This is a genomic window from Streptomyces sp. NPDC001493 (assembly GCF_053597235.1).
Genome location: NZ_JBSFHV010000011.1, coordinates 57,332 through 114,665, shown reverse-complemented (window position 1 = coordinate 114,665; position 57,334 = coordinate 57,332). Strand labels below are relative to the sequence as shown.

Here is a 57,334-nt window from a genome sequence, read left to right as displayed (position 1 = left end):
CGAGGCGCCCATGGAGGTCTGCACCCAGGAGACCTTCGGCCCGGTCGTCTCGGTCTACCGCTTCACCGACGAGGACGAGGCGATCGCCCTCGCCAACGCGACCCCCTACGGTCTCAACGCCAGCGTCTGGACCACGGACGCCCGCCGCGGCCACCGGGTCGCCGCCCGGCTGCGCACCGGCACCGTCAACATCAACGAGGGGTACGCCCCCGCCTACGGCAGCGTGCAGTCCCCGATGGGCGGCATGAAGGACTCCGGGCTCGGCCGCCGGCACGGCTCCGAGGGCATCCTCAAGTACACCGAGGCGCAGACCGTCGCCCAGCAGCGGCTGATCCCGCTCGCCCCCGTCTTCGGGATGGACGACGAGAAGTACGCGGCGTTCATGAGCCGCAGCCTCAAGGCGATGAAGGCGTTCCGGCTGCGCTGATCCGTCCCGCACGGTCCGTGGCACGGAGCTCGTACAGACAGATCAGAAGGTTCCACCCGAGGTTCGCGACGAGGAGAGCCATGCCCGAGGACAGCCCTGCCCGCAACCAGGCCGACAGCGCCGGCACCGCCTCCGACGCCGCGATCGGTACGGCCTCCGACACGGTCCCGGACACCGCCTCCGACACGGCCTCCGAGGCCGCCTCCGACGCCGCGTTCGACTACGACGTCCTGGTCGTCGGTTCGGGGTTCGGCGGCGCGGTCTCCGCGCTCCGGCTGACCGAGAAGGGGTACCGGGTCGGCGTCCTGGAGGCGGGCCGCCGCTTCACCCCGGGGACGCTGCCCAAGAACTCCTGGGACCTGAAGAACTACCTCTGGGCCCCCGCCCTCGGCCTCTACGGCATCCAGCGGGTGCACCTCCTCGGCAAGGTCATGGTGCTGGCCGGAGCCGGGGTCGGCGGCGGCTCGCTGAACTACGCGAACACGCTGTACGTCCCGCCCGCCGCGTTCTTCGAGGACCGCCAGTGGGCCGCCATCACCGACTGGCAGGACGAGCTGCGGCCCTACTACGACCAGGCCACCCGGATGCTCGGGGTCCGGCTCAACCCGACCACCACCCCCTCCGACGTGCACCTCAAGGCGGCCGCCGAGGCGATGGGCGTCGGCGACACCTTCCACCTGGCGCCCGTCGGGGTGTTCTTCGGCGACGGCCGGGACGCCGACGGCACGGCGAAGGCGGAGCCCGGCGGCACGGTCGCCGACCCGTACTTCGGCGGCGCGGGGCCCGCCCGCAAAGCCTGCACCGAATGCGGCGAGTGCATGACCGGCTGCCGCCACGGGGCGAAGAACACCCTCACCGAGAACTACCTCCACCTCGCCGAGCAGGCCGGTGCCGTCATCCACCCGATGACCACCGTGCTTGCCGTCACCGAGGACCCGGCGGGCGGCCACCGCGTCGAGACCGTCCCCACCGACCGCCGCCGCAAGGCCGAGCCCCGCACGCTCCGGGCCCGCCACGTGATCGTCGCGGCGGGCACGTACGGCACCCAGACCCTGCTGCACCGGATGAAGGACGAGGGGCTGCTGCCCCGGCTCTCGGACCGGCTCGGCGAGCTGACCCGCACCAACTCCGAGGGGCTGGTCGGCGCGCAGACCAGCGACCGCCGCTACCGCCGCAAGCACGGCACGAAGCCCGACTTCACCAAGGGCGTCGCCATCACCTCCTCGATCCACCCGGACGCCAGCACCCACATCGAACCGGTCCGCTACGGCAAGGGCTCCAACGCCATGGGCGGCCTCACCATCCTCCAGGTGCCGTACGCGAAGCGGCGGGTGCTCGCCTGGCTCGCCGACGTGGTCAGGCACCCCACGGTCGCGGCCCGCTCACTCTCCAACCGGAAGTGGTCCGAGCGGACCATCATCGGGCTCGTCATGCAGTCGCTCGACAACTCGCTGACCGCCTACCGCAAGCCCAGCGGCATCGGAAAGGGCCTGCTCACCGCCCGGCAGGGACACGGGGCACCCAACCCGACGCAGATCGCCGAGGCCACGCAGGCCGCGTCCCTGCTCGCCGACGAGATCAACGGCTTCGCCGGGTCCAACATCGGCGAACTGATGGGCACCCCGCTCACCGCGCACTTCCTCGGCGGCTGCCCGATCGGCGCGAGCGCGGCGGACGGCGTCATCGACCCGTACCACCGGCTGTACGGCCACCCCGGCATCTCGGTCGTCGACGGCTCGGCGGTCTCCGCCAATCTGGGCGTCAACCCGTCGCTGACGATCACCGCGCAGGCCGAGCGCGCCCTGTCGTTCTGGCCCAACAAGGGCGAACCCGACCCGCGACCGGCGCAGGGCGAGGCCTACCAACGTCTGGCCCCGGTGAAGCCGGCCGCCCCGGCGGTGCCCCAGGAGGCGTTCGGCGCGCTGAAACTGCCGTTCCTGGGCATCCCGGCCGTACCGCCGAAGCCGACGCCGAAGGTCTGAGGGCAGGCCGTAAGAGAAACCGGGCCCTGGGCGAACCAGTGGGGGCCGACCCCGGGCGCCCCGGAGCCGGCCCCCACACGGGTGACCGGACTGCTGTCCCCTGCCGACCGGTCACAACGCCGGGACGCGGTCCCACGACGCACCTGAGATACGTCACACGTCCGAGCGGAGCCACGCGCTTCTTCCTGCCGGTGCCGCCCCTGGCCGGTGCGGACACCCCGAACAACGAAGGCCGGTCCGGGCCGGTCACGCTCCGTACGGGTGAGACCGGGACCGAACGGGGGTGCGGCCGTACAGCCCTGCGCGCGGGGGTACGCCGCCGGTACGCCCCGCACCCCGCCGGTACGCCCCGCACCCCGCCCGTACGCAGGGGGCCGCAGGGTTCACACCTGGCCGCGGCAGAGCTCCAGCAGCGTCATCGCGAGCGGGGTGCCGGGCTTCCCGAGCGCGTCCCGGAAGTGGCTGAGCACCTCCATCTCGCGGGAGAGGTTCACCCGGCGGCCCCCGGACGTGATCCTCGCCTCCTGGATGACCGCCGACACCGCCATCCGCTCCTGGACGAGGCCGATGATCCGGTCGTCCAGCGCGTCGATCCGCTCCCGGGCGCCGCCGATCAGCGCGGCGGCCTCCTCGGTGTGCGCACCGGTCGCCTCGGTCGCGGTCTTCACCGGCTTCGCGGTCTTCACCGGCTTCGCGGTGGCCGTGGCGGGGGCGGCGGGGGCGGCGGGGGTGGTGATGATGCTCATGGTCGGACTCCCGATCGGGGTAAGGGCCCCGGCCCGACGGCCCCGAACGCCAAGACGCCCCGGGCCTGTCGGCCCGGGGCGTCTGGAAGGTCGCTCGTCAGTTGCTCAAGCAGCACGACCATGACACCCGGCGGGCCGGATGCCATAGGTAAAGACGGAGGTCGTGTACTGACGCATGGCAGCCAGTATGGACCCGCCCCGGCCCGGCACCCAACGGGGGGTCCGGATGGTGGGACGGGCGCGGGAACGGGACGAGGAAGGCTCTTCGCCGCGGCCGGTAACATTGAAGGACCGACCCCTCTCACCGCCGGAAGGCCGCCTCGTGCCAGCAGCACCCCCCGCCGCCCCCGACATGACCACCGACGTGGTTCTCGTCGTCGACTTCGGCGCGCAGTACGCCCAGCTCATCGCCCGCCGTGTCCGCGAGGCCCGGGTCTACAGCGAGATCGTCCCGTCCACCATGCCGGTGGCCGAGATGCTGGCGAAGAACCCCCGCGCGATCATCCTGTCCGGCGGCCCGTCCTCGGTGTACGCGGAAGGCGCGCCCTCGCTCGACCGCTCGCTGTTCGAGGCCGGGGTCCCGGTCTTCGGCATGTGCTACGGCTTCCAGCTGATGGCGACCACGCTCGGCGGAACCGTCGACGACAACGGTGCCCGCGAGTACGGCCGTACCCCGCTCAAGGTCACCAAGTCGGGCTCCACCCTCTTCGAGGGCACCCCCGACGAGCAGGCCGTCTGGATGTCGCACGGCGACGCCTGCTCCGCCGCCCCCGAGGGCTTCACCGTGACCGCGTCCACCGACGTCGTCCCGGTCGCCGCCTTCGAGAACGACGAGAAGAAGCTCTACGGCGTCCAGTACCACCCCGAGGTCATGCACTCGACCCACGGGCAGCAGATCCTGGAGCACTTCCTCTACCGCGGCGCGGGCATCGAGCCGAACTGGACGACCACCAACGTCGTCGAGGAGCAGGTCGCGCTCATCCGCGAGCAGGTCGGCACCAAGCGCGCCATCTGCGGCCTCTCCGGCGGCGTGGACTCCGCGGTCGCCGCGGCCCTCGTGCAGAAGGCCATCGGCTCCCAGCTGACCTGCGTCTACGTCGACCACGGCCTCATGCGCAAGGGCGAGACCGAGCAGGTCGAGAAGGACTTCGTGGCCGCCACCGGTGTCCAGCTGAAGGTCGTCGACGCCGAGAAGCGCTTCCTCGACGCGCTCGCCGGGGTCTCCGACCCGGAGCAGAAGCGGAAGATCATCGGCCGCGAGTTCATCCGCGTCTTCGAGCAGGCCCAGGCCGAGATCATCGCCGAGGGCGCGGCCGACGGCGAGCAGGTCGCCTTCCTCGTGCAGGGCACCCTCTACCCGGACGTCGTCGAGTCCGGCGGCGGCACCGGCACCGCCAACATCAAGTCGCACCACAACGTCGGCGGCCTCCCCGACGACATCGAGTTCGAGCTCATCGAGCCGCTGCGCCAGCTGTTCAAGGACGAGGTCCGGATGGTCGGCCAGGAGCTCGGCCTGCCCGAGGAGATCGTCCAGCGCCAGCCGTTCCCCGGCCCCGGCCTGGGCATCCGCATCGTCGGTGACGTCACCAAGGAGCGCCTCGACCTGCTCCGCGAGGCCGACGCCATCGCCCGCGAGGAGCTGACGGCGGCCGGTCTCGACCGCGAGATCTGGCAGTGCCCGGTGGTCCTCCTCGCCGACGTCCGCTCGGTCGGCGTCCAGGGCGACGGCCGCACCTACGGTCACCCGATCGTGCTGCGCCCGGTGTCCTCCGAGGACGCGATGACGGCCGACTGGTCGCGCCTGCCGTACGAGACGCTGGCGAAGATCTCCACCCGCATCACCAACGAGGTCGCCGACGTCAACCGCGTCGTCCTCGACGTGACGAGCAAGCCGCCGGGGACGATCGAGTGGGAGTAGTCCTCCCCGGAACCCCGTGACGATGCCGCCGCTTCCCTCGTGGGAGTGGCGGCATCGCCGTGTCCGGAGCCCCGCCGCCGCCCCTGCGGGGGCACAGGTGCGCGAAACCGGGGTGCGGGGCCGCCCCGATGCGGCCCGAAGGCGTCCGGTACGGCACAATTCACAAAAAACGTAAGTGAGTTGGCTGTACCGGGGCGGGAAAGGGCGGCAGGGGTCGTGGCGTTGGACGAGGCGAGGGAAAGCAGGGCGCACGGAGGGGGCTGTACGTGCGGCGACTGCCCGCACGGAGCACGCGAAGGACACCGGCGCGCGGTCGCGGCCTTCCTCGCCAAACGGGACGAGTTCGCCGCCGGGAAGGGGCTGCCCCCCGGGGTGGCGCAGTCGCCCTCCGCCTCCCGGCAGTGGGTCTCCGACGAGCTGACCGGCGCCGCCCGCGCGGTCGCCGACCGCAGCCGCGAAGCCGGTGACGCCTGGCTCCACGAGGTACGGCTGCGCACCCTCGCCGTCATCGCGGTCGCGCTCGTCGCCCTCGTCCTCGGCGAGACCGCCACCGCGATCGGCCCGGGCTGGTCCACCGCCCGTACCGCCGGACTGATCGCCGGGCTCGTCACCGCCGCCCTGCTCGCCGCCGGCGCCTCGTACCACCGGGCGCGCGGAGGGCTGCTCGCCCCGCTCATCGGCGAGGACAACCGGCTCTCCACCTCGCGGACCGTCGCCGCCGCCTGGGTGCTGCTCGCCGTCTTCGCCGTCCTGGTGCTCTCCCTCCAGCTCGCCGGGGCCTCCGACCACGCGAAGCGCGACGCGCTCATCGAGGGGCTGGACCTGATGCGTTCGGCGGGGGTGCTGACGGTGCTGGCGCTGGTCTGCGCCGTCGCCGTCGTCGTCCGCCGGGTCGTCTCCGTACGGGTCCTGGCGCAGCGGCTCCAGAAGATCCGGGCCGACCGGCCGCGCGCCGCCGACCTGCTGACCGACGACTCCGGCCGCGGCAGCTTCACGGACGTGCAGTACGTGCTGGTGAGCGGCGTCGCGGTGCTCTTCGCGGCGGTCCGCCTCGCCCGCCGCCCCGAACAGCTCCCGGACCTGCCGTGGGGGCTCGCACTGCTGGTGGCCGTCTCGGCGGCGACCTACTTCGCGGGGAAGTACGCGGAGGGCGGCCGGCCGGTGGTCCTGTCGGTCGTCCGGGCGCGGGAGGCCGGTGACCTGGACGCCCCGATCCGTACCGGCGACGACATCGAGATCCGGGGCGCCGGATTCGTACCGCCCGGCGCGGGCGGCCCGGCCGGGCTGGCCCGGCTCGTCGTGCGGATAGGGACGGTCCACGTCCACGTCCCGCTGATCCCGGTCCCCGGCGGCTTCGCCAACCCGACCGACACCGTCCTCACCGTGCCCGTCCCGGTGGAGGTCGAGCCCGGCTCGGTGGACGTCCAGGTGGTCACGGCGGCCGGGGTGGAGACCAACAGCTGCCGGATCGACGTGACGGACTGACCCGACCGGCGGACCGGCAACCCCCGGGCTCCGCTCAGAACTCGGGCGCCGCCATGAAGGTCGTGTACACGGATCCGGCGAGGATCAGCCAGAGCAGGACCGCACCGGTCAGCAGGGCGCGCGCGACGGGTACGGCGGCGGGCCGGTCGCGGAGCGCGGCGACGGTCCACCCGCACGCGGCGCAGAGGACCGGCACCCCGAAGAGCACCAGTGCGGTGTGCTGCAGCGCGAGCTTCGTCTCGTGGTTGCCCTGCCAGTCGCTGACGCTCTTGTTCCGGACGGCCTCCTCGGCGGTGTACCAGAACCCGAGGAGCAGCGGGAGCAGGAGCACGGCGGTCACCACGAGGAGGGTGATGAGCGTGCGGCGGGCCGGGCGGTCCGTTCTCCCGGAGGCGTCCGTGTCCCCGTGGAGGTCCGTGTCCGCGTGGGGGTCCGTGCCCGCGTGGGCGTCGGGGCTCTCCGAACGTGCCGCGAGATCGGGAGAGTTGGGCGTATCCGTCATGCGGGCATCGTCCGCGAGGACCCGCCCGCGCCGCCACCCGTATCGCCCACCGGGACGGAAACGGTGCAGAGCCGTGACGGGCCGCACCGGCGTACGCCGGACGGACTCTTGCACCACCGCGCGCCCCCACGTACGCATGTTCTTACGTATGGTCTGTTGACGGGGCAACGGAAAGGTGGGGCAGTTCATGCAGGGCCACGGAAGCAACGGTTACGGACGCGTTCCCGGCGAACCGAAGGGGCTGAGGGAGCAGGCGCGCACGTACGCGCTGCTGCCGCTGCGGGTCTTCCTCGGCGTCACCTTCATCTACGCCGGGCTCGACAAACTGACGGACAGCGCCTTCCTGTCGTCGAGCGGGGCCGGTTCCATCGGCGACCAGATGCGCGGGGTACGCGACTCCGCCGGGGCGCCCTGGCTCGTCGACCTGGCGCTGCACAGCCCGGTCGGCTTCGGGTACGCCATCGCGCTCGGCGAGCTCGCCGTCGGCATCGGCACCCTGTTCGGGCTCTGGGGCCGGCTCGCCGCGCTCGGCGGCGCGCTGATCTCGCTGAGCCTCTGGCTCACCGTGAGCTGGCAGGCGACCCCGTACTACTACGGCAACGACCTCGTCTACCTCATGGCCTGGCTGCCGCTGCTGCTCGCCGGATCGGGACCCTTCTCGCTGGACACGCTCCTGCCGCCGCGCCGGCGCCGGAGCCTGTAGGCGACCCAGGCGGCAACGGCGGCGAGGAACAGACCGCCGCCGAGCACCGCGGCGAAGAACACCCACGGCGCCTGCCAGGCCCCGGCCCAGTCGGCCGCGTACCCGCCCGCGAGGGCCAGCAGGGTCAGGCCGGCCAGCGCACGGCCCGGCCGGAACTCATGAAGCAGCACGGGTGACCTCCACCTGTCCGAGACCGACTTCCAGGCGCAGCTCGATCGTGCCGGCCGGGTCCGCGCCCTTCAGGGGCGCGAGCGTGCGGGTGGTCTTCCGGTCCGGGGCGATGTCGATGTCCTGGCCCGCCGGGTCGCCGGGCAGGGTCACGTCCCCGAGCCCCACCTCCGCCCGCACCCGGACCGTCGCGTCCTGCGGGACGACCACCACCACACGGCCGGCCCCCGCCTCCACCCGGGTGGAGAGGGTGGTTCCCAGCGGGACCGGCAGCCCGGCCAGGTCGAGCCGGGCGGAACCGGCCCCGATGTCGTAGGACGGCCGCAGTTCGGCGGCGGTGACGGGACGCCACTCGGTCCGCGCCCACGTCGTCCCGATGTCCCTCGGCAGTACGGTCGACGCCGCGAGCACCCCCGTGACGAGCAGCGCGAACACCAGCGTGCCGAACCCGGTCCGGCCGAAGAACGAGGCGACCAGCATCCCCACCCCGAGGACGGCGAGCGCCGCGACCGCCCCGATCTGGAGGCTCTCGCCGAGCGGGTGCCTGCCCCAGCCGGGCCAGGCGGCGGCCACCCCGGCGACGATCGCCAGGAACCGCACCAGGCCACCGATCGAGTGCGGCCCGTGCGTCCTCTCCTGCGGATCGGTGGTGACCGGCGGCAGCCCGTCGGCGGTCGGCGGTACGTACGTCCGATGCCTGTCGGCCACCCAGCGCACCCTGCGCGCCCCGCCCGCCGCGTCCGCCCGGTGCGAACCGCCCGGCCCGCCCGCCGCTCCCGGTACCGCGTCCGCCGGGCCCCACAGATAGCCGCCGCCCACCGGCCCCGTCGTGCCGTCCTTGACGATCGGGTCCCGCCACCACGAGGGCCCGGCCGGCGCCGGGGGCGCCTGGACCTCGGGCGGCACCGAGCCCCGGCCGGAGGGCGGCGGCGCCGGGGTGGTGCGGGGTGCGGAAGGCACCGAGTCCCCGGCGGCCCGGCCGTCCCTGCCGTCCCCGGCGTCCCGGTCCGGCTCCTCGTCCGTGGCGGCGGGCCGGCCGTGCCGCGTCCACACCGCGAACCCGGCGACCGCCAGCATCAGCATCGCGGCGAACGCCAGCACCCCGCCGTTGTTGATCATCGAGAGGAAGAGCCCGCAGCCCACCAGCGCGAAGAGCAGCGCCACCAGCGGCGGCCCCTCCACCCGGCCGGAGAGCAGCCCGCGGAACTCGTTCTCCTCCTCGCCCTCCACCGGAACCAGCAGCCACGCGAAGCCGTAGAGGATCAGCCCGGTGCCGCCCGCGACGGCGAGCACCCCGAGGACCACCCGGAAGATGACCGGATCCACGTCGAAGTACCGGCCGAGGCCGCCGCACACCCCCGCCACCACCTTCTGCCGGGGGCTCCGCCTCAGCTGCGGTTTCGGTGCGCTCTTCGGTGCGCCGGGGGGCGCCTCGCCGGGGGGCGCGGCGGACGGGGAAGCGGTCATGGCTCCATGGTGACGGCCCGAAGGCCCCCGTGGGACCCAGGGCGACCCTGGTCGTTCCCTGATATGGGAGTAGGGGCCGTCCCTGATGTCCCGGCCCACCCGGACGTGTGACGATCGGACCATGCCAACCGCCACGACCCGAGCCGCCGGTGCACCGGCCACCGACCCGGAGGAGCCACCGGCGCGCAAGCTGTACCGCAGCGCCGAGGGGCGCATGCTGGGCGGCGTCGCGCGCGGCCTCGCCGGACACCTCGGGCTGCCGGTCGCCTGGGTTCGGCTCGTCTTCCTCGGCCTCTTCCTGGCGGACGGCCTCGGCGCGGTGCTCTACGCGGTGTTCTGGATCGTGGTGCCCCTCGGTGTCGGCGGCGTCGAGACCCCGCGCTCCCTCTTCATCACCGCCCCGGACGGCAGCCGCCGGCTCCGCAAGCCCGACCGGGGACAGGTCTTCGCGCTCGTCGGACTGTTCGTCGGTGCCCTGATCTTCCTCGCCAACGTGAACATGGGCAGCGGCGCCGACCGCTACATCTGGCCCATCCTCCTCATCGGAGCCGGTTCCGTACTGGTCTGGCGGCAGGCCGACAACGCCCGCCGCGCCCAGTGGATGGAGATGGGCCGCCGCCGGAGCATGCTGCACCTGGCCCGCGGCCTCGCCGGGGTCGCCCTCGTCGGCCTCGGGCTCACCGCCTTCCTGGTGGTGCGCGGCTCGGCCGCCCAGCTCGGCAACGTCCTCACCGCCGCCATCGCGGTGCTCACCGGCATCGCGCTGCTCGCCGGCCCCTACCTCGTCCGCATGACCCAGGACCTCTCCGAGGAACGCCTGATGCGCATCCGCGCCCAGGAACGCGCCGAGGTCGCGGCCCACGTCCACGACTCGGTGCTGCACACCCTCACCCTGATCCAGCGCAACGCCGAGGACGCCGGAGAGGTCCGCAGACTGGCCCGCTCCCAGGAACGCGAACTGCGGAACTGGCTGTACGACCCCGGCGGCACCGGCAAGGACGCCGACGACGAGCCGGCCACCCTCGCCGAGGCCGTGAAGCGCGCCGCCGCCGAGGTCGAGGACAAGCACGGCGTCCCGCTGGAGGTCGTCGTGGTCGGCGACTGCCCGCTGGACGAGAAGATCACCGCCCAGCTCCAGGCCGCGCGCGAGGCGATGGTGAACGCCGCCAAGTACGGTGGCGAGGGCGGCGCGGTCCAGGTCTACGCGGAGGTCGAGGGCCGGACGGTCTTCATCTCCGTACGCGACCGGGGGCCCGGGTTCGACCTGGACGCGGTCCCCGAGGACCGCATGGGCGTACGAGAATCGATCGTCGGCCGGATGCGGCGCAACGGCGGCACGGCCCGGCTCCGGTCGGTGCCCGGCGGCGGCACGGAAGTCGAGCTGGAGATGGAGAGGGCGGGCGAATGACCGAGAACACCGAAGCGACGACCCAGGGACCGGAGCGCCGGGTACGGGTCGTCCTCGTGGACGACCACCGGATGTTCCGCACCGGCGTCCAGGCCGAGATCGGCCGCACCGAGGAGACCGGGGTCGAGGTCGTCGGCGAGGCCGCCGACGTCGACCAGGCCGTCACCGTCATCACGGCGACCCGCCCCGAGGTCGTCCTCCTCGACGTCCACCTCCCCGGCGGCGGCGGCGTCGAGGTGCTGCGCCGCTGCGCCCCGCTGATGTCGGCCGCCCAGAACCCGGTCCGCTTCCTCGCGCTCTCCGTCTCCGACGCGGCCGAGGACGTCATCGGGGTCATCCGGGGCGGCGCCCGCGGCTACGTCACCAAGACGATCACCGGCGACGACCTGGTCAACTCCGTCTTCCGGGTCCAGGAGGGCGACGCGGTCTTCTCGCCCCGCCTGGCCGGCTTCGTGCTCGACGCCTTCGCCTCCACCGACGCCCCGCCCGTCGACGAGGACCTGGACCGGCTCACCCAGCGCGAGCGCGAGGTGCTGCGGCTGATCGCCCGGGGATACGCGTACAAGGAGATCGCCAAGCAGCTCTTCATCTCGGTGAAGACGGTCGAGTCGCACGTCTCCGCGGTACTCCGCAAGCTCCAGCTCTCCAACCGCCACGAGCTGACCCGCTGGGCGACGGCACGCCGCCTGGTCTGACGGCCGTCCCGGCCGGCACGTCACGGCCGGCACGTCACGGCCGTGACCGGTGGCCGCCCGACGGACCGTCACGCTTGGTCCGTCACGCTTGGTCCGTCACGCCACCCGGGTCGCCCCCGCGAACGGCATCTCGTCGATCGGGGCGATCCGGACCGGTGCGCCCGGGTGCGGTGCGTGGATCATCTTGCCGTCGCCGATGTAGAGGCCGACATGGCTGATCCCGGAGTAGAAGAACACCAGGTCACCGGGGGCGAGCTGGGAGCGGGAGACCCGCTGCCCGGCGTTGATCTGGGTGTAGGTGGTGCGCGGCAGCGAGACGCCCGCCGCCCGCCAGGCGGCCTGGGTGAGGCCGGAGCAGTCGTACGCGGACGGGCCGGTCGCCCCCCAGACGTACGGCTTGCCGAGCGCCCCGTACGCGAAGGCGACGGCCTCGGCGGCGCGGGAGTTCGGCGCGGTGGAGGTCCCCGAGGAGGCGCCGGTGCCGGTCGTGCCGCCAGTGCTGTTCGTGCCGGTCGTGCTGCCGGTGCTGCCAGTCCCGCTCGTACCGCCGGTGCCGTTCTCGGCCTCGTAGCGGGCGCGTTCGGCGGCGGTGAGGGTGTGCAGCAGCCGCCGGGCGGCGGTGAGGCTGGTGGTGATCTTCTTCTTGTGCCGCGCGAGTTCGGTCTCGCGGGCGGCGAGCACCGCCGACTCGTCCTCGGCGCGGGCCCGGACCTGGTCGATCCCGATGACCTGGCGCCGGATGCCGCTGATGGTCCCGGCCTGGATGTCGCCCGCCTTCGCCACGTACGAGGCGCGCTCCAGGTACTCGTCGGGGTCGGAGGTGAGCAGCAGCTGGAGTGCGGGGTCCAGTCCCCCCGAGCGGTACTGGGCGGTGGCGAGCGAACCCAGGGCGTGCCGGGACTCGTTGAGGAGTCCGGTGCGGCGGGCGGCCTCGTCGCGCAGCGCGTCCACGGAACGGGCGGCGTCGGCGGCCTTCTCCTTGGCCCCGTTGTACTGCTCGGTGGCGACCTCGGCGTCCCGGTAGAGCTGGTCCACCTTGGACTTGACCTGGGACGCGGTGAGCGGCGGCTCCGCCCGGGCGGAACCGGTCGCGGCGGTCGCGGTGGCCGCCCCGGCGAGTGCCAGGGCGGCGGCGGAGCGGGCAGCAGAGCCGGCGAACAGGCGCTGCTTGGGCTTGCGGTGAGCTGCTTTCCGGTGCGCGGCCACGAGGGCTGCATCCTTCCTGTCGGCTGCCCGCCCGGGGTACCGGCGGGCCCGGCGGACCCCGGCGGCGCGCGCCTCATGGGGGAGGGCGGGCACCACCGGGATCGTTCGGCCAGGTGACCGGTGCCACCCGTCAAGGGGCGGCAAGGCGGGCCGATCACCTGGGAGGGACGCTAACCCCGGGGCAGGTCCAGAAGGCGTCATGATCGAAATTGACCTCCTGTGACGTTTCGCCTTCGGAGTGCGACCGGGGTGACGGCGGGAGATCCGGTCACTTTCGGGCAGCTTCGGGAAAAGGGCGCCAGCGGCACGGGTAAGCCCCACCTGACCGAAGAGGGGTGGTACAGCCGTCGTTAGGCTGCGGACATGTCTGTACTCATCCATGTCTTCGTCGCCCTGCACATCATCGGTATCGCCTCCCTGCTGGGCGGCTTCCTGACGCAGATGAAGGCGATGGGTGCCGGCACCGCCCGGTTCGTCCCCGCGATGCTGCACGGCGCGCTCACCATGCTCGTCACCGGCATCGCCCTCGTCGGCTTCCACCAGGCCGACGACAACCCGGTCAACAACGTCAAGATCGGCATCAAGCTGCTGATCCTCGTCGTGATCCTGGCCCTCATCTACCTCAAGCGCGACGAGGAGAAGGTGTCCAAGGGCGCCTTCGCCGCCGTGGGCGGCCTGACCGTCGCCAACATCTTCATCGCCACGCTCTGGACCTGATCCCTCCTCGGGACCGACCACCGCGAAGGACGCTTCTCCTGGGAATGCTCCTGAGCGGTGGGAGGCCGCCGCCCGCCCCGGTGCGCCGGTCGGAGCGGCCCGAACGGTGCGACGGGGTGCCACCGTCCCTCCGGATCAGCCCGGGCGGACGCTGCCGTAGATCGGCATGTAGTAGATCGACTCCTCGCGGACGTACGCACCCGGCTTCGGCGCGTGGACCATCATCCCGTCGCCCTTGTAGATGCCCACGTGGCTGATGTCGTCGTAGAAGAAGATCAGGTCCCCCGGCTGGAGGTCCGCCGTCGCGACCCTCGTACCCACGTTGACCTGGTCCCAGGTGGTACGCGGCAGGTCGACGCCCGCCTCCCGCCAGGCCGCCTGGGTCAGGCCGGAGCAGTCGTACGACGCGGGGCCGGTGGCTCCCCACACGTACGGCTTGCCGATCTGGGACTCGGCGAACGCCAGCGCCTGCGCGCCCTTGGTGGACGCGGACGTGGTCGAGCCGGTGGTGGTGCCGGTGCTGCCGGAGGCCGCCGTGTCCGAGCCCGCGGCTGCCTTCTCGGTGGCCTCCTTCTCGGCCGCCTCCTTCGCGGCGGCGGCCTGCTGGGCGGCGAGCTGCTCCGCCTTCTTCTTCGCCTCGGCCTCCTTCTTCCGCTCCAGCTCCGCCAGGCGCGCCTTCTCCTCGGCGGTCAGCTTCGACAGCAGCGTGCGCGCCTCGGACAGCTTGTTCTGCACGGTCTGCTTGCTGGTGCGCAGATCAGCCTGCGACTCGGTCAGCGCCTGCAGGCTCTCGGTCGCCTCCGTGCGCTTCTCGGCGGCGGCCAGCTGTTCCGTACGGAAGTCGGCGACCGCCTTCTCCTGCTGGCTGGTGCGCCGCTCCATCAGGTGGTCCTGGTCGAAGTACGACTGCGGGTCGTCCGCCAGGAAGAACGTCATGGTGGACGCCAGTCCGCCGCTGCGGTACTGGGCCGCCGCGTAGCTCCCCAGAGCGCGACGGGCCGCGTTGACCTTGTCCGCCCGCTGGGCCGCCTCCTCCAGCAGGGCGTCCACCTTGTCCTGCTGCCCGGCCGTGGCGTCCTTCGCGCGGTTGTACTCCTGCGTCGCGGAGCCCGCCTCGCGGTAGAGGTCGTCGACCTTCTTCCGTACGTCCTCGATGCTCGGCCTGGGCGCCGAGGGGGCGGCCGTCGCGCTCTGCGTGGAGAGCAGGGTCGCCGTGGCGAGCGCCACCGTGGTGAAGCCGACGGCCTGCGACGAGACGCGCACCGGGGTGCGGGGTTTGCGATGCGATGCCATGACGGCATCTCCTTCCGTGGGCCGCCCGCCCGGCGGGAATGACCGGGCACGGCATGGGGCGTCCGGTCTGCCGTGGGGGACGGGTCGTCCGGCTGAGCACGGTAGCCAAGCGGTGGGACGGCTGGGAAGGGCGATGAGCGATATGCCCGATACATTTTCGTGACCTTGGTCGCAGAGGTGCGCCCCGGGGCTGTGACGCGTCGTCCGTGCGGCGTCCGTACCGGGTCGGCATCGGGGTCCGTGCCAGGTCCGTACAGGGTCCGCGAGGGGGGATTTTTTCGCGCGCCGCGTACGGTCCTTGACACCCGGTGACGGGCGTCCGTCCACTCCGGCGAAGCCCGCCCGGACTGTCGGCCGGACACCCTAAACTCGACTAGCGATGAGCAGCCTCTTTGACGACAGTTTCCTGACCGGCCTCCAGCCCGTGGACGAGGGGCCCCCGCCGCCCCCCGAGGACCACGCGCCCGAGGAGGAGCCCGAGGGCCTCTTCGAAGGGCTCTTCGACGCGCCCCCGCCGCCCAGGGACGGGTACTACCGCGACGGCGCCCCGCGCCCGGTTCTCGACTCCGCCGCACTGCTCGACGGGCTCAACACCGAGCAGCGCGCCGCCGTCGTGCACGCCGGATCCCCGCTGCTCATCGTCGCGGGCGCCGGCTCCGGCAAGACCCGGGTGCTCACCCACCGCATCGCCCACCTGCTCGCCGAGCGCGGCGTGCACCCCGGGCAGATCCTGGCGATCACCTTCACCAACAAGGCCGCCGGTGAGATGAAGGAGCGGGTCGAGCAGCTCGTCGGGCCCCGCGCCAACGCCATGTGGGTCATGACCTTCCACAGCGCGTGCGTCCGCATCCTGCGCCGCGAGTCGAAGCGGCTCGGCTTCACCTCGTCGTTCTCGATCTACGACGCGGCCGACTCCAAGCGGCTGATGGCCCTGGTCTGCCGCGACCTGGACCTCGACCCCAAGCGCTACCCGCCGAAGTCGTTCACCGCCAAGGTCTCCAACCTCAAGAACGAGCTCATCGACGAGGAGACCTTCGCCGGGCAGGCCGCCGACGGTTTCGAGAAGACGCTCGCCCAGGCGTACGCGCTCTACCAGGCGCGGCTGCGCGAGGCCAACGCCCTCGACTTCGACGACATCATCATGACGACGGTCCACCTGCTCCAGGCGTTCCCCGACGTCGCCGAGCACTACCGCCGCCGCTTCCGGCACGTCCTGGTCGACGAGTACCAGGACACCAACCACGCCCAGTACACCCTGGTGCGCGAGCTGGTCGGACCGGCGGGCGAACACGACGCCCCCGGCGAGCTCTGCGTCGTCGGTGACGCGGACCAGTCGATCTACGCCTTCCGGGGCGCGACGATCCGCAACATCCTCCAGTTCGAGGAGGACTACCCGGACGCCACCACGATCCTGCTGGAGCAGAACTACCGCTCCACGCAGACGATCCTCTCGGCCGCCAACGCCGTCATCGAGCGCAACGAGAGCCGCCGCCCGAAGAACCTCTGGACCAACGCCGGAACCGGCACCCGCATCGCCGGGTACGTCGCCGACACCGAGCACGACGAGGCGCAGTTCGTCGCCGACGAGATCGACCGGCTCACCGACGCGGGCGACGCCAAGGCGGGCGACGTCGCGGTCTTCTACCGCACCAACGCCCAGTCCCGCGTCTTTGAAGAGATCTTCATCCGCGTCGGCCTGCCCTACAAGGTCGTCGGCGGGGTCCGCTTCTACGAGCGCAAGGAGGTCCGGGACATCCTGGCCTACCTCCGGGTGCTCGCCAACCCCGAGGACTCCGTACCGCTGCGCCGCATCCTCAACGTGCCCAAGCGCGGCATCGGCGACCGCGCCGAAGCGATGATCGACGCGCTCTCGCAGCGCGAGAAGATCTCCTTCGGGCAGGCGCTGCGCCGCGTCGACGAGGCGTACGGCATGGCGGCCCGTTCCACCAACGCCGTGAAGCGGTTCAACACGCTGATGGAGGAGCTGCGCACCGTCGTCGAGTCCGGCGCGGGCCCCGCGGTCGTGCTGGAAGCCGTCATGGAACGCACCGGCTACCTCGCCGAACTCCAGGCGTCCACCGACCCGCAGGACGAGACCCGCATCGAGAACCTCCAGGAACTCGCCGCCGTCGCCCTGGAGTTCGAGCAGGACCGGGCCCGCGCGGCGGCCGAGCCGGACGGCGACGGGGCGGGCGACGCCGCTGCCCCTGCCGACGCCGACGACGACGCGGAGGCGGCCGGGCCGTCCGGGACGCTCGCGGAGTTCCTGGAGAAGGTGGCCCTGGTCGCCGACTCCGACCAGATCCCCGACGAGGACGAGGACGGCTCCGGCGTCATCACGCTGATGACGCTGCACACCGCCAAGGGACTCGAGTTCCCCGTCGTCTTCCTCACCGGCATGGAGGACGGCGTCTTCCCGCACATGCGGGCGCTGGGCCAGGTCAAGGAGCTGGAGGAGGAGCGCCGCCTCGCGTACGTCGGGATCACCCGCGCCCGCGAACGCCTCTACCTCACCCGCGCGTCCATGCGGAGCGCCTGGGGCCAGCCCTCGTACAACCCGCCGTCGCGGTTCCTGGAGGAGATCCCGGACCAGCACCTGGAGTGGAAGCGGAAGGGGCCGATGGCCGCCTCGGCCGGACCCACCTCGGGGATCACCTCGTCCCTCTCCTCCTCCCGCGCCCGTTCCGGCCCCTCCGGCTTCGCGACCCGGCGCACCGGCGACAAGCCGGTGGTCACGCTGGTGGTTGGGGACCGGGTCACGCACGACCAGTTCGGCCTGGGCACGGTGACCGCCGTCGAGGGCTTCGGCGACCAGGCGAAGGCCACCGTCGACTTCGGCGACGAGCGGCCCAAGAAGCTGCTGCTGCGGTACGCCCCCGTCGAGAAGCTGTAGCGGCCGGCCGTCCTGAACACGCTGAAGGCCGGGCCTCCTAGGCCCGGCCTTCCGTGAACGCCCCGCGGACTACTGCGGGTCGAGTCCGTGGCTCGCCAGCCAGGGCAGCGGATTGACCGCCGAGCCGCCGCCGGGGCGCACCTCGAAGTGCAGGTGCGGGCCGGTGGAGTTGCCGGAGCTGCCGGAGTACGCGATGACGTCACCGGCCTTCACCGAACCCGAGCGGATCTTGGTGCTGCTCAGGTGGCAGTACCAGGTCTCGGTGCCGTCCTCCATGGTCACGATCGCCATGTTGCCGTAGGCGCTGTTCCACTGGGTGCGTACGGTGCCGTCGGTCGCGGCCATCACCGGAGTCCCGTACTGCACGGGGAAGTCGATCCCGGTGTGCACGGACATCCAGTTGACCCCGGCCTGACCGAAGTACGCGCTGAGCCCGTGCTGCGCCACCGGCAGCAGGTACTTGGGGCGGGCCGCCTCCTTGCGGGCGGCCTCCTCCTCGCGCTTCTTCTTCTCGGCGGCCTGCCGCTCCTTGAGGTCGATGCGCTCCTGCGTACGGCTGGCCCGGTCCCTGAAGTCCGCACCGGCGGCGTCGACCCCGGCGAGCTGGGTGTCCAGCTTGGTGTTGGACGCGAGCGCCTTCACGGCGCCCGTGTCGGCGGCGGCCATCGTCGTCGTGTCGTCCTTGGTCTCCTCGCCGCGCCCGAGCCCCCCGACCGAGGCCGCCGCGATCCCCGCGACGCCCATCACGCACGCGGACGGAACCGCGATCGTCAGCAGCGCGGACCGCTTGGCGGGCGTACGGCGACGGGTCCGGTTCCGGGCGGCGGAACGGCCCTCGGTCCGCACGTCGGTCCGCCCATCGGTCCGCACGTCGGGGGTGTACGGGTCGGGCCAGGAGTCAGGGAGGCCGGCGGCCGGGTCCTCGGACTCCGGGCCGGGCTCCTGCCCGGCGCCGGACGCGGTGTCCTGCGGGGCGTCGTCCTGTTCGGACCCGTGCTGTTCGGACCCGTGCTGTTCGGGCGCCCGGTGTTCGGGCGTCGCGTGTTCGGACGTCAGGTGTTCGGAGTCCGCCCGGTGTCGCTCGTCGGACGGGTAGGACATCTGTTCCGGGATGTACGCGGTCGCCCCGGGCGTGGCGTCGGGGCCCTCCGGTGCGGTGTTCCAGGCGGTCGCGTCGTAGGCGCCGCTGTCGTACGCGCCGGTGGCGAACGCGGTGGCGGCGTAGGCGGGGATGCCGTGGCCGGGGGTGTCGTGGACCGGGGTGCCGTAGGCGGGAGTGCCGTGGGCCGGGGTGTCGTATGCAGTGGACTCGTAGGCGGTGGTGTCGTAGCCGCTCGCCTCGAAGGTCCGGCTGTCGAAGGTGCCCGTGTCGCAGGCGCCGGTCGCGTAGGCGGTGGGCCCGTAGTGCGGGGCGTCGGTTCCGTAGGCGGAGGGGGCGGTGGCGTATCCGGTGCCGTCGTAGCCGCTGTGGTTCTCGCCGCCGTGGTTCTCGTACGTACCGGTGGCGGTGGCCGTCTGGTACGTCCCCGTCCCGTACAGCGCCGACTCGAAGGTGGTGGTGGGGAAGGCCCCGGTGTCGGTGAAGGCCCACTGGCCGGTCGTGGTGTGGGTCGCGGCCTGTTGCCAGCCGCTGGAGTCCCACTGCCCGGTCCCGTCGGGCGAGCCGGCCGGGCTCGTGGGCCAGCTGCCGGTGGTGTCGTACGGATGGTGGTGCGCGGCCCCGGACTCGTCCGCGTAGCCGGCGTACGTGCCGGTGTGCGCGCCGGTGTGTCCGCCGTCGTGCGTGCCGCTCGCCCAGGAGGAGCCGGCGGCGTAGGAGGTGTCCTGACCGGGATACGTGCCGTGCTGGGCGGGCGTGGGGACCGCCGCGAAATCGCTGTCGTATCCGGAACCGGGGGCGACGCCCTGCTCGCCGGGGTACGTCCCGTAGAGCGGACCGGCAGGGTAACTGCCTGTCTGTGACGCGTCGTATCCGGCGTACCCGGCGTGGGTGTGCTGGTCGTTCACCAACTTCTCTCTCGCCTCGGCAGCAGGACCAGTCCGGAGTTCAGTGGGGTGAGCCCCGGGGAAGCAGTGGCCGCGACTGTACCTGGCGGTGTGTGACGGCCACAATCTTCGGAAGGGTTTGGTCTCGGGGGAACCGGGCATTCGGGCGCCTTTCGGCGCAGCCGAGACCCGTTGTTGGCGTTACGTTCGAGGAATCCGTTCTGATTTCCGTCGGTCATGGTGACGGAACGTAATCGCAGTGGTCGGTGCGGTGGGGGATCGGTGTTCGATCGGCGTGGAGGGGGAGATTCGGTGGACGGGACAGCGCGGTGCGGCGGAGGCGAGGGCTATGCCCTCAGGTCCGACGAGGACGAGAGCGACTTCTGGGGCTTCGCACGCGGCGTCGAGGGGCTGTTCACGCCGGTCGGCGAGGGGGCCGAGGCGGGAGAGGCCGAGGCGGGAGAGGACGAGGCGGGGGAGCGCCGGGTGCTTCTCACCGGCTGCCGTCCGGAGGGCGGCCTGCTGAAGGCCCTCGGCCACATCGGTGGCCGACGGGCCGGGGCGGGGAACGCCTGGCTCTCCTTCCTCGACCCGGACGGCGCGGTCATCGGGAGCTACTTCGTCAACACCGTGATCGCCATGGACGTGCGGCCCTCCGCCCACGGCGCCGGGCTGGTGGACCTGAGCGTCGAGCTGTGGTGCGGCGACGCCATGCCCGGCTCGGACGCGGTGTGGGAGATCGTCCGAGCCGGTGGACCGGACCGCCCGGGCCTCTGGCGCGGGCTCTCCACCGCCGAGCAATGGGCCTGGCTGTCCGTGGCGTTGTGGTCCCACGAGTGGCGTCGGCAGGGGAAGGCGGACGCGCCGAAGGGGCGGACGGTCACCCTGGACGGCCGGTACACCGTCGACCCGAACAGCTTCTGGTGCGCGATCGGCGAGGCCGTCAACGGGCCTGGCGGGTACTTCGGTTGGAACCTGGACGCGCTGAACGACTGCCTGTTCGGCGGCTGGGGCGCCGCCCCCGGATTCACCCTCGACTGGGTGAACTCGGCTGACGCGCGAGCGCGGTTGACGGAAGCGGTGCCCTCGGGCGACGGCGAGGTCACGCTCTTCGACGTGATCCTGCAGGTCTTCGAAGGGCGGGGCGTAACCGTCGTACTGCTGTGAGGGTCGTACCGCGGTGAGGTGGGCGGGGCCCGGTCTTCCCGGGCCGCGCCATCTGTTCCCTCAGGCCACGGTGGCGCCACCCGTCGCGCCGCCCGCGATGCCCCCCGTGGTGGCGGTGGAGCCGGGGAAGTCGAGCACCTGGCGGATGCGGGCGGCGACCGCCGGGTGCACGGGGAGCGCGAGGTGGCCGATACCCGTGACCCGTACGTTCTCCGCGTCGAGATCGGGGTGGTCGATGCACGCGGTGCGTACGGGCACCATCACCCGGTCCAGCTCGCTCCAGAACGAGACGAAGTGCGTCCGGCACCCGGGCGCCGGGGTGCGCAGCTCCTCGATGAAATCGGAACCGGCGCGCATCTGCCGCACGATCGGGTGGGCGCTCGCCAGCGGGGCGACGGCGGTGCCGCCGTGCGGGGTGCCGAGGGTGACCAGCACGCGGACCCGGTGGTCACCGCCGAGGCACTGTACGTAGTACCGGGCGATCAGGCCGCCCAGGCTGTGCCCCACGATGTCCACCCGCCGGTGGCCGGTGCGCTCGCAGATCTCCTCGACGTGCCGCCCGAGCAGCTCGGCTGCCGCACGGATGTCGCAGGTCAGCGGAGAGTAGTTGAGCGATTCCAGATGGCGTCTGCCGTGCCGGGCGAGCGAGCGGCGGAGCAGTACGAAGACGGAGCGGTTGTCGATGAACCCGTGCAGCAGCACCACCGGCGGCCGGTCGTCCTCCCGGGCCGGGGGCAGCGCGGCCACGCCCGAAGGCAGCGCGTCGAGGTCCTGCTCGATGCCGGGAGTGGTCCTACGGCGCTCCGGGGTGAGGCCGGTCGGGTAGAAGAGCACGTGTCCGGCGAGGATCGCCAGATCCAGCGCGGTGGCCCTGAGCAGCGCGGACGAGGAGCGCAGGCCCTGCGGTGACGGCAGGCGCAGCAAGCGTGGCAGACGCGGCAGCAGGGTGAGCAAAGGCAACAGATTCATGGCCGACCTCCTGCACCGGCACGCGCGAACAGCTTCGGTCCCGCGCGCCTTCAGGGGGTGCCGTGGCGAGGTCGCGACCGGCCCGGTCGGCCGCCGGCGAACGCTCGTGCCGGTCGGACCGCTCTTCCGGTGCCCGGACCACCTGGTGGGGTCCGGGTGGCCGTCCGTCTCTTTCGTCGCTTCTCTCAGCTCCGGTGGCTGCGCCGGTCCGGAGCGGGCCCGACGGCCGGGATTTCCGGCCTGCTGCCGTCCGTTCCCCCGGCGGCCCTGGTCGGACGGCCGGGGGAACGGACGCTCGCGGGGGCCGCACCTCCGCGCCGTGCGGCTGACGGCGCGGGTGTGCGGCGACCTCTGGCGGCTCCCCTTACGGCCGTCCCCAGGTGGCGGGTGTGCGCCACTCGGTGTAGGGGGCGGGCGTACGGCGAACATGTCCCACAAGGAGATTTCCCCCCTCACGTCCTTCACGAAACGGGACGCGACGGGGAAGGATGCTGAGGATAACGTTCGTTCACATCCGTGGAGCGTCGGCGCGAGGACAGCGCGGGAGCCGCGTGAGCTGCGTGAGCCGGTGCGGGAGCGGGCTCGGGCGGAGCGCGGGACGGTGCGGGAGAGCGCGGCCGGTGGTGCGGGAGACCAGATGGAGGCAGTGATGGGTGTGTCCGGTCCGATTCGTGTGGTGGTGGCCAAGCCGGGGCTCGACGGCCACGACCGGGGGGCCAAGGTGATCGCACGGGCACTGAGGGACGCCGGAATGGAGGTCATCTACACCGGTCTCCACCAGACCCCGGAGCAGATCGTGGACACCGCCATCCAGGAGGACGCCGACGCCATCGGACTGTCGATCCTCTCCGGCGCCCACAACACGCTGTTCGCCAAGGTGATCGAGCTGCTGCGGGAGCGGGAGGCCGAGGACATCAAGGTCTTCGGCGGCGGGATCATCCCGGAGGAGGACATCCCGCCGCTCAGGGAACTGGGGGTCGCCGCGATCTTCACCCCGGGCGCGACCACCACCGCGATCGTCGACTGGGTCAACGCGAACGTCCCCCACCCGGCGGACGCCTGACACCGGCGGGTGCGCGGCGGTGGCCGGCCGGTCGCACGCGGCTCGCCGCTCGCCGCCCGCTCGCCGCTCGTTCGCGCCCGCTTGCCGCTTGCCGCTTGCCGTTTGCCGCTTGTTCGCAGCTCGCCGCCCGCTCGCCGCAGGGTGCTTGCCGAAGCGTGCCCCCTGCTGCGGGTCAGGGTCGGGACTGCGGGTCAGGGCCGGGCCGGGGCCAGTTCGGCCTCCATGGCGGCCCGCAGCCGGAGGGTGGAGACCAGGCGCTGGAAGGCCTCCGACCAGTAGCCGCCCGCCCCCGGTGAGGCGTCCTCGCGTTCGTCCTCCGGGGTGGTGAGCACCTCCAGCCGGTCGGCCTCGCCGGGGTCGAGGCAGCGCTCGGCCAGGCCCATGACTCCGCTGAAGCTCCAGGGGTAACTGCCCGCCTCGCGGGCGATGTCCAGCGCGTCGACGACCGCGCGTCCGAGCGGCGCCGCCCAGGGCACGGCGCACACGCCCAGCAGTTGGAACGCGTCGGAGAGGCCGTGGGCCGCTATGAAACCGGCCGCCCACGCGGCGCGTTCCTCCCGGGGGAGGGTCGCGAGGAGCTTGGACCGCTCGGCCGGCGAGTCGGTCCCGGTGGCGTCCGCCGGAGGTGAGGCGGGGGTGCCGAGCAGCGCCCGCGCCCACTCCTCGTTCCGTTGCCGTACGGCGGCACGGCACCAGGCGGCGTGCAGGTCGGCAGCCCAGTCGTCGGCCACCGGCAGCCCCACCAGCTCCCGCGCCGTACGTCCGCCGAGTCTGGCGGGCCAGGTGGCGAGCGGGGTCGACTCGACCAACTGCCCGAACCACCAAGACCGTTCGCCCTTCCCGGCGGGCGGTGCCGGGATCACCCCGTCCCGTTGCATTCCCGCGTCGCACTCGTGCGGTGCCTCTATGTACAAGGACGGCCCGCCTGGCGGGGTGCCGGTCCCGCCGGGGGCGGGCTTCCCACCGCCGACCCTGCGGTCCAGGCTGACGCAGGAGACCGCGCGGGCGGCCATCCGACGGCCCAACGCGGTGTCGGGCAGGGCGGAGAGGAGCTCGGCGGCGGTGGCGCGGACGTTGCGGCTGCGGTCGCCGAGCGCCTCTTCCAGGAAATCCTCGTCCGCCCCGGAGAGCTTGGCGCGGAGCGTGTCCAGGAACATCAGACGGTCCTCCGCGCGCTCACCGGACCAGCTCCCGGCGAGCAGTTCCCGGGCCGCGTCCGGATCGCGGAGCCGTACGGCACTGAGCAGCGCGATCCGCTCCGTGAACAGTCCCTCCTCCCACAGTTCGCGCACCGCGTCCGCGTCGGCGCCGCCGCCGGGTCCGCCCCGGAGAGCGGCCTGCGGAGCGCCGTCGCGCAGAGCGAACCGCCAGTCCGTGTTCAGACCGGCCAGCCAGCGGCCGCGCGGACCGGCGAAGGCCAGTGCGTGCGGCCGCAGATCGGTACGTGCCCGCGCCGCGTCCATCAGGGGCGGGAGCAACGCCGCGGGGGCGCGGTAACCGTGGCGGTTGGCGGCGGCCAGCCACTGCGGGATCAGCTCCGTCAGATCGGGGGCCGTACCCCGCCTGCCGGTGTGGGGGCCGCCCGCCCGGTCCGTGAGGAGCTGCACGAGTCTGCGGCGGGCCGCCGGGGGCAGCGGCGGGCGGGGGTCCTCGGGGGCCCGGTCGGGGAGCGCCCCGGCCACGGCGGGGCGCAGTCCCGCCCGGCGGCGCACGGCGTGCACCGCGGCCGCGTCCAGCAGCGCGGCCGGTCCGCCGGACCCGCCGTCCGGGGAGTGCGCCGGGCGGCGGTCCGTACCGAGCAGGGCGCGGGTGACCAGCTCGTCCCACTCCTCTCCCCGCCGGTGGGGCGGGGAGCCGTCCGGGTGCGGGGCGTGGTGGTGCGGGGTGGCCGGATGGGCCGAGCCGGTGGGGTGGGCCGAGCCGGTGGGGTGGTCCGGGGCGTCGGCATGGTCCTGGGCGTCGGCATGGTCCTGGGCGTCGGCGTGGGCCGGGGCATCGGCGTGGGCCGGGGCGTGCGAGTGGTCGCGGTCCGGGCAACGGGAGCCGGACGGGGGCGGGTTCGTGGCGGTCATCGTTCACCTCCGGCAGACGGGTCAATGGGTGGCGGGTGGCGGGTACGGCTACGGGGACGGGTACGGCTACGGGGCGGGGTGGCGGGGCTCCGGCTGCGCGCTCGGTGGTCAGGCCAGGGCGACGGTCCCGCCCCGGCCGTCACCCTCGCCGTCGCCCTCACCTTCTCCGGCGGACCAGGCTGTCAGCGGGGCGAAGCCGCGGGGGCCCAGCTCGCCGAAGACCGTGACCGGGCCGCCGCCCGAGAGCGCGGCCAGCCGCCAGAGCCCCGGCCGGGAGCGCGGGTTTCCCGCCACCGGCAGGGCGCTCCCGGTCTCCTCGTCGGCGAGCTGCCAGTGGCCGGAGGCGGGGACGGGTATCACCGCGCCCAGCACCACCGGATGCCGCTCCGCCCAGGGGTCCTCGCCCAGCGCGCGGCCGTATCCGGCGAGGGCCTCGGCGGGGGACACCCCCGGCGGAGGTGTACGGGCGGACTCCGGGGTGCCGAACACCGTCCCCAGCTCCGCCCGTCGGCCCGCACCCGGATGGGGTGTCACCTCCGCGTCCAGAACCGTGCCCACCGGGAGGGACAGCTCCGGGGTGCGGCCCCCCGGGCCGTAGGAGAGCAGCACCGCCGTGCGGCCCGACCCCGCTCCGTACAACCAGATACGGCGGGTGACGAGCCTGCCGTCCGAGGTGTCGTACCGGGCGAGCACCTGCCAGTGGTCGCGCACCGGCGGGCCGTCCGGCGCCGAGGGGAGGCCCACCCGGGTGCGGACCGTCGCCGACAGCGGTGCGGGCAGTCGATCCCGGCCCAGCCAGGCGGTGTTGAGCAGATGGAGCAGCCCGCACTCCTCCAGCATCCGCGCCGGCCACCCCGGACCGGACGCGGCCAGGGCGCCCAACTCGCGCACCCGTGCGGCGAGTCCGGGTGCCTGGGCGTCGACCATCCGGGCGGCGGTCTCCTCCCAGCGGTCGTGGCCGGACTGCCCGGACACTGCGAGGCCGGTGCGCAGCAGGTCGGTGAGGCGCTCCTCCAACTCCCGCGCACCGTCGGTGATCCGGGCGGCCCTCCGCTCGGCACGCCTGCGCGCCGCCTCGGCGTCGGCCGGGGCGGCAGGGGTGCGTCCCGCCGGTTCGGCGGTCCGCGCGGACTCTCCCTCATGAGACAGCAGCATGGCAACGACGGTAGGACCCCCCACTGACAATCGCCCTGACCTGCGGTGACGGTGAGTGAGGGATCGATTGTCAGTGGGGTGGTGCACGGTGGTGGCACACATCGGACCGAGCGATCTGGAGGGGGAACCATGACCGTGTACGAACGGGCCGGGGAATCCGCGGCCACCGGGCACGCGTCCGTGCCGGGCGGCGCGTCGGACGGCGGAAGGCGGGGCACCGACGCTCCCGCGGGGGCGCCGGTGGACGGTGCACCGGCGGACGGGGCGCTGCCGGACGGCGCGTTGCCGGGCGGGGTGCCGGCCGGCGCGGGCGTGCGGGCGCTCCGGCCGCACGCCGAAGACGCCTTCGCCGACGAGCTCAAGGCGCTGGCCGCCGCCGACGACCGCCCCAGACCTGCCCGTTGGCGCCTCTCGCCGTGGGCCGTCGCCACCTATCTGCTCGGCGGCACACTCCCGGACGGCACGGTGATCACCCCCAAGTACGTGGGCCCGCGGCGGCTCGTCGAGGTCGCCGTGAGCACGCTCGCCACCGACCGCGCCCTGCTGCTCCTCGGGGTGCCCGGGACCGCCAAGACCTGGGTTTCCGAGCATCTCGCGGCGGCCGTCAGCGGCGACTCGACGCTCCTCGTCCAGGGCACCGCGGGCACGCCCGAGGAAGCGATCCGGTACGGCTGGAACTACGCGCAGTTGCTCACCCACGGTCCGAGCCGGGCGGCCCTGGTGCCCGGCCCGGTGATGCGCGCCATGGCGGAGGGGCGTACCGCCCGGGTGGAGGAGCTGACCCGCATCCCGGCCGACGTGCAGGACTCGCTCATCACGATCCTCTCGGAGAAGACCCTGCCCGTCCCCGAACTGGGCCAGGAGGTCCAGGCGGTCCAGGGGTTCAACCTCATCGCCACCGCCAACGACCGCGACCGGGGCGTCAACGAGCTGTCCAGCGCGCTCCGCCGCCGCTTCAACACCGTCGTGCTGCCGCTCCCGGCGACGCCCGAGGACGAGGTGGACATCGTCTCGCGCCGCGTCGACCAGCTGGGCCGCGCCCTGGACCTGCCGGCCGCCCCCGAGGGGACGGCCGAGATCCGGCGCGTCGTCACCGTCTTCCGGGAACTCCGCGACGGAGTCACCACGGACGGCCGCACCCGGGTCAAGTCCCCCTCGGGGACGCTCTCCACCGCCGAGGCGATCTCCGTCGTCACCCACGGCCTCGCGCTCGCCGCCCACTTCGGCGACGGCACCCTGCGCCCGGGCGACGTGGCCGCCGGAATCCTCGGCGCGGTCGTCCGGGACCCGGCGGCGGACCGGGCCGTCTGGCAGGAGTACCTGGAGACGGTCGTGCGCGAACGGGACGGCTGGAAGGACTTCTACCGCGCCTGCCGCGAGGTCGCGCCATGACCCCGGCGCCGGTGACCCCCACGCCCGGGACCCCGGCAACGGCCGCGACCCTGGATCCGGCGCGCACGACCCCGGCGCGCACGACCCCGGCCGACCGGGCCGCCGGGCCGCTGCTGCTGGGCGTGCGGCACCACGGCCCGGGGTCGGCGCGGGCGGTGCTGGCCGCGCTGGAGGCGGTGGAGCCGCGTGCCGTGCTGGTCGAAGGGCCGCCGGAGGCCGACGCGTTGCTGGCCTTCGCCGCCGACCCGGAGATGCGGCCCCCGGTGGCGCTGCTCGCGCACGCCGAGGACGATCCGGGGCTGGCCTCGTTCTGGCCGATGGCGGAGTTCTCACCGGAGTGGGTCGCGATCCGCTGGGCGCTCGCACACGGTGCGGCCGTCCGCTTCGTCGACCTGCCCGCCGCCCACTCGCTGGCGCTCGCGGCGGCCGCCCAGGGCGAAGGGGACGAGGAAACCTCGCCCGCCCCGCCCGACCCGATCGCGCTGCTGGCCGAAGCCGCCGGATACGACGACCCCGAGCGATGGTGGGAGGACGTGGTCGAACACCGGCCCTCGGTACCCGGCGCCGACCCCGTCGCCCCGTTCGCCGCGCTGGCCGGGGCGATGGCGGCGCTGCGCGAGACGTACGGCGACGGCGGGCACCCCCGCGACGCCGTGCGCGAGGCGTTCATGCGTATCCAGCTCCGGGCGGCACGGAAGGAGTTCGGCGACGAGGTCGCGGTCGTCTGCGGCGCCTGGCACGTGCCCGCCCTCGCCGCCCGGACGACCCTCACCGCCGACCGCGCGCTGGTGAAGGGACTCCCCAGGGTGAAGACCGGCATGACCTGGGTGCCCTGGACGCACCGACGGCTTGCCCGCCGCAGCGGATACGGCGCCGGCATCGAGGCACCCGGCTGGTACGCCCACCTCTTCCGCGCCCCCGACCGGCCCGTCGAGCGCTGGATGACGAAGGTCGCGGGGCTGCTGCGGGACGAGGACCGGTTCGTCTCCCCGGCCCATGTCATCGAGGCGGTACGGCTCGCCGGGACGCTCGCGGCACTGCGCGGGCGCCCGCTCGCCGGACTCGCCGAGGCCACCGACGCGGTCCGGGCCGTCATGTGCGACGGGTCCGACGTGCCCCTCGCGCTCGTCCACGACGGACTCGTCGTCGGCGCCGCGCTCGGCGAAGTACCGGACGGCGCACCGGCCGTGCCGCTCCAGCGGGACCTGACCCGGCAGCAGCGCACCCTGCGCCTGAAGCCGGAACCGCCCGACCGTGAGGTGGAGCTCGACCTCCGCCGGGAGAGCGACGCGGCGCGGAGCCTGCTGCTGCACCGGCTGCGGCTCCTCGCCGTGGACTGGGGCGAGCCGGTGGCGGGCCGGGGGAGCACCGGCACCTTCCGGGAGACCTGGCGGCTGCGCTGGGAGCCGGAGCTCTCGGTCCGGATCGCGGAGGCGGGCACCTGGGGCACCACCGTGCTCACCGCCGCCACCGCAAAGGCCGAGGCCGAGGCCGCTCTGGCGACGACCCTCGGCGAGGTCACCGCCCTCGCCGAACACTGCCTCCTCGCCGGTCTGCCCGGCGCGCTGCCGGTGGTGATGCGGGCCCTGGCGGACCGGGCCGCGCTCGACGCGGACGTCTCCCATCTCGCCGAGGCCCTGCCCGCGTTGGCCCGCTCGCTGCGGTACGGGGACGTACGCGCCACGGACACCGCCGCTCTCGGCGAGGTCGCCGCCGGACTGGCGGCACGGATCTGCGTCGGGCTGCCCGCCGCCTGCACGGGTCTGGACACCGACGGCGCGGAGGCGATGCGCCGCGCGGTGGACGAGGTGCACGGCGCGATCGCCCTCCTGGCACCCCCGGACGGACCCGCGCACGGGCTCCGGGACCGCTGGGCGGCGGTGCTCGGCAAGCTGTCGGCCCGGGACACGGTCGCCGGGACCGTACGGGGCCGCGCGACCCGGCTGCTGCTGGACGAGGGCCGGCTCGGGGACGGCGAGGCGGCGCGGCTCATGGGCCTCGCCCTCTCGCCCGGCACTCCGCCCCCGCACGCCGCCGCGTGGATCGACGGCTTCGTCGGGGGAGCTTCCGGCGGCGGGATGCTCCTCGTGCACGACGAGCGCCTCTTCGCCCTCGTGGACGGCTGGCTGACCGGCGTACCCGAGGACGCCTTCACGGACGTGCTGCCGCTGCTCCGCCGTACGTTCTCCGCGTACGAACCGGGAGTCCGGCGCACCTTGGGGGAGCTGGCCCGCCGGGGCCCGGCCGGAGCCGGGCGGGCCCGGGGGCCCGGCACCGGGGCGGCGCTGCCCGGCTTCGGCCCGGAGCTGGACGGGCCCCGCGCCGACGCCGTACTCCCGGTGCTCCGCCTCGTCCTCGGCGCCGAACGCGTACCGGCGCGCTTCGAGCACACCGAGACCGACCGACCGGCCGCGACCGACCGGGGCCGAGCCGGACCGAACCCGCCCGGCCCTCCCGTGTACAGGAGTTGATCGACCGTGACGGAACACGTTCCCGTACCCGGACGGGCCCCGGGGACCCGACAGCCCCGGCCCGCGCGGGCGCCCGGCGACGAGCGGGCCAGGCGGTGGCGGCTGGTGCTGGGCTCCGACAGCGCGGAGTCCACCGGCCACGCTCCCGAGGGCCGGGACGCGGCGATGGACCGCACTCTCACCGCGCTCTACGGCGGCGGGAAGAGCCCGGGCGCCCGGAGCCCCGGCGAACGCGGGGCCGGACTCGGCGCGTCCGCTCCCGCCGCCGCCCGCTGGCTCGGCGACATCCGTACGTACTTCCCCGCCCCGGTCGTCCAGGTCATGCAGCGGGACGCCATCGAGCGGCTCGGCCTCGCCGCCCTGCTGCTGGAACCCGAGATGCTCGACGCGGTCGAGGCCGACGTCCACCTCGTCGGCACCCTCCTCCAGCTCGGCGGCGCGATGCCGGAGACGACCCGGGAGACGGCCCGCGCCGTGGTGCGCAAGGTCGTCGCCGACCTGGAGAGGAGGCTGGCCGGCCACACCCGGGCAACCCTCACCGGCGCTCTCGACCGGTCCGCGCGGACCGGCAGTCCGCGCCACCGCGACATCGACTGGAACCGCACCGTCCGCGCCAACCTCAGGCACTGGGTACCGCTCCCGGGCTCGGACGTCACGGGCGGCGAGGACGGCGCGGACGGCAGCGGTACGGGCGGTGCGCTCGGCGCGGGCACCGTGGTCCCGGAGCGGCTCATCGGTTACGGCCGGGCGGGCCGTGCCGTCCGCAAGGAGGTCGTCCTCTGCGTCGACCAGTCCGGTTCGATGGCCTCCTCCGTCGTCCACGCGGCCGTCTTCGGGGCGGTTCTCGCCTCGATGCGTTCGCTGGACACCCGGCTGATCGTGTTCGACACCGCCGTGGTCGACCTCACCGACCAGCTGGACGACCCCGTCGACGTGCTCTTCGGCACCCGGCTCGGCGGCGGTACGGACATCAACCGGGCGCTCGCCTACTGCCAGGCGCGCCTCACCCGCCCCGCCGACACCGTCGTCGTCCTGATCAGCGACCTCTACGAAGGCGGGATGCGCGACGGGATGATCCGGCGGGTCGCGGCGATGAAGCGGTCCGGAGTGGAGTTCGTGGCGCTGCTCGCGCTCTCGGACGAGGGAGCGCCCGCCTACGACCGCGACCACGCGGCCGCGCTCGCCGCCCTCGGGGTCCCCGCCTTCGCCTGCACCCCGGACCTCTTCCCCGAGGTGATGGCGGCGGCCCTGGAGAAGCGTCCCCTGCCGGTCCCGGAGCGGTAGGGCGGGGGCCGGGGGTGTCCTTCGCACGAGCCGGGCGGGTGGTTCCTCGGCTGGTTCCCCGGCTCGCTCCCCGGGTGGTTCATCTCTCACCGATCCGGCGGTTGGCCCGGCGCCCGCCGGGCCGCAGCCCCGCCCGTTCCCCCGCAACCCCCGCTGACCAGCGCCCCCGCAGGCCCGGCGGTGTGCCGTTTTGTCCCCTGCACCCCGGTCACCAGGGGCATCTGTGACCGTAATCACCGCTCGTGCGGGATCTCCGATTTATGGTCGGACGGAGCGCGGGGATAACCTGCCGGATGGACATGCCGCGTACTGGACTCCGTGTACGCATTCCTTGGTGACAGCGCAGTCACGTTTGCCCCTCGCGGCACGCCCACGCATCAAACCAACCGCGAGACCACTAAAAGGGACGGACGCGCGTGGACCTGTTCGAGTACCAGGCGAGGGACCTCTTCGCCAAGCACGGTGTACCGGTGCTGGCCGGTGAAGTCATCGACACGCCTGAGGCAGCCCGCGAGGCGACCGAGCGGCTGGGCGGCAAGTCCGTCGTCAAGGCGCAGGTCAAGGTCGGAGGCCGTGGCAAGGCCGGTGGCGTCAAGCTCGCCGCCAACCCGGACGAGGCAGTCGCCCGGGCGACCGACATCCTCGGCATGGACATCAAGGGCCACACGGTCCACAAGGTGATGATCGCCGAGCTGTCTCCGGAGATCGAGGCGGAGTACTACGTCTCCTACCTCCTCGACCGCACCAACCGCACCTTCCTGGCCATGGCCTCGGTGCAGGGCGGCATGGACATCGAGGAGGTCGCGGAGAAGACCCCCGAGGCCCTCGCGAAGGTCCCGGTCAACGCCGTCGACGGCGTCGACATCGTCAAGGCCCGCGAGATCGTCGCTCTGGCGAAGTTCCCGGCCGACGTGGCCGAGGGTGTCGCCGAGGCTCTGGTCACCCTGTGGAAGACCTTCGTCGCCGAGGACGCGCTCCTCGTCGAGGTCAACCCGCTGGTGAAGACCAAGGACGGCCGCATCCTGGCCCTGGACGGCAAGGTCTCGCTCGACGAGAACGCCGACTTCCGCCAGCCCGGCCACGAGGCCCTCGAGGACAAGGCCGCGGCCAACCCCCTCGAAGCCGCCGCGAAGGCCAAGAACCTCAACTACGTCAAGCTCGACGGCGAGGTCGGCATCATCGGTAACGGTGCCGGTCTGGTCATGTCGACCCTGGACGTCGTCGCGTACGCCGGTGAGAACCACGGCAACGTGAAGCCCGCCAACTTCCTCGACATTGGTGGCGGCGCCTCCGCCGAGGTCATGGCGAACGGCCTGGAGATCATCCTCGGCGACACCGACGTCAAGTCCGTGTTCGTCAACGTCTTCGGTGGCATCACCGCCTGCGACGAGGTCGCCAACGGCATCGTCCAGGCGCTCGCGCTGCTGGAGAGCAAGGGCGAGAAGGTCGAGAAGCCGCTCGTCGTGCGTCTCGACGGCAACAACGCGGAGCTGGGTCGCAAGATCCTTTCCGACGCCAACCACCCGCTGGTCCAGCGCGTGGACACCATGGACGGCGCGGCCGACAAGGCCGCCGAGCTCGCCGCGGCTGCGAAGTAAGGACGAGGGACTCCACACCATGGCTATCTTCCTCACCAAGGACAGCAAGGTCATCGTCCAGGGGATGACCGGCGCCACGGGCATGAAGCACACCAAGCTCATGCTGGCCGACGGCACCAACATCGTCGGTGGCGTGAACCCGCGCAAGGCCGGCACGACCGTCGACTTCGACGGCACCGAGGTTCCGGTCTTCGGCTCCGTCGCCGAGGCGATGGAGAAGACGGGCGCCGACGTGTCCGTGCTCTTCGTGCCGCCGGCCTTCGCGAAGGCCGCCGTCGTCGAGGCGATCGACGCCGAGATCCCCCTCGCCGTCGTCATCACCGAGGGCATCGCCGTCCACGACTCCGCCGCCTTCTGGGCGTACGCGGGCTCGAAGGGCAACAAGACCCGGATCATCGGCCCGAACTGCCCGGGTCTGATCACCCCCGGCCAGTCCAACGCCGGCATCATCCCGGGCGACATCACCAAGCCCGGCCGCATCGGTCTCGTGTCCAAGTCCGGCACGCTGACCTACCAGATGATGTACGAGCTCCGTGACATCGGCTTCTCCTCCGCCGTCGGCATCGGTGGCGACCCGGTCATCGGTACGACGCACATCGACGCCCTCGCGGCGTTCGAGGCGGACCCCGAGACCGACCTCATCGTCATGATCGGTGAGATCGGTGGCGACGCCGAGGAGCGTGCCGCCGACTTCATCGCGAAGAACGTCACGAAGCCGGTCGTCGGCTACGTCGCGGGCTTCACCGCGCCCGAGGGCAAGACCATGGGCCACGCGGGCGCCATCGTCTCCGGCTCCTCCGGCACCGCCGCCGCGAAGAAGGAGGCCCTCGAGGCCGCCGGCGTGAAGGTCGGCAAGACGCCGACCGAGACCGCCAAGCTGGCGCGCGAGATCCTCGGCGCCTGATCACGGTCACCGCGACGGCCCCGCCGCCGCACCCCGTGTGAACGCGTCACAACGGCGCGGGCCCGTACCCCTGGCACCAGGGGTACGGGCCCGCGCCGTTTCCGTACGGCCCCGCCGGTTGGGCCGGTGGACCGGCGGACGTCAGTGGATCAGTGGCACCAGGCGTTCCGGGCCGTGGGTGAGCTCCTCGCGGAGTGACTGCTGGAGTTCCAGGTCCTGCTCGGTCAGGTGCTGCGGGCCGCCGCGCGGGGGTACGCCCCCGACGCGCTGGGCGGGGGAGAGGGGTTCCTCGTACCGGGTCGGCGCGGTGTGCAGGGTGAAGGCGGTCGCGCCGATGAGCAGGGCGGCGAAGGCGATGGCCGCCCTGGTCCAGAGCTGGGCCTTGCGCTCGCTCCCGGCGCGTACGGCCTTCGGGGCGGGCAGGGCCGGCGGCGGTTCGAGGGCGGCCAGGGAGTGGAGCCGCTCGCGCAACCGGTCGGAGAGCTCCGTGGACGACGGGGCCTCGGCCAGTTCGGGCAGCCGCTCGGCGAGGGTGGCCCGCGCGTTGACCAGCCGCCCGGCGGCGGCCGGAGTGCTCGCCTCCGTCTCGGCCGCCGTCTCCGGCAGGTCGAGCCCGACCCCGTCGTAGAGCAGCACCGTCCGGCGGGAGGACGGCGGCAGCGCGAGAAACGCCTCCAGCAGCGCCCGCCGCTCCGGATCGGCGGGGGGCGCGTCCGGATGGCGGTGGGCGCGGCGCACCCGGTGCCAGGGCGACAGCGCGTACTCGTGAGCGGCGGCCCGCACCCACCCCGCCGGATCCCGGTCCACGGCGACTTCCGGCCACCGCTCCCACGCCGTGTGGAACGCGCGCTCCACGGACTCCTGGGAGAGGTTCCGGCGCCCCGTCAGCAGATAGGCCTGGCCGACCAGTCCGGGGGCGGTCCGCTGGTAGAGCGCGTCGAACGCCCCCTCCGGGGTCGGCCCCGGAGGCACGTCGGGCACGTCGGACGTGTCGGAGGTATCGGAGGTATCGGATGTGTCGAGCGCGTCGGACGCGTCGGGATCGGGTGGATCGGGTGGATCGGGCGGATCGGGTACGGGCGCGGCCTCGTCCGGAGCGGTGGCCGGGGCGGACCCGCCCGTCACCGCCTCGGCCGACTCCGACTCCGACTCCGTGGCCGTGGCCGGTTCCGGGCTGCGGCCGCGCGACCGGGCCGAGGAGCCCCGGCGGGCGGGGCGCTGGTCGGCGTACCCGATGAGCTGGGCGTACGCCGCGCGTTTGCGTCCTTGCGGGGCCGTACGTCCGGACTCCCAGGACCGGACGGTGGCCGGGGTGACGCCGACCGCGGAGGCCACCTGTTCCTCGCTCAGTGACTTCGCCTCACGCAGCCGCCGCCGCTCCTTGGGGGAGGGCAGCGGGACGTCGGCGGTGTCGGTCGTACTCTCCGTCACGGATGGACCCCCGTAGCACTACACCGGGTGAAAAAGTACATAAACGTATATTGGGCGACACGGCGCCCGTTCGCCCGTTACACGGAATCAGCGCGTGTCGTTGGCAGCATGGCGGGCGTGACCCAAGTGACCGATCGCAGCCCGATGTTGTCCTCCGGACGCGGCAGGGCCGCCGCCCTGGCCTCCGCACTCCTGCGCGGAGCGATCGCGGCCGGACTCGGTCTCGGCACGCTCACCGTCCTGCTGATGGGACTGTGGATCAGCTCGCCGTACTCCGACGCCGGACCCGGCCGGGCGGTCCGCACGGCGGCGGCCCTGTGGCTGCTCTCGCACGGTGCCGAACTCGTCAGGACGGACACCCTCAGCCACATCCCCGCCCCGGTGGCGACCGTCCCGCTGCTGCTGATGGTGCTCCCCGTGTGGCTGCTGCACCGGGCCGCCCGCGACGCGCTGGAGGCGGCGGACCCCGTGGGCCCGGTGGACACGATGGCGGACCGGCCGCCGTCGGCCGCCGCCGTCTGCTGCGCGGTGGTGACCGGCTACCTGCTGGTGGTGGCGGGGGCGGTGGCCTTCGTACGGTCGGCTCCGCTCCGCGTGGATTCGGCCACGTTGGCGTTCCCCCTGGTGGCCGTCGTGGCGGGCGCGGCGGCGGCCGGGGTGTGGACGGCGTCAGGCCGGCCGTTGGGCGCCACCCCGTCCTGGGCGCCGCTGCGGGTCCAGGAAGCGGTGGCCCGTACCCTCTTCCGCGACCGGGCCGAGGCGGCGACCCGGTCGGCGGTGGCGGGGATCGCGGTGCTGCTCGGCGGCGGCGCGCTGCTCGTCGCGATCGGGCTCGTACGGAACAGGACCGCGACAGAGGAATCGTTCCTGGCGCTCGCCGACGAGGTGTCCGGGCAGGTCGCCGTCCTGCTGCTCGCGCTGGCGCTGGTGCCGAACGCGGCGGTGTGGGCGGCGTCGTACGGACTCGGGCCCGGCTTCTCGCTCGGCACGACGGCCACGGTCGCCCCCCTCGGTTTCCACGGGGACCCCGCGCTGCCCGGGTTCCCGCTGCTGGCCGCCCTGCCGGACCCGGGCCCCGGAACGGTGGTGAACGGAGCGACCGGAGTGGTCCCGCTGATGGCGGCCGTCGCCGTCGCCTGGTTCACCGTACGGAGAGCGGCTCCGTCCTGCGGAACCCCCGAGGACGCCTGGAGTCCGGGGGAGACCGCGCTGGTCACGGCGCTCGCCGCACTCGGCTGCGGCGCGGGCACGGCCGCCCTCGCCGCCCTCTCCGGCGGGCCGATGGGCACCCGGGCACTGGCCGAGTTCGGCCCGGTCTGGTGGCTGACCGGCGCCGCCGCCGCGATCTGGACCGTCGTGCTCGGAGTGCCCCTCGCGCTGCTGATGCGGACCTGGCGCCTGCGGGAACGGGCCTGGGGCTGGCGGTGGGAGACGGCCGACGACACCCGGATGGCGGGGCTCACGGGAGCGGGAGCGGGAGCGGGAGCGGCGAGGGTGGTGCCCGGGGCGGCCGCGGTGCCGGAGCGGCGGGCATGGTCGGCGCGCGGCCTCGGCTCCTGGCGGACCGGGACGGGCTCCCCGGACCGGGGCCCCGAGGAACCCACCGGGGAATCCATCGGGGTGTCCACCGGGGCACCGTCCGCTCACCCGTCCGTGCGGCCGACTGAGGACGAGGGGGCGGGAGACGTCCGCGCCTGGTGGAGTCCGCTCCTCCCCCGGCGGAAGTCCGAGGCGCCGGACGCCGGGACCGCCCCGGCCCGGCCGGCACCTGCTCCGCCGGAATCCGCGCGCTCGGCGGCGGCGGAGGCGGCTACGGACGCGGTGGTTCCCGCAGCCCCGGAGCGCCATGCGGCCGCGACTGCCGGTCCCGTGCCGGGCGGTCCCGTGCCGGGCGGTCCCGTGCCCGCCGGTACGCCCGTCCCTGCGGGTCCCGTGCTTGCCGGTTCGCCCGTCGCGGGGCCCGCCGTCCCCGTCGAACCGGGTGGAGAGCAGTACGACTTTCTGCCCAGGTCGGAGCCCGCGAGCCGGCCCGAGACGGAGGCCCCTCGGCCCGAGACGGAGGCCCTCCGGCCGGGGGAGGACACGCGCCCGACGGCGGACGGCGCGGCAACCTGAGGCTGCCGCGCCATCGCGCCGGTCGGGTACTGCTGGTGTGCGGTGCTGCTGTCCGTACGGGTGGGGCTGTCCGCAGGAGGACCGCCGTCCGCCCGGGGACCGCCGACCGTACGGGTACTGCGGTCGGTACGGGTACTGCGGTCGGTACGGTCAGCTCGCCGTGCAGGTGACTGTTGGCCAGGTCCAGGAGCCGTTGGCCTGGATCGTCACGCCCCAGTTGTTGCCGCTGCCGTTCGGTTTCGCGACGAGCTGTTGGGCGCTCGGGTAGCTGGCGCCGATGTTCCAGGTGGAGAGGACCTTCTCGGGCGACGGCACGTTCATCGTCACGGTCCAGTTGCTGGAGCCGCTGACCGAGACGTTGAGGTTGTAGCGGTCGCTCCACTTGTCCCCGGCGGAGAGCGTCGCGGTGCAGCCGCTGCTCGTGCCGCCACCGCCGGTGCTCCCGCCGCCGGTGCTGCCGCCGGTGCCGTCGAGCGTGATGTTGGAGTTACCGCTGCTCTGGTAGCCCTCGGTGGCGAGCACCATGTAGTGGTTGAACGTACCCAGGGTCATGCCCTTGCTCGCCCAGGCGTCGAAGTGGTTGCCGGTGGTGATGGCGCCGCCGGTCCTCTTGGACTGCCGGACGCTCCAGTACTGCTGGAACGTCTTGTTGTCCCCCTCGATCGACGGGGCGTTGGTCCGGGTCGTCTGGTAGATGTCGTACGTGCCGCCGTCGGTGGTCACCGTGCCCTTGAAGGTCCCGGTGGGCCGGTAGGTGCCCCAGTTGTCGACGACGTAGTACTCGACGAGCGGGTTGCTGGTCCACCCGTAAAGGGACAGATAGGCATTGCCCGACGGGTTGAAGGTGCCGGTGTAGTTCACCGTGCGGCGTCCGCCGTTGCTCCATCCCTTGCCGGCGACGAAGTTGCCGACATTGCTCCAGTTGGTGCTGTAATTCCCGCCGGAGCCGAGGTTCATGGAGACCGATCCGCCACCGTCGGACCAGTACGAGTAGTAATAGCCGTTGTTGGTGCCGGTCTGGTTCGTGTTGATCGTCGTGTCGGCGTTGGCGGTTCCCGGCAGGATCAGCGCGGTCGCTGCCGCAGCCAGGGCGAAGGCCCGCCCGAGGAGCCGGAAGCGGCCGAGACCGCGGCTCCTCGAACGAGTGGTGCCTTCCTTCGTGAACATGCTTCCTCCTTGTGCGGACTGGCCGGAGGCCAGGTGGCGGAAGACCTCCCCGGACCGGATGTGTCATGGACGCGTCAGGAGGTGGGTCGTGTCGGAGTAGGGGCCGGCACGGCTGGGTGGTGCGTTCCTGAAGCGGCCGGAGCCGGTGGGGCGGGTCGTGCGGGTGCCTCACATCGACAGCCTGTGAGGTCTGTCAGCGACGTCAGTGTTGATTCGGCGCTCTGGAGTGTCAATGGTTTCGGCACGCATCGCGAAAAACTTTTTTGAACCGGGAGAGATGGGGGAAGGTGTTCTCCCAGCTCAGTGCGAGTGTCGTCCGGGATTGCGTGATCGGGGTTTAGGGAATCTCTGGATCCGAGAAGTGATAAAGGGTCGTGGAAGGGTCAGGAATTCGAAACATTTCGAAAGTTTTTCGATCGCGCAAAGGTGTTTCGGTGAATGCGTCCGAGGGGGTATCCGAGCGGTGGCGGTGGTCGTGTGCGGTGTGCGGCTCGCGGGGGGTGCGCCCCGGCTCGGCGCGCCGGGGCGTGGCTGGATTTCGCCCCCTGGGCCGCCCCATGCGAACGGCCCGGCTCCTGGGGCAGGAGCCGGGCCGTGTTCCGTACGCGGAGCCGGTCGGTCGGTCAGCCGGTGAAGGCCGGTCCGCGACGGTCAGTTCTTGACGCCGAAGACCGGTTCGAGGGGGTCGGGCAGGAGGTCGTTGCAGGCCAGTGCGCTGGCACGGGTCAGGGCGTCGTCCACGCAGGTGTAGTAGTCGCGGTAGACCAGCTCGACCGTGAACGTTCCGGCCACCATCACCAGCGCCAGCAGCGCGGTCACCAGGCCGCTGACCGCCGCCGTGGTCTGCGGCTTGCCGCCGGTCCCCGGCACCGGCCGTCCGGGCTGTCCGCCCGGCGCCACGGAACCCGGCGCCACGGAACCGGGCGGTACGGAACCCGGCGCCACGGAACCCGGCGCCACGGAACCCGGCGCCACGGAACCGGGCGGTACGGAACCCGGCGCGGGCTGCCCGACCGGGGCGCCGGCGGGCGTCGGGGCTCCGGCGTCGGGGGTCGCTCCGGTCCGGCCGGAACTCGCCGTACCGTCGGCCGGGGCCGGCGGCTTCGGGTCCGCGCGCAGCGAGCTGATCGCCCAGTAGGTGCCGAGCGCGCCGAGCAGCAGGGCGATCTCCGGGAAGCCGAACAGCACGAAGAAGAAGGCCCACATGCCGCTGAGTACCGCGTAGCGGGCGCGGCGCTGGGCGGGGTCGGTGGGGTCCCACCGCATGCCGCCCCGGCCGCCTCCGGGCTGCTCCGGGCCGCCGCCCGCGCCGGGGCGTCGGCCGAACTCGCCGTTCTCCCGGCCCGGCTGCCGGTCGCTCCACTGGCTGCCCCAGACCGGGCGCCCGTCCGAGGGGCCGGGGCCGTTCCCGTCGCCCGGGCCGGTGCCGTCGCCCCGGCCGCTCTGGGCCGAGGGGTGGCGGGGGCGCCAGGGCTGGTCGGGCCGCCCCTCCGGGGGCGCCGCGAACGGGTTGTCGTCGGTGGGCCCGCCGGCGCCGGGGGCGCCCTGCCCGCCGGACCCGCCCGGGGCGTCCGACGTACCCGGGGCTCCCGAGGTGCCCGACGTACCCGAGCCGTCGGTGGAACCGGTGGAACCGGGCTGCCGCTCCCGCAGCAGGAGCGCGGTCGGCGCGGTCGGCGACACCGTCGGGGCGCCCTCGGTCAGCGGTGAGAGGCGGGGAAGGCGCGGAAGGCGCGAAAGGTGCGATGGCTGGAAAGGGCGGGAGTCGGTGCGGCGGCGTCGGTCCGGCATGTGGTGAACGTCTTCCCCATCTCGTCGTTTCCGCCCGTCGGACGGTTCGCGTCCCCTGACGCTACCTCCCGGCCACGCCCCCGTCCCGTGGGGGCCGAAGGGTGTGCCGGTATCGTTGCCGACGACCGGTCCGTTCGTAGGGTCCCCCGTACCCGAGGGTGATCTTCCTTCGTAGGACCGCACAAAGAGTTCGTCCAGCACCAAGAGATCCGCCCGCACGTCGCAGGCGCGTCACCACGCGAGAAAGGGCCCGTCCGTGGCCTCGCCCACCTCCGCCGTTCCGGCCCGTCCCGCTGCTCCGGCCCGTCTGGTCGTCCTGGTCTCCGGTTCCGGTACGAACCTCCAGGCCCTGCTCGACGCCATCGACGCCGACCCCGAGGGGTACGGCGCACGCGTCGTCGCGGTCGGTGCCGACCGCGAGGGCATCGTCGGCCTGGAGCGTGCCGAGCGTGCCGGCATCCCCACCTTCGTGTGCAAGGTGAAGGACCACGCCACCCGTCAGGAGTGGGACGCCGCGCTGGCCGCCGCCACCGCCGCGCACCGGCCGGATCTCGTCGTCTCGGCCGGTTTCATGAAGATCGTGGGCAAGGAGTTCCTGGCCGCGTTCGGTGGCCGGTTCGTCAACACCCACCCCGCCCTGCTCCCCAGCTTCCCCGGCGCCCACGGAGTGCGTGACGCGCTCGCGTACGGCGTGAAGGTCACGGGGTGCACCGTCCACTTCGTCGACGACGGTGTCGACACCGGTCCGATCATCGCGCAGGGCGTGGTCGAGGTGACCGAAGAGGACACCCCGGAGGGCGAAGCAGCTCTCCATGAACGCATCAAGGAAGTCGAGCGCAAGCTGCTCGTCGAGGCCGTGGGGCGGATCGCCCGTGACGGCCATCGCATTGAGGGACGAAAGGTTCATCTCGGTCATGTCGGTGAATAAGCCCATCCGCCGCGCCCTGGTCAGTGTCTACGACAAGACGGGGCTGGAAGACCTCGCCCGCGGTCTGCACGAGGCGGGCGTCGAGCTCGTCTCGACCGGCTCCACCGCCGGAAAGATCGCCGCCGCCGGAGTCCCGGTCACCAAGGTCGAGGAGCTCACCGGCTTCCCCGAGTGCCTCGACGGCCGCGTGAAGACCCTCCACCCGCGCGTGCACGCCGGCATCCTCGCCGACCTGCGCCTGGACGCCCACCGCGAGCAGCTCGCCGAGCTGGGCGTGGAGCCCTTCGACCTGGTGGTCGTCAACCTGTACCCGTTCAAGGAGACCGTCGCCTCCGGCGCCTCCGACGACGAGTGCGTCGAGCAGATCGACATCGGCGGTCCGTCGATGGTCCGCGCCGCGGCCAAGAACCACCCGTCCGTGGCCGTCGTCACCAGCCCCGAGCGGTACGCCGACGTCCTCGCCGCGGTGAAGGCCGGCGGCTTCGACCTGACCGCCCGCAAGCGGCTCGCCGCCGAGGCCTTCCAGCACACCGCCGCCTACGACGTGGCCGTGGCCTCCTGGTTCGCCGCCGACTACGCCGCCGCGGACGACTCCGGCTTCCCCGACTTCTTCGGTGCCACGTACGAGCGCTCCAACGTGCTGCGCTACGGCGAGAACCCGCACCAGCCCGCGGCCCTGTACACCTCCGGCAGCGGCGGCCTCGCCGAGGCGGAGCAGCTGCACGGCAAGGAGATGTCCTACAACAACTACACGGACACCGACGCCGCGCGCCGGGCCGCGTACGACCACGCCGAGCCGTGCGTCGCGATCATCAAGCACGCCAACCCGTGCGGCATCGCCATCGCCGACGACGTGGCCGAGGCGCACCGCAAGGCGCACGCCTGCGACCCGCTCTCCGCGTTCGGCGGCGTCATCGCCGTCAACCGCCCGGTGACCGTCGAGATGGCCGAGCAGGTCGCCGAGATCTTCACCGAGGTCATCGTCGCCCCGGCGTACGAGGACGGCGCGGTCGAGGTCCTCGCCCGCAAGAAGAACATCCGCGTGCTGCGCTGCGAGGGCGCCCCGACCGCCCCGGTCGAGGTCAAGCCGATCGACGGCGGCGCGCTGCTCCAGGTCACCGACCGCCTCCAGGCCGACGGCGACGACCCGACCAACTGGACCCTCGCCACCGGTGACGCGCTCTCCGCCGACGAGCTGAAGGACCTCGCCTTCGCCTGGAAGGCGAGCCGCGCGGTCAAGTCCAACGCGATCCTGCTCGCCAAGGACGGCGCCTCGGTCGGCGTCGGCATGGGCCAGGTCAACCGCGTCGACTCCGCCAAGCTCGCCGTCGAGCGCGCGGGCGCCGAGCGGGCCCAGGGCTCGTACGCCGCCTCCGACGCCTTCTTCCCCTTCCCCGACGGTCTGGAGATCCTGACCGCCGCCGGGATCAAGGCCGTGGCCCAGCCGGGCGGTTCCGTCCGCGACGAGCTGGTGGTCGAGGCCGCGAAGAAGGCCGGCGTGACCATGTACTTCACCGGTACGCGCCACTTCTTCCACTGATCACGCGTGACGCGGCCAGGCGCTCCGGCACCTGGGCGTGACGGCCGTGCGGCCCGCCGGGACTTCCCGGCGGGCCGCACGCGTACCCGCCCGCGACCGCCGGTGAACGGGACGGAACCGGGGTCTCCCCGGGGCACCGGCTCTCTGTTCTAATGGATCGCTTGTCCGAAGGGGTGCGCCGGGCCGCGCGATCCCGGCGTGCGCGTGCACGACTCGAAGCGAACCGGTGGGTGAATGCATTGCGGATGGGGAAAGCCGCGCTCGGTCCGGGCGGCGACGAGCGGGGCCGTACCGGAAGCAGCTGGTCCGTCCCGGCACAGCAGGCACGCGGCGCGAACCCCGATCCGCACGGGGACGACCAGCCGCAGCCCGATCAGCCCGATCAGTCCGACCTCGGCGCATCCGCCTCCGAGGCGCTGCCCGCCCCTGAGGCGTCGCCCGGCCGCATTCCGCTGCGCCCGTACCTGATCGTCGGCGCGGCCCTCTGCGCCCTGTACTTCCTCTACTCGTACCTCCAGTACGCCCACTTCCACTCGCCCTCCTGGGACCTCGGCATCTTCGAGCAGGAGATACGGGCGTACGCCGGGTTCCACGCGCCGGTCGTCGACATCAAGGGCCCCGGCTACCTGATCCTCGGCGACCACTTCTCCCCGGCGCTGGCGCTGCTCGTCCCGGTCTACTGGATCTGGCCCTCCGCCGTCGCCCTGCTGCTGGCGCAGGCCGCCCTCTTCGCGCTCTCCGCCGTCATCGTGGGACGGACCGTCCAGCAGGTCCTCGGCGGCCGCTACGGCCCCTGGGTCGCGGTCGCGTACGGGCTCTCCTGGGGGCTCCAGGAGGCGGTGAAGTCCGACTTCCACGAGATCGCCCTCGCCGTCCCGCTGATCGCCCTCGTCTGCCAGGCGCTGCTCACCGAACGCTGGACGGCCGCCGTCCTCTGGGCCCTGCCGCTGGTCCTGGTCAAGGAGGACCTCGGCATCACCGTGGCCGCCGTCGGGCTCGTCCTCTTCGTCCTCGGACAGCGGTTCCAGGGCGCGCTGCTCGCCGTCACCGGCGTCTGCTCCTTCGTGCTCACCGTCTTCGTCCTCATACCGGCGGCCAGCAGCGCGGGTTCGTACGACTACTGGAAGAAGATCGACACCGACGGCCAACAGCACGTCTCCACGCTCGACGTGGTCCTCGGCGCGTTCAACTCCTCGGTGAAGATCGAGATGCTGGTCTTCCTCTTCGGCATCACCGCCTTCATGGCGCTCCGTTCACCGCTGGTGCTGCTCGTGCTGCCCACGCTCGGCTGGCGGCTGCTCTCCCGGGACGAGAACCACTGGGGCATGGTCTGGCACTACAGCGCCGTCCTCATGCCGATCGTCTTCCTCGCCATGGCGGACGGCATCCGCCGCAGCCGTACGTCACCGAGGCCCTGGCTCGCCTCCTTCGCGGGCGTCGTCGTTCCGGTGACCGTGGGCATCGCCTTCGCGATGACCCAGCACCTGCCGCTGCGCGAGCTGCTGCGCCCGGAGACCTACCGCGCCGACGCCGGGACGGACGCGGCGCGCGAGGCGATGGCGGCGATCCCGGTGGGCGTGCGCGTCGAGACCGACATCACCCTGATGGCGCACCTCACCGCCGACCGGACCGTCTACTGGATCGGCGGCGCCCCCGGCACCGCACCCGACATCGTCGCCTTCGACGTGGGCGCCGGCTGGGCCCGCTCCATCCAGGACCCGGCGGCGTACGCGGAACAGCTGCACCCGGAGGCGAGGTACCGGCTCAAGCTGCGCGCGGGGGGCCTCGTCGTGGTGGAGCGGACCTCGCCGGCCCCGGCCCTCGCGACCGGCTGAGCCCCCGGGCGGGGAGGCTCCACGGGGAACGCGCGGAGGCCGTGCCCACGAGTGCGGGCACGGCCTCCGGAGCGGGCGTGACGATCACCGCGGCCGAGGCCGGGGCCGGTACTGCCGGGACTACTTCGCCTTGACGACGACCGTCGAGCAGACCTTGTCCGCGAACGTCTGCTTCTTCGAGTCCCAGAGCGGCCACAGCCACCCGAGGTAGCAGGCGAACGAGTCGAGCGTGTGGGCGATGCGCCGCACGAGGGCCATGCCGAAGCCGAGCGGGCGGCCGTCCGCCTCGCGCAGGACCTTGATGCCCACGGCCCGCTTGCCGATGGTCGCGCCCGTGGAGCCTTCCTGGATCAGCATCCAGATGATCACGCCGAGCACGCCGAGGAATCCGACGATGCTCAGGATTCCGCCGAGGGCGCTGGAGTCACCGCTCGACATCGCGCCACCGATGATGACGACGATGTACGGCACCAGGATGACCAGGCCGTCGACGAGAGTGGCGAGGAACCGCCAGCCCCAGTTGGCCAGTTCGGGGCCACCGCTGCCGGGGCCGTAGCCGGGCTGCGGCGCGTAGCCGTACGGGGGCTGCTGCGGGGGAACACCGTAGGGCTGGCCCGGCTGCTGCGGGTAGCCGTAACCCTGCGGTCCGCCCTGCGGCGGAACACCCTGCGGAGGCTGCTGCGGGTAGCCGTAGCCGGGCTGACCGGGCTGACCGGGCTGGTTCTGGCCGGGCTGCTGCCCGTAGGGATTGGTCGGTTCGCCGAAGCTCATGGGGTGGTTCCTTCAACCTGTGCGCGAGGGACGTTGACGCGACGGAAGAAGGAGGCAATGCATCAGCGGTCCGCCCCCCAAACCCACCGCGGCACTGCCCGCTCATCGTTATAAGCGGATCATCATTTTGTCTAGAGCGGGGTGACAGGTGTTGCGCAAGTGCAACGCGTGCCGTCCACCGCAGGACCCGAATTGGTACGCGGGAGGGTTCATCCGCGAGGATGGGGGCATGACTGCCCAGATTCTCGATGGCAAGGCCACCGCAGCCGCGATCAAGTCCGAACTGACCGTCCGCGTGGCGGCTCTCAAGGAGCGGGGCATCACGCCCGGCCTCGGCACCCTGCTCGTCGGGGACGACCCGGGCAGCCGGTGGTACGTCAACGGCAAGCACCGCGACTGCGCGCAGGTCGGCATCGGCTCGATCCAGCGCGAACTCCCCGACACCGCCACCCAGGAGGAGATCGAGGACGTCGTACGCGAGCTCAACGCCAACCCGGAGTGCACCGGTTACATCGTCCAGCTCCCGCTCCCCAAGGGCATCGACACCAACCGCGTGCTGGAGCTGATGGACCCGGCCAAGGACGCCGACGGGCTGCACCCCATGAACCTCGGCCGTCTCGTCCTCAACGAGGCCGGCCCGCTGCCCTGCACCCCGCAGGGTGTCGTCCAGCTGCTCCGCCACCACGGCGTCGAGATCAGCGGGAAGCACGTCGTGGTCGTCGGCCGCGGTGTCACGATCGGCCGCCCGATCCCGCTGCTGCTGACCCGCAAGTCCGAGAACGCCACGGTCACCCAGTGCCACACCGGCACCCGCGACCTCTCCGCCCACCTCAAGGAGGCCGACATCATCGTCGCCGCCGCCGGGGTGGCCCACATCATCAAGCCCGAGGACGTGAAGCCGGGCGCCGCCGTGCTCGACGTCGGCGTGAGCCGCGACGAGAACGGCAAGATCGTCGGAGACGTCCACCCGGGCGTGGCCGAGGTCGCCGACTGGATCTCCCCGAACCCGGGCGGTGTCGGCCCGATGACCCGCGCGCAGCTGCTGGTCAACGTCGTCGAGGCCGCCGAGCGCGACGCCGCCGAGGCGGACGCCCAGGCAGCCGGCTGACCCCGACGCAACCGACCAGCGCCCGGAAGGAAACCGATGGCTGCTGCTACCAGCCCGGCCGACCCCGCCCGCAGCGACGCGGGAGGCGGTGAACCGGCCGGAGGTCCCACCGGGAAACCCGCCGCCGAGCCCTCCGCGGAGGCCGTCGAGCCCGCTGCGGAGTCCTCTGCCGAGCCCGCGGAGCCCGCCGAGACCGCTGCGGAGTCCTCTGCCGAGTCCTCTGCCGAGGGTGCCGAACCGCAGGACGGCTCCACGGAACCGCAGGAGGCCTCCACCGAACCGCAGGACGGCTCCACGGACCCGGAGACGGAGACGGAGGCGCCCCAGCGGTCCTGGCGGTTCTCGCTGACCCACGACACCGCCCGCCCCGAGGGCGGCGGCCGGGCGGCGTCGGGCGACGCCCCCGCACCGGCCCGCCAGTGGCCGCTGCTCACGGTGCTCGTGACGGCGGCCCTCGGGCTGCTGCTCGTGGCCACCGACCCGTTCGCCGAGGCGTTCCGGATCGGGTCCCTGCTGATCGGTGTGGCCCTGCTCGTCGGGGCCGTACTGCGCTGGGTGGTCCCCTCGGTCGGCATGCTGGCCGTACGGTCCCGGTTCACCGACCTGGTCACGTACGGGGTGATGGGCACGCTGATCGTGCTGCTCGCGCTGATGGCGCAGCCGAAGCCGTGGCTGGACATCCCGGTGCTGGAGGACGCGGTCCACTTCACGATCCGCTGACGGTCCGTGAGGTGGCCGGCGTGACGGCCCGCGCGTTCGCCCGTGAGGCTGTCCCGCGTGACGGCTTGCGCGTGCCCGTGAGGTGTCCGTCCCTTCCCCCGACAGGGACGGACACCCGGGGCGGGCGCGGCGGGGCGGTGCGGCCCCGGCGGACGGCTGCGCGAGCGCCGTCCGCGGCCCGCTCCAAGAGTCATGGACACGACCAGGCGGGGCAAGGAAGGGTCTCCGCCTGTGGCACGGAAGTGACCATTCCGGCACCGTGTGACCGCTCTGCCACCGCCGTGCCACCGTGGGGAGACCGCCCCTGGGGCGTCCGTGCCGTCTTCGAGGCCGCGAAATCACCGGATGCCGGTCGCTGGTACGCCTGCCCTGTGCGGGGATCAGCGAGTGGTGCCCTGTCCACATGGTTGAAGGAGTTGGCGGGTGTCCGCTTCGGACTTCTACGCTCACGTCGCCGTTCACGGTGAGGTCCTGGGAGCCGGTCTCGGTGCCGACCCGGGAGCCTGGGAAGCCGCCCTGGGGGCGGCATGCCTCGACGTTCCCGGTGGTGGCCTGCTGCGGCGGGACTACGGGCTCGTGGAAATCAACTTCTCGCCGGACCGGCCGGGGCGGCAGGGGCAGATGTCGTGCTTCGGCTTCGGCGTCAAGATCCAACGGCTGCTGTACGACCAGTCCCCGCGTACCGTGCCGCCGCCGCTCTCGCGGGAGTACGGAGCATTCGCACCCCGAGTCCCCTTCGAGGAACTGCGGACCGCCGTCCTGGCCCTGGGCCACACGGTCGAACTCGACCGGCACGCCACGTCGGGAGACATGGACTGCTACCGCGTATCCGCGTCCACCGCCCGCATTCACGTCGTCACCGACCCCGACCCGTACGGGTCGGGCGACCCGGATCCGGCCGGGCATCGGAGGGGCGACGTCTGGTCCATCGACGTGTGGTGACCGGTCGGCGGCCTCCCGGCAGGGTCCGTGACACCCCTTCGCCGAGAAGAGCTTCGGGCAACGATCGTCTGCGCGGCGGGCAACGACCTTGAAGAGCGCGCACGCGAGCCCCCTCCCGCTGGACCGCACGGCACCGCCCGCCGGCCATCGGTACGGGGAGTCTGTGGGCCGTGACACAGGGGGGTGGGCAGTCGGCGCGGCCCGGGTCGGATAGCCTGACCGACGGATATCTCTTCACATCAAGATTCAGGAGATGTCCAGCTCCAGGGGCCATGAGCCCCCACCGCCAGCTGTCTAACGGAGATCGCCATGACCCGCACTCCCGTGAATGTCACCGTGACCGGCGCGGCCGGCCAGATCGGCTACGCGCTGCTCTTCCGCATCGCCTCCGGCCACCTGCTCGGCCCGGACGTGCCGGTCAACCTGCGTCTCCTGGAGATCCCGCAGGGTCTCAAGGCCGCCGAGGGCACCGCGATGGAGCTCGACGACTGCGCCTTCCCGCTGCTGCGCGGCATCGAGATCACGGACGACGCCAACGCCGCGTTCAACGGCGCCAACGTCGCGCTGCTCGTCGGCGCCCGCCCGCGCACCAAGGGCATGGAGCGCGGCGACCTGCTCTCCGCCAACGGTGGCATCTTCAAGCCCCAGGGCAAGGCCATCAACGACAACGCCGCGGACGACATCAAGGTCCTCGTCGTCGGCAACCCGGCCAACACCAACGCGCTCATCGCGCAGGCCGCCGCTCCGGACGTCCCGGCCGAGCGTTTCACCGCGATGACCCGCCTCGACCACAACCGCGCGATCTCGCAGCTGGCCGCCAAGACCGGTGCCGCCGTCTCCGACATCAAGAAGCTGACGATCTGGGGCAACCACTCGGCCACCCAGTACCCGGACATCTTCCACGCGGAGATCGCCGGCAAGAACGCCGCCGAGGTCGTCAACGACGAGGTGTGGCTGGCCGACACCTTCATCCCGACCGTCGCCAAGCGCGGCGCGGCGATCATCGAGGCCCGTGGCGCGTCCTCCGCCGCCTCGGCCGCCAACGCCGCCATCGACCACGTGTTCACCTGGGTCAACGGCACCGCCGAGGGCAACTGGACCTCGATGGGCATCCCGTCGGACGGCTCCTACGGCGTCCCCGAGGGCATCATCTCCTCCTTCCCGGTCACCACGAAGGACGGCTCGTACGAGATCGTCCAGGGCCTGGACATCAACGAGTTCTCCCGCGCGCGCATCGACGCGTCGGTCGCGGAGCTCGTCGAGGAGCGCGACGCGGTCCGCGAGCTCGGCCTGATCTGATCCCGGGGCTGCCCACAGCCCGGCAGCCCGACCGGTCAGTACCACCCCGGAGCGCCCGTACGGCACCAGCCGTGCGGGCGCTCCGGCGTGTTCGGGCGCCTTCCGGCGCGTGCCGGAGGGCGGGGGATGCGGCGCGCGGCGTGAAGGTTGCGTGCGCGGCGCCGCCCCTGGCGCACAATCGCCTCGCGTCACCGCTCCGCTGCCGCTACATTGGCGTCCTTTCCCATGCAACTCCTGTGCGAACGAGCCGGGTTGCTCCTCCGAAAGGGTGCCGGTGACCGTAACCTCCGTGCCGCCGCAGGAACCGCACGGCGGGGACGAACCGGGTGGCAGGCCGCCCGTTCACCCCGCGGGCAGCGAGGCGTGCCGGCTGCTCTGCGCCGGAGTCCACCACCACGAGGGCTTCCGGGACGCGGTGATCGACCACCTGTACGTCCAGGAGAACCGGATCGTCGCCCCCTCCGCCGGGTTCGACGCGGCCCGCGTGCTGGCCCACGCCCTGTGGGCCCGTAAGACCCAACTCCAGTGGGCGGCGGGCACGCTGGCGTTCTGGGTGCTGGCCGTCGTCGTCACCCGGGGCTTCTTCGGCATCCTCGCCGTCTCGGCCTTCTGGCTCGGTGTCGCGCGGCTGATCCGGGGCGCCGACGCCGAACCGCCCGTCTACCGCGTCGTCCCGGCCCTGATCGTCCGCTGGTACGCCCGTTTCATCCTGGGCCTGTTCGTGCTCACCGTCCTCGTGACGGTGCTGGGCGGCACCGTCGGATTCCTCGACAGCGGCGACTCGTACGACTCCTACAACTCCTACGACGGCTACGGCACCTACGACTCGGGTGACGGCTTCCTCGACAGCCTCCCCGGCGTGTTCGCCCTGGGGCCGTCCCTGGTGGGCGGGCTCTCCGACGGGATGCCCACCTCCGTGCCCTGGCTCTGCCTGCTGGCCTTCGCCGGACTCGCCGCCCTGGTGGGCCTCCAACGCGGCCAGTTCTCCCGGGTGATGGGCGCCGAACTCTCCCCGCGGCGTTTCGCCGACCTCTCCGCCGACCCGGCCGAACGGTACGCGGGCGGGCGGTTCCGTTGGCTCCGCGACCGCATCCGCGTGGAGCAGAGCTCCCCGCTGATCATGTACAACGAGGACGATCCGTTCTGCGGGAGCGGGGACACCCGCCGCGCCTGGAACCTCTCGGTCGAACTCCGGCCGCGCACCGACGCCAAGGCCGAGCCCATCGACAACGCCGCGATCCTCCGCCGGATCGTGCCCCTGCTCGAAGGACTCCGGGTGCCGTCCCCGCACGGCTCGCCGCAGGCCGCCGCCGCCGTCCGCGACCGGCTGCGCGAACTCCAGGTGGACGAGTGCGTGTTCCTTCCCGTACGCGGGCTGCCCAGGCGGCAGGACGCGCCGTACGGGCCGGAGGGGTTCGAGACGCACCGGCTGGCCGCCGTGGAGGAGGGCGGCGAGAGCCGCAGGCACTTCCTGCGGATCAGGGTCGGCGGCTGGGGCGAGGAAGTCGTGGTCACCGTCTTCGTCCGGGTCCACACCCAGGGCGGGATGCTGATGCTGGAGGTCGCCCCGCACATCCTGAAGCCGCTGCTGCCGTTCTTCCGGGAGCTGGACCAGATCGCCCACCAGCACCGCAACAACAGCTGGTTCGGCAAGGCGTACTGGGCGGTCACCCGGGTGCCGGGCTCCCTGATGGGCTCGCTGATCACCCTCGGCAGGGGCGGGGTGGGCAGCGGGAAGCAGCTCACCGAAGGCCATGGCGGCGCCCTCCCCGAGGGGCCCGCGCTGTCGGTCCGGGAGCTGGCCTCGGACACCCGGGCCACGCTCTTCCAGGAGATGGACATCGACCGGTACCTCAAGAGCATCGAGGACCGGGTGACCGGCGGGGTGCGCCTCGCGCTGCGCGAAGCCGGCTGGCAGACCGACGAGTTCGAGCAGAAGATCGTCCACATCGGCGCGGGCGGAGTCTTCATCGAGTCCGCGACCGACAGCGCCATCGGCGTCGGCGACAACAACACCATCACCAGCAACCGGCTGCGCGCGGAGCGGCGCGGCGGCGGCGCCCCCGGCTCACCGGGGCCCCGGGGCTCCTCGGGCACTCCGCCGCAACGAGGTCCGGGCTCGGGGCCCTCGTCCCCGCCGTCTTCGCCCTCTTCGCCGTTCGGCCCCGCGCAGGGCCCGAGAGACCAGTGACCCAGCACCACCGGAGGGACATCACCATGGGAAGCACGGACGGACAGCAGAAGCCCCCGCCCGGCGTGTACATCGGTTCCGTGACGGGCAGCCCGCTCGCCATCGGCAACCACAACAGGGTGACCCTGAACCAGGGTTCGGCGCCCGTCTCCGACGAGCACGCCGAACTGCTCCGTACCGTACGGGAGCTGCGCGCCGACCTCGCCCGCTTCGTCGCCACCGACGCAACCGGGGCACTCGACTCCGAACTCGCCGCCGTGGCCGAGGAGATCGAGACGGACGGCGTCGCCGCGCCCGGACGGCTCGCCCGTCTCCGCGAAGCCATGGACGCGGCCGGTTCCTTCGTCGCCACCCTGGCATCGGGCGTCGCGGTCGGCCATGAGCTCTCGGCCCTGCTGGGAGGCTGACCGATGACGGGCGGCGGCGCACCGCGCTGGAACGACGAGACACAGAGATGGGAGACGGGCGACCAGCCACCGCCGGCCGTGCTGCCCCCGCTCCCCGCCTCCCCGCCGGTGGCCCCGGCCCGGCCGACGGCCGGCCCGTACGTACCGCCACCGCCCGACGGCACACCTCCCGACGGCACACCGGACGCCGCACCCGGCGGATACGTCTACGGCCCGGACGGGCGGGGCGGTTTCGCGGGCGGGACCGTTCCCGGCCGGGACGAGGGGACCGGCGGTCTCTTCGTCGGCGGGTTCGTCGGCGAGATCGAACCCGGGGACGGCGTACGGGAGGAAGGCGTCTCCACCGTGTGGCAGCGGTTCACCCCGCTGACCGCCGGACTCACCGTCGGCGTGCTCGCCGCGTGCACCGCCGCCCTCTGGTTCACCCTCGCGAAGGACGACGACCACCACCCGACGGCCCAGGCGACGTCGGCCTCCGGGGCCGCCTCCCCGGTGGACGTGCCCGGCGGGGAGAGCGCCGTCGAGGAGCCCGCCGCCGAACCGACCGGTGAGGGCCCGGCCCCCACGGACGAGGCGACCGCCACCGTGACGCCCGAACCCGGGTACGCGACCGTCTCGGACCAGAGCGGCTTCACCGTCTTCGTGCCCGAGGAGTGGCAGCACCGCACCGAGGACGACCACGGCGTCTACTACACCTCCGACGACGGCACCTCGCTGCTCCAGATCTGGCAGGTCACCGGAGTGACCAGCGCCATGGACGCGGTGCGTGCCGCCTCCGAGAGCCGCAGCGCCAGCCCCGGGTTCCAGGAGATCAGCATGGAACCGGTGGACTCCCCGGACGGCGGCGACGCCGCCGAACTGGTCTACGCGTACGACCACGAGGCCACCGGCACCCGCCGTCAGGTCGTCGACCGGGTGTTCACCGCGTCGGACGGCAGGCTGTACGCCCTGCTGGTCGCCGCACCCGACACGGCGTGGCCGCTCCACGAGGAGATCCTCGACCAGGCACTGGCGGGCTTCGACCCGGAGGGCTCCGCGTTCTGACCGCCGCGTGCCCGCCGGGCCGGGTCGGCCGGGCGGGCACGCGGGTGGGTGAGCCGGCGAGTGTGCGGGCGGGTGTGCGGACGGGTCAGTGCGCGCCCGGGGTGTAGTGGCCCGGGACCATGCGGGTGCTCACGGCGAAGCGGTTCCAGCCGTTGATCACGTTGATCGCGGCGACCAGGTGGGCCAGCTCGGCCTCGTCGAAGTGCTTGGCGGCCTTCTCCCAGACCTCGTCGGGCACGAACCCGTCGGTCACCACGGTGATCGCCTCGGTCAGCTCGATCGCCGCGATCTCCTTCTCCGTGTAGAAGTGCTTCGACTCCTCCCACGCGCTGAGCTGCACGATCCGCTGGACGGTCTCGCCCTGGGCGAGGGCGTCCTTGGTGTGCATGTCCAGGCAGAACGCGCAGTGGTTGAGCTGCGAGGAGCGGATCTTCACCAGCTCGCCGATGACCGGGTCGAGCCCCTTACGGGCCGCCGCGTCCAGCCTGACCATGGCCTTGTAGACGTCGGGGGCGAGCTCCGCCCAGTTGAGGCGCGGGGTGTGCTCGGGGGCGAACTCGGACGTGGCGTGGGTGTGGCTCTGTGTCGTCATGCCCACCACGCTACGGCCCGGGTGGCGCCCGGCTATGGTCCATTTCCATGACGGATTCCTGGGCCACTTTCGGGGCCGACCTGCACATCGAGCCGCACGCCGGGGGCCTGCGCGACGGGCTGATGGAGGCGCTGCGGGACGCCGTACGCACGGGGAGGCTGGCGCCCGGCGCCCGGCTGCCGTCCTCCCGGGCGCTCGCAGCGGACCTCGGGATCGCCCGGAACACGGTGGCGGACGCGTACGCCGAGCTGGTCGCCGAGGGGTGGCTCACCGCCCGCCAGGGCTCGGGGACCCGGGTCGCCCGGCGGTCGGAGCCGCGCGGCGGAACCCCGGCCGCCCGCAGGACCCTGCCCGCCCGCCGGCTGCCCACGTACAGCCTGATGCCCGGCCAGCCGGACCTGGCCTCCTTCCCGCGCGCCGCCTGGCTCCGCGCCTCCCGCCGCGCGCTCACCGAAGCCCCCAACGAGGCCTTCGGGTACGGAGATCCGCGCGGCCGCATCGAACTGCGCACCGCCATCGCGGAGTACCTCGGCCGGGCGCGCGGGGTGTACGCGGACCCGGAACGGGTGGTGATCTGCTCGGGGTTCATCCACGGACTGCGCCTGGTGGGTGCGGTGTTGAGGAAGCGGCGGGTGCGCGAGGTCGCCGTCGAGTCGTACGGACTCGACTTCCACCGGGGCGTCCTCGCCGACGCCGGACTGCGGACCCCCTGTCTGCCGCTCGACCAACAAGGCACGGTGACAGCCGAGTTGGCGGGCATGCGCGGGATCGGAGCCGTACTGCTGACGCCTGCCCACCAGTTCCCGACCGGCGTCCCGCTCGACCCGGACCGCCGGACGGCGGCCGTCGATTGGGCGCGCGCGACGGGCGGGGTGATCGTCGAGGACGACTACGACGGCGAGTTCCGGTACGACCGCCAGCCTGTCGGCAGCCTCCAGGGCCTCGACCCCGACCGGGTCGTCTACATCGGCACCGCGAGCAAGTCCCTCGCTCCGGGGCTGCGGTTGGGCTGGATGGTGCCACCCGCCGGCATGGTCGAGGAAGTCGCCGCCGCCAAGGGGTTCGCCGACTGGACCACCGGCTCACTGGAGCAGCTCGTCCTCGCGGAGTTCATCGCCTCGGGCGCGTACGACCGCCACGTGCGCGCGATGCGGCTGCGCTACCGGCGCCGCCGCGACCAGCTCGTCGCCGCCCTCGCCGAACGAGCCCCGGACATCCGGATCAGCGGCATCGCGGCCGGACTGCACGCCGTCCTCGAACTCCCCGAAGGCACCGAACGCTCGGTGATCTCCGCCGCCGCCTTCCAGGGGCTGGCCCTGGAGGGCCTCTCCTACTTCCGCCACCCCGACGCCGGGCGGGAGCGCGACGCGCTGGTCATCAGCTACGGCTCCCCGCCCGACAGCGCCTGGAAGGGGACCCTGGACGCCCTCTGCCGGGTGCTGCCGTGAGGGGTGCGCCTGCCGCGCGGTGGCGCCTGCCGTGAGGTGCGCCCTGTGCGGGACGCGGTGGCTCGGTTACCGTGCGGGCGAGGGCACGGGGGAGGGGGCGGCACATGGTGTCGGCGATGCTGACACTGGCGGCAGCCGTGATCGGTGGTGCCGTCTCGCTCGTGTCGGTCCTGCTCGCGCAGCGCCACGCGCAGCGGGTTCACCAGCGGGAGCAGGAGCGCCTCGAACGCCACCGTCAGGAGGACCTCACACGGGCGCGGGCGGACCGCCTCCTCGCCGAACGGCAGGCCGCCTACGTCAGGTTCAACGCGGCGGCGCGGACGGTCAGGGACACCCTGGCGGCCTGCGCGCTCGACCTGCGGCGTGCGGGGCGGCTGGACTCCTCGCGCCGGGACGCACTCCAGGAGAGCTGGCGGGCCTACGTCGCTCAGCACGCGGAGGCGAACATCATCGCCTCCGACGAGGTCCACGGCCTGGTCGGCCGGGTCAACGGAGCCCTGCAGAAGATCCACCGCCACGCCGTGCGCCTGGACACCGGGCTGCCGGAACCGGGAGACGGACTCGACGACCTGGGCGAGCAGATCGAGGAGCTGTGGGAACGCCTGGTCGCCCTCCGTGAGGGGATGCGCCACGACCTCGGCATGACCTCGGAGTGAGACCTGCTGACGCCGGCCCTGGACGACCCCGCACTCGGCCGAGCCCCGTCGGTGCCCGACCGCCTCTCCCTCACGCCCTCGGAGGGAAGCCGGCGGTGAGGTGGGCCATCAGCTGCCCCGGGGCGTCCTCCTGGAGGAGATGGCCCGCGCCCTCGATCCAGTGCAGTTCGGCGTGCGGGACGCGCTCGTGCAGCCAGCGCGCGTACTCCGGGGGAAGGATGCGGTCCTCCCGCCCCCAGACGATCCGTACCGGGATCGAGACGTCGCCCAGCAGCTCCTCGTACGCGGCGGTGTCCGTCTGCCGGATCTGGCGGTACTGCCGGTAGAACGCGGCCTGACCCTCGGCCCCCCGCCACGGGGCGAGGTGCGCGTCGAGGACTCCCGGCCGGAAGCCGGCGTGCGTGGCGTGACGCAGATGGGCGGCTACCAGGGCCTCGTGCGCGTACTCCGGGAGCCGGCCGAAGACGTCCGCGTGCTCCAGGAGGAGCCGGAAGAGGCCTCGCTCCCAGTCGCCCCCGCTCACCGCGTCGAAGAGGGTCAGGTCCCGGTACTCCCGCTTCTCCAGCAGCAGCGTCCGCAGGGCCACGGCGCCGCCGATGTCGTGCGCGACGACGCTGGGGCGGGTCAGCCCCCAGTGGTCGAGGAGCGCGGCGAAGTTCCGCGCGTGGGCCGCGAGGCCGAGGTCCTGGCCCTCGCGCTGGTCCGACCGGCCGAAGCCGAGGTGGTCGAAGACGTAGACCGTACGGTTACGCGCGAGCGCCGGCGCGATGTCCCGCCAGAGGTACGAGGAGTACGGGGTGCCGTGCACCAGCACGACGGGGTCGCCGTCGCCGAAGCGGCTCCACCGGATCGTCCCGCCGGGCGTCCCGAACTCCTCGTCCAGCTTCCACTCCACGGTGGACCTCCTCTCTCCGGCACGGCCGGCGCGATTCGCGAGCCGTTGACCGGTATTCCCGGCCGGTATTCCCAGCCGATATTCCCGGAGAGTGGGCGTCTGCCCCGGAAACGCCCCGGTACCACCCTCCCGTGGAGCGCGGTGACCGCTGCGGGGGCCGACAGGCCCGGGTCGGGCAGCCCCCGGACCGCACCGGACCGTCACGGAACCACCGCCGTACCGCCCCGAACCGCCCCCGGACCACGCCCACTTATTCACCGCCGGCGCCCGCCGGTGCGGCCTATGATGCTCCGATGCTGAAGCTCACCGACGTCATCCTCGACTGCCCCGACCCCTGGAAGCTGGCCGAGTTCTACGCCCAGGTGCTGGGCTGGGAGATCAACACGGAGATCAGCCAGGAAGGCTGGGTCAACCTGCGCAACGACGGGATCGAGCTGTCGTTCCAGCGGGTGGAGTCCTACCAGCCGCCCGTCTGGCCCGGTCAGGAGCACCCGCAGCAGTTCCATCTCGACTTCGAGGTGGACGAGTTCGAGCCCGAGCGCCAGCGGGTGGTCGGGCTGGGCGCGACCTTCCTGAAGAGCTTCGTCGGCGAATCCGGGTACGGCTGGCAGGTCTACGCCGACCCGGCCGGGCACCCGTTCTGCCTCTGCCGCAACCGCCCCCAGGACTGAGGGGCCACGACAACGACCGGCCGCCCCGGCTCCGTGACGGAGCCGGGGCGGCCGTGCGTGCGGGCTTCCCCCAGGACGAAGAACCCCAGGTCACACGTCCGTCGTGCACGGC

Annotated in this window: 46 protein-coding genes (2 of these 46 cut by a window edge); 30 read left to right on the top strand and 16 right to left on the bottom strand. The window is 72.9% G+C overall.

The features are described from left to right. Positions 1–427, top strand: partial view of a succinic semialdehyde dehydrogenase gene (locus ACWCWD_RS17590; RefSeq protein WP_450773712.1) — the end only. The gene continues 1,295 nt to the left of window position 1, outside the view; the window shows 427 of its 1,722 coding nt (coding positions 1,296–1,722); its start codon lies off the left edge, out of view; its stop codon occupies positions 425–427. Between the two features lie 80 nt (positions 428–507). Beyond that, complete coding sequence (locus tag ACWCWD_RS17585) at positions 508–2,409, top strand: GMC family oxidoreductase N-terminal domain-containing protein (protein ID WP_450773711.1); 1,902 nt, start codon at positions 508–510, stop codon at positions 2,407–2,409. A 383-nt stretch (positions 2,410–2,792) separates the two neighbouring features. Here the strand turns inward: ACWCWD_RS17585 and ACWCWD_RS17580 are convergent, their stop codons facing one another. Beyond that, a complete protein-coding gene (locus ACWCWD_RS17580) occupies positions 2,793–3,155 on the bottom strand; it encodes a chorismate mutase (RefSeq protein ID WP_450773710.1) in 363 nt (120 codons plus the stop codon). 322 nt (positions 3,156–3,477) lie between these two features. Here ACWCWD_RS17580 and guaA point away from each other — a divergent pair, with 322 nt between their 5' ends. After that, positions 3,478–5,073 (top strand): glutamine-hydrolyzing GMP synthase, encoded by a 1,596-nt coding sequence (guaA, locus tag ACWCWD_RS17575; RefSeq protein WP_450773709.1) that lies wholly within the window; start codon positions 3,478–3,480, stop codon positions 5,071–5,073. Positions 5,074–5,289: 216 nt separating this feature from the next. Further along, complete coding sequence (locus tag ACWCWD_RS17570; protein ID WP_450773708.1) at positions 5,290–6,558, top strand: hypothetical protein; 1,269 nt, start codon at positions 5,290–5,292, stop codon at positions 6,556–6,558. A 34-nt stretch (positions 6,559–6,592) separates the two neighbouring features. Here ACWCWD_RS17570 and ACWCWD_RS17565 read toward each other — a convergent pair whose 3' ends face one another. Then, positions 6,593–7,060 carry a hypothetical protein gene (locus tag ACWCWD_RS17565; RefSeq protein ID WP_450773707.1) on the bottom strand — a complete coding sequence of 156 codons (468 nt, stop codon included), beginning with the start codon at positions 7,058–7,060 and terminating at the stop codon, positions 6,593–6,595. A 187-nt stretch (positions 7,061–7,247) separates the two neighbouring features. On the opposite strand from ACWCWD_RS17565, the gene ACWCWD_RS17560 reads away from it, so the two are divergent. Next, positions 7,248–7,763, top strand: coding sequence for a DoxX family protein (locus tag ACWCWD_RS17560; protein ID WP_450773706.1), 516 nt, complete (start codon positions 7,248–7,250; stop codon positions 7,761–7,763). A gap of 156 nt (positions 7,764–7,919) precedes the next feature. Here the strand turns inward: ACWCWD_RS17560 and ACWCWD_RS17555 are convergent, their stop codons facing one another. Further along, on the bottom strand, positions 7,920–9,398 hold the full coding sequence (locus tag ACWCWD_RS17555) for a PspC domain-containing protein (protein WP_450773705.1): 1,479 nt from the start codon (positions 9,396–9,398) through the stop codon (positions 7,920–7,922). A gap of 121 nt (positions 9,399–9,519) precedes the next feature. On the opposite strand from ACWCWD_RS17555, the gene ACWCWD_RS17550 reads away from it, so the two are divergent. Further along, positions 9,520–10,806, top strand: a complete 1,287-nt coding sequence (locus tag ACWCWD_RS17550) for a PspC domain-containing protein (protein WP_450773704.1) — start codon at positions 9,520–9,522, stop codon at positions 10,804–10,806. Next, positions 10,803–11,501 (top strand): LuxR C-terminal-related transcriptional regulator, encoded by a 699-nt coding sequence (locus ACWCWD_RS17545; protein ID WP_450773703.1) that lies wholly within the window; start codon positions 10,803–10,805, stop codon positions 11,499–11,501. Before ACWCWD_RS17550 ends, ACWCWD_RS17545 begins: the two co-directional genes overlap by 4 nt. A gap of 96 nt (positions 11,502–11,597) precedes the next feature. Here ACWCWD_RS17545 and ACWCWD_RS17540 read toward each other — a convergent pair whose 3' ends face one another. Continuing rightward, entirely contained in the window at positions 11,598–12,707 is a 1,110-nt protein-coding gene (locus tag ACWCWD_RS17540) for an NlpC/P60 family protein (RefSeq protein ID WP_450773702.1), read from the bottom strand. Between the two features lie 363 nt (positions 12,708–13,070). Between ACWCWD_RS17540 and ACWCWD_RS17535 the strand changes: the two genes are divergently transcribed. Then, positions 13,071–13,424 carry a hypothetical protein gene (locus ACWCWD_RS17535; protein WP_327177547.1) on the top strand — a complete coding sequence of 118 codons (354 nt, stop codon included), beginning with the start codon at positions 13,071–13,073 and terminating at the stop codon, positions 13,422–13,424. Between the two features lie 135 nt (positions 13,425–13,559). Here the strand turns inward: ACWCWD_RS17535 and ACWCWD_RS17530 are convergent, their stop codons facing one another. Then, a complete protein-coding gene (locus ACWCWD_RS17530) occupies positions 13,560–14,717 on the bottom strand; it encodes an NlpC/P60 family protein (protein ID WP_450773701.1) in 1,158 nt (385 codons plus the stop codon). A 379-nt stretch (positions 14,718–15,096) separates the two neighbouring features. Here ACWCWD_RS17530 and pcrA point away from each other — a divergent pair, with 379 nt between their 5' ends. Then, entirely contained in the window at positions 15,097–17,610 is a 2,514-nt protein-coding gene (pcrA, locus tag ACWCWD_RS17525; RefSeq protein WP_450773700.1) for a DNA helicase PcrA, read from the top strand. 69 nt (positions 17,611–17,679) lie between these two features. Here the strand turns inward: pcrA and ACWCWD_RS17520 are convergent, their stop codons facing one another. After that, on the bottom strand, positions 17,680–19,617 hold the full coding sequence (locus tag ACWCWD_RS17520; protein ID WP_450773699.1) for a peptidoglycan DD-metalloendopeptidase family protein: 1,938 nt from the start codon (positions 19,615–19,617) through the stop codon (positions 17,680–17,682). A 291-nt stretch (positions 19,618–19,908) separates the two neighbouring features. Between ACWCWD_RS17520 and ACWCWD_RS17515 the strand changes: the two genes are divergently transcribed. Then, the gene (locus ACWCWD_RS17515; RefSeq protein WP_450773698.1) at positions 19,909–20,763 is read left to right on the top strand and encodes a barstar family protein; all 855 of its coding nucleotides are present in this window, start codon (positions 19,909–19,911) and stop codon (positions 20,761–20,763) included. A 60-nt stretch (positions 20,764–20,823) separates the two neighbouring features. On the opposite strand, the gene ACWCWD_RS17510 is transcribed toward ACWCWD_RS17515, so the two are convergent. Beyond that, complete coding sequence (locus ACWCWD_RS17510) at positions 20,824–21,732, bottom strand: lipase family alpha/beta hydrolase (RefSeq protein ID WP_450773697.1); 909 nt, start codon at positions 21,730–21,732, stop codon at positions 20,824–20,826. 649 nt (positions 21,733–22,381) lie between these two features. Between ACWCWD_RS17510 and ACWCWD_RS17505 the strand changes: the two genes are divergently transcribed. Then, complete coding sequence (locus ACWCWD_RS17505) at positions 22,382–22,795, top strand: cobalamin B12-binding domain-containing protein (protein WP_390960311.1); 414 nt, start codon at positions 22,382–22,384, stop codon at positions 22,793–22,795. 191 nt (positions 22,796–22,986) lie between these two features. Here the strand turns inward: ACWCWD_RS17505 and ACWCWD_RS17500 are convergent, their stop codons facing one another. Next, on the bottom strand, positions 22,987–24,867 hold the full coding sequence (locus ACWCWD_RS17500; RefSeq protein ID WP_450773696.1) for a DUF5691 domain-containing protein: 1,881 nt from the start codon (positions 24,865–24,867) through the stop codon (positions 22,987–22,989). A 108-nt stretch (positions 24,868–24,975) separates the two neighbouring features. Next, complete coding sequence (locus tag ACWCWD_RS17495; RefSeq protein ID WP_450773695.1) at positions 24,976–26,124, bottom strand: hypothetical protein; 1,149 nt, start codon at positions 26,122–26,124, stop codon at positions 24,976–24,978. A gap of 27 nt (positions 26,125–26,151) precedes the next feature. Here ACWCWD_RS17495 and ACWCWD_RS17490 point away from each other — a divergent pair, with 27 nt between their 5' ends. The 5 genes from ACWCWD_RS17490 to sucD all read left to right on the top strand — a co-directional run bounded on the left by ACWCWD_RS17490 (position 26,152) and on the right by sucD (position 33,671). Further along, positions 26,152–27,414 (top strand): ATP-binding protein, encoded by a 1,263-nt coding sequence (locus ACWCWD_RS17490; protein ID WP_450773694.1) that lies wholly within the window; start codon positions 26,152–26,154, stop codon positions 27,412–27,414. After that, entirely contained in the window at positions 27,411–29,885 is a 2,475-nt protein-coding gene (locus ACWCWD_RS17485; RefSeq protein WP_450773693.1) for a DUF5682 family protein, read from the top strand. Before ACWCWD_RS17490 ends, ACWCWD_RS17485 begins: the two co-directional genes overlap by 4 nt. Positions 29,886–29,891: 6 nt before the next feature. Then, positions 29,892–31,169, top strand: a complete 1,278-nt coding sequence (locus ACWCWD_RS17480; protein ID WP_450773692.1) for a VWA domain-containing protein — start codon at positions 29,892–29,894, stop codon at positions 31,167–31,169. Between the two features lie 416 nt (positions 31,170–31,585). Further along, on the top strand, positions 31,586–32,767 hold the full coding sequence (sucC, locus tag ACWCWD_RS17475; protein ID WP_450773691.1) for an ADP-forming succinate--CoA ligase subunit beta: 1,182 nt from the start codon (positions 31,586–31,588) through the stop codon (positions 32,765–32,767). A 19-nt stretch (positions 32,768–32,786) separates the two neighbouring features. Continuing rightward, positions 32,787–33,671 carry a succinate--CoA ligase subunit alpha gene (sucD, locus tag ACWCWD_RS17470; protein WP_266708217.1) on the top strand — a complete coding sequence of 295 codons (885 nt, stop codon included), beginning with the start codon at positions 32,787–32,789 and terminating at the stop codon, positions 33,669–33,671. 141 nt (positions 33,672–33,812) lie between these two features. Here sucD and ACWCWD_RS17465 read toward each other — a convergent pair whose 3' ends face one another. Further along, positions 33,813–35,102: a helix-turn-helix domain-containing protein gene (locus tag ACWCWD_RS17465; RefSeq protein ID WP_450773690.1), complete on the bottom strand. Its 1,290-nt coding sequence runs from the start codon at positions 35,100–35,102 to the stop codon at positions 33,813–33,815. Between the two features lie 108 nt (positions 35,103–35,210). Here ACWCWD_RS17465 and ACWCWD_RS17460 point away from each other — a divergent pair, with 108 nt between their 5' ends. Continuing rightward, positions 35,211–37,217, top strand: coding sequence for a cell division protein PerM (locus tag ACWCWD_RS17460; RefSeq protein ID WP_450773689.1), 2,007 nt, complete (start codon positions 35,211–35,213; stop codon positions 37,215–37,217). Positions 37,218–37,367: 150 nt separating this feature from the next. Here ACWCWD_RS17460 and ACWCWD_RS17455 read toward each other — a convergent pair whose 3' ends face one another. Both ACWCWD_RS17455 and ACWCWD_RS17450 read right to left on the bottom strand, forming a co-directional pair. Then, positions 37,368–38,384, bottom strand: coding sequence for a glycoside hydrolase family 11 protein (locus tag ACWCWD_RS17455; protein ID WP_450773688.1), 1,017 nt, complete (start codon positions 38,382–38,384; stop codon positions 37,368–37,370). Positions 38,385–39,035: 651 nt separating this feature from the next. Then, complete coding sequence (locus ACWCWD_RS17450; RefSeq protein WP_450773687.1) at positions 39,036–40,175, bottom strand: hypothetical protein; 1,140 nt, start codon at positions 40,173–40,175, stop codon at positions 39,036–39,038. A gap of 256 nt (positions 40,176–40,431) precedes the next feature. On the opposite strand from ACWCWD_RS17450, the gene purN reads away from it, so the two are divergent. The 3 genes from purN to ACWCWD_RS17435 all read left to right on the top strand — a co-directional run bounded on the left by purN (position 40,432) and on the right by ACWCWD_RS17435 (position 44,478). Then, the gene (gene purN / locus ACWCWD_RS17445; protein ID WP_450773686.1) at positions 40,432–41,103 is read left to right on the top strand and encodes a phosphoribosylglycinamide formyltransferase; all 672 of its coding nucleotides are present in this window, start codon (positions 40,432–40,434) and stop codon (positions 41,101–41,103) included. After that, positions 41,090–42,643 carry a bifunctional phosphoribosylaminoimidazolecarboxamide formyltransferase/IMP cyclohydrolase gene (gene purH, locus ACWCWD_RS17440; RefSeq protein WP_450773685.1) on the top strand — a complete coding sequence of 518 codons (1,554 nt, stop codon included), beginning with the start codon at positions 41,090–41,092 and terminating at the stop codon, positions 42,641–42,643. The genes purN and purH overlap by 14 nt, the downstream gene beginning before the upstream one ends. 245 nt (positions 42,644–42,888) lie before the next feature. Further along, on the top strand, positions 42,889–44,478 hold the full coding sequence (locus tag ACWCWD_RS17435) for a DUF2079 domain-containing protein (RefSeq protein ID WP_450773684.1): 1,590 nt from the start codon (positions 42,889–42,891) through the stop codon (positions 44,476–44,478). A gap of 120 nt (positions 44,479–44,598) precedes the next feature. On the opposite strand, the gene ACWCWD_RS17430 is transcribed toward ACWCWD_RS17435, so the two are convergent. Further along, positions 44,599–45,249 (bottom strand): RDD family protein, encoded by a 651-nt coding sequence (locus ACWCWD_RS17430; RefSeq protein WP_450773683.1) that lies wholly within the window; start codon positions 45,247–45,249, stop codon positions 44,599–44,601. A gap of 229 nt (positions 45,250–45,478) precedes the next feature. Here ACWCWD_RS17430 and ACWCWD_RS17425 point away from each other — a divergent pair, with 229 nt between their 5' ends. The 7 genes from ACWCWD_RS17425 (at position 45,479) to ACWCWD_RS17395 (ending at position 52,960) form a co-directional block, all read left to right on the top strand. Further along, positions 45,479–46,357: a bifunctional methylenetetrahydrofolate dehydrogenase/methenyltetrahydrofolate cyclohydrolase gene (locus ACWCWD_RS17425; RefSeq protein ID WP_450773682.1), complete on the top strand. Its 879-nt coding sequence runs from the start codon at positions 45,479–45,481 to the stop codon at positions 46,355–46,357. Positions 46,358–46,393: 36 nt separating this feature from the next. Next, positions 46,394–47,077, top strand: a complete 684-nt coding sequence (locus ACWCWD_RS17420; protein WP_450773681.1) for a DUF3017 domain-containing protein — start codon at positions 46,394–46,396, stop codon at positions 47,075–47,077. Positions 47,078–47,500: 423 nt separating this feature from the next. Continuing rightward, positions 47,501–48,019: a hypothetical protein gene (locus tag ACWCWD_RS17415; RefSeq protein WP_450773680.1), complete on the top strand. Its 519-nt coding sequence runs from the start codon at positions 47,501–47,503 to the stop codon at positions 48,017–48,019. 309 nt (positions 48,020–48,328) lie between these two features. Next, entirely contained in the window at positions 48,329–49,318 is a 990-nt protein-coding gene (locus ACWCWD_RS17410; RefSeq protein ID WP_450773679.1) for a malate dehydrogenase, read from the top strand. Positions 49,319–49,592: 274 nt separating this feature from the next. Continuing rightward, positions 49,593–51,509, top strand: coding sequence for a hypothetical protein (locus tag ACWCWD_RS17405; RefSeq protein WP_450773678.1), 1,917 nt, complete (start codon positions 49,593–49,595; stop codon positions 51,507–51,509). Between the two features lie 26 nt (positions 51,510–51,535). Then, positions 51,536–51,916 carry a hypothetical protein gene (locus ACWCWD_RS17400; protein WP_450773677.1) on the top strand — a complete coding sequence of 127 codons (381 nt, stop codon included), beginning with the start codon at positions 51,536–51,538 and terminating at the stop codon, positions 51,914–51,916. A gap of 3 nt (positions 51,917–51,919) precedes the next feature. Next, entirely contained in the window at positions 51,920–52,960 is a 1,041-nt protein-coding gene (locus ACWCWD_RS17395) for a serine/arginine repetitive matrix protein 2 (protein ID WP_450773676.1), read from the top strand. Positions 52,961–53,045: 85 nt separating this feature from the next. Here ACWCWD_RS17395 and ACWCWD_RS17390 read toward each other — a convergent pair whose 3' ends face one another. Further along, positions 53,046–53,552: a carboxymuconolactone decarboxylase family protein gene (locus tag ACWCWD_RS17390; protein ID WP_450773675.1), complete on the bottom strand. Its 507-nt coding sequence runs from the start codon at positions 53,550–53,552 to the stop codon at positions 53,046–53,048. Between the two features lie 47 nt (positions 53,553–53,599). Here ACWCWD_RS17390 and pdxR point away from each other — a divergent pair, with 47 nt between their 5' ends. Next, positions 53,600–55,000: a MocR-like pyridoxine biosynthesis transcription factor PdxR gene (gene pdxR, locus ACWCWD_RS17385; RefSeq protein ID WP_450773674.1), complete on the top strand. Its 1,401-nt coding sequence runs from the start codon at positions 53,600–53,602 to the stop codon at positions 54,998–55,000. 116 nt (positions 55,001–55,116) lie between these two features. Beyond that, entirely contained in the window at positions 55,117–55,656 is a 540-nt protein-coding gene (locus ACWCWD_RS17380; RefSeq protein WP_450773673.1) for a hypothetical protein, read from the top strand. Positions 55,657–55,726: 70 nt separating this feature from the next. On the opposite strand, the gene ACWCWD_RS17375 is transcribed toward ACWCWD_RS17380, so the two are convergent. After that, positions 55,727–56,551: an alpha/beta fold hydrolase gene (locus tag ACWCWD_RS17375; protein WP_450773672.1), complete on the bottom strand. Its 825-nt coding sequence runs from the start codon at positions 56,549–56,551 to the stop codon at positions 55,727–55,729. A gap of 293 nt (positions 56,552–56,844) precedes the next feature. Here ACWCWD_RS17375 and ACWCWD_RS17370 point away from each other — a divergent pair, with 293 nt between their 5' ends. Then, positions 56,845–57,222, top strand: coding sequence for a VOC family protein (locus ACWCWD_RS17370; protein WP_450773671.1), 378 nt, complete (start codon positions 56,845–56,847; stop codon positions 57,220–57,222). A 90-nt stretch (positions 57,223–57,312) separates the two neighbouring features. Here the strand turns inward: ACWCWD_RS17370 and ACWCWD_RS17365 are convergent, their stop codons facing one another. After that, positions 57,313–57,334, bottom strand: partial view of a GNAT family N-acetyltransferase gene (locus ACWCWD_RS17365; RefSeq protein WP_450773670.1) — the 3' portion only. The gene runs 701 nt beyond the window's last position; 22 of the gene's 723 nt are visible here — the last part of the coding sequence; its start codon lies beyond the right edge, outside the window — the gene reads right to left on this strand; it ends in the stop codon at positions 57,313–57,315.

What these genes read in the sequence shown, in the direction of transcription:
- ACWCWD_RS17585 (WP_450773711.1), top strand. Translation starts at nt 508, where the DNA reads ATGCCCGAGGACAGCCCTGCCCGCAACCAGGCCGACAGCGCCGGCACC.
- ACWCWD_RS17580 (WP_450773710.1), bottom strand. Translation starts at nt 3,155, where the DNA reads ATGAGCATCATCACCACCCCCGCCGCCCCCGCCGCCCCCGCCACGGCC.
- ACWCWD_RS17565 (WP_450773707.1), bottom strand. Translation starts at nt 7,060, where the DNA reads ATGACGGATACGCCCAACTCTCCCGATCTCGCGGCACGTTCGGAGAGC.
- ACWCWD_RS17560 (WP_450773706.1), top strand. Translation starts at nt 7,248, where the DNA reads ATGCAGGGCCACGGAAGCAACGGTTACGGACGCGTTCCCGGCGAACCG.
- ACWCWD_RS17555 (WP_450773705.1), bottom strand. Translation starts at nt 9,398, where the DNA reads ATGACCGCTTCCCCGTCCGCCGCGCCCCCCGGCGAGGCGCCCCCCGGC.
- ACWCWD_RS17550 (WP_450773704.1), top strand. Translation starts at nt 9,520, where the DNA reads ATGCCAACCGCCACGACCCGAGCCGCCGGTGCACCGGCCACCGACCCG.
- ACWCWD_RS17545 (WP_450773703.1), top strand. Translation starts at nt 10,803, where the DNA reads ATGACCGAGAACACCGAAGCGACGACCCAGGGACCGGAGCGCCGGGTA.
- ACWCWD_RS17535 (WP_327177547.1), top strand. Translation starts at nt 13,071, where the DNA reads ATGTCTGTACTCATCCATGTCTTCGTCGCCCTGCACATCATCGGTATC.
- ACWCWD_RS17530 (WP_450773701.1), bottom strand. Translation starts at nt 14,717, where the DNA reads ATGGCATCGCATCGCAAACCCCGCACCCCGGTGCGCGTCTCGTCGCAG.
- pcrA (WP_450773700.1), top strand. Translation starts at nt 15,097, where the DNA reads ATGAGCAGCCTCTTTGACGACAGTTTCCTGACCGGCCTCCAGCCCGTG.
- ACWCWD_RS17510 (WP_450773697.1), bottom strand. Translation starts at nt 21,732, where the DNA reads ATGAATCTGTTGCCTTTGCTCACCCTGCTGCCGCGTCTGCCACGCTTG.
- ACWCWD_RS17505 (WP_390960311.1), top strand. Translation starts at nt 22,382, where the DNA reads ATGGGTGTGTCCGGTCCGATTCGTGTGGTGGTGGCCAAGCCGGGGCTC.
- ACWCWD_RS17500 (WP_450773696.1), bottom strand. Translation starts at nt 24,867, where the DNA reads ATGACCGCCACGAACCCGCCCCCGTCCGGCTCCCGTTGCCCGGACCGC.
- ACWCWD_RS17495 (WP_450773695.1), bottom strand. Translation starts at nt 26,124, where the DNA reads ATGTGTGCCACCACCGTGCACCACCCCACTGACAATCGATCCCTCACT.
- ACWCWD_RS17490 (WP_450773694.1), top strand. Translation starts at nt 26,152, where the DNA reads ATGACCGTGTACGAACGGGCCGGGGAATCCGCGGCCACCGGGCACGCG.
- ACWCWD_RS17485 (WP_450773693.1), top strand. Translation starts at nt 27,411, where the DNA reads ATGACCCCGGCGCCGGTGACCCCCACGCCCGGGACCCCGGCAACGGCC.
- sucD (WP_266708217.1), top strand. Translation starts at nt 32,787, where the DNA reads ATGGCTATCTTCCTCACCAAGGACAGCAAGGTCATCGTCCAGGGGATG.
- ACWCWD_RS17460 (WP_450773689.1), top strand. Translation starts at nt 35,211, where the DNA reads ATGGCGGGCGTGACCCAAGTGACCGATCGCAGCCCGATGTTGTCCTCC.
- ACWCWD_RS17455 (WP_450773688.1), bottom strand. Translation starts at nt 38,384, where the DNA reads ATGTTCACGAAGGAAGGCACCACTCGTTCGAGGAGCCGCGGTCTCGGC.
- ACWCWD_RS17450 (WP_450773687.1), bottom strand. Translation starts at nt 40,175, where the DNA reads ATGCCGGACCGACGCCGCCGCACCGACTCCCGCCCTTTCCAGCCATCG.
- purH (WP_450773685.1), top strand. Translation starts at nt 41,090, where the DNA reads ATGTCGGTGAATAAGCCCATCCGCCGCGCCCTGGTCAGTGTCTACGAC.
- ACWCWD_RS17435 (WP_450773684.1), top strand. Translation starts at nt 42,889, where the DNA reads ATGGGGAAAGCCGCGCTCGGTCCGGGCGGCGACGAGCGGGGCCGTACC.
- ACWCWD_RS17430 (WP_450773683.1), bottom strand. Translation starts at nt 45,249, where the DNA reads ATGAGCTTCGGCGAACCGACCAATCCCTACGGGCAGCAGCCCGGCCAG.
- ACWCWD_RS17425 (WP_450773682.1), top strand. Translation starts at nt 45,479, where the DNA reads ATGACTGCCCAGATTCTCGATGGCAAGGCCACCGCAGCCGCGATCAAG.
- ACWCWD_RS17420 (WP_450773681.1), top strand. Translation starts at nt 46,394, where the DNA reads ATGGCTGCTGCTACCAGCCCGGCCGACCCCGCCCGCAGCGACGCGGGA.
- ACWCWD_RS17410 (WP_450773679.1), top strand. Translation starts at nt 48,329, where the DNA reads ATGACCCGCACTCCCGTGAATGTCACCGTGACCGGCGCGGCCGGCCAG.
- ACWCWD_RS17400 (WP_450773677.1), top strand. Translation starts at nt 51,536, where the DNA reads ATGGGAAGCACGGACGGACAGCAGAAGCCCCCGCCCGGCGTGTACATC.
- ACWCWD_RS17395 (WP_450773676.1), top strand. Translation starts at nt 51,920, where the DNA reads ATGACGGGCGGCGGCGCACCGCGCTGGAACGACGAGACACAGAGATGG.
- ACWCWD_RS17390 (WP_450773675.1), bottom strand. Translation starts at nt 53,552, where the DNA reads ATGACGACACAGAGCCACACCCACGCCACGTCCGAGTTCGCCCCCGAG.
- pdxR (WP_450773674.1), top strand. Translation starts at nt 53,600, where the DNA reads ATGACGGATTCCTGGGCCACTTTCGGGGCCGACCTGCACATCGAGCCG.
- ACWCWD_RS17380 (WP_450773673.1), top strand. Translation starts at nt 55,117, where the DNA reads ATGCTGACACTGGCGGCAGCCGTGATCGGTGGTGCCGTCTCGCTCGTG.
- ACWCWD_RS17370 (WP_450773671.1), top strand. Translation starts at nt 56,845, where the DNA reads ATGCTGAAGCTCACCGACGTCATCCTCGACTGCCCCGACCCCTGGAAG.